The sequence below is a fragment of the Pseudomonas sp. AM8 genome, assembly GCF_036346475.1.
Lineage (GTDB): Bacteria > Pseudomonadota > Gammaproteobacteria > Pseudomonadales > Pseudomonadaceae > Aquipseudomonas > Aquipseudomonas marginalis.
The window spans coordinates 55,154-110,653 of the sequence record NZ_JAOTNX010000016.1 but is presented as its reverse complement, the minus strand read 5'-3'; the positions used below and the strand labels follow the sequence as shown (position 1 = coordinate 110,653).

General features: G+C 57.8%; 53 protein-coding genes and 5 pseudogenes (2 of these 58 only partly in view). 34 read left to right on the top strand and 24 right to left on the bottom strand.

Features of this window, described 5'->3' with window-relative positions; translation table 11 throughout:
• Positions 1-924: the 5' portion of a LysR family transcriptional regulator gene (locus tag V3W40_RS30195; protein WP_065925944.1), read on the bottom strand. 24 nt of this gene lie to the left of the window's left edge; the window shows 924 of its 948 coding nt (coding positions 1-924); the start codon lies at positions 922-924; its stop codon lies off the left edge, out of view.
• 131 nt (positions 925-1,055) lie between these two features.
• On the opposite strand from V3W40_RS30195, the gene V3W40_RS30190 reads away from it, so the two are divergent.
• Both V3W40_RS30190 and mmsB read left to right on the top strand, forming a co-directional pair.
• A complete protein-coding gene (locus tag V3W40_RS30190; protein ID WP_330216239.1) occupies positions 1,056-2,573 on the top strand; it encodes a CoA-acylating methylmalonate-semialdehyde dehydrogenase in 1,518 nt (505 codons plus the stop codon).
• A 14-nt stretch (positions 2,574-2,587) separates the two neighbouring features.
• A complete protein-coding gene (gene mmsB, locus V3W40_RS30185; RefSeq protein ID WP_065925946.1) occupies positions 2,588-3,475 on the top strand; it encodes a 3-hydroxyisobutyrate dehydrogenase in 888 nt (295 codons plus the stop codon).
• Positions 3,476-3,654: 179 nt separating this feature from the next.
• Here the strand turns inward: mmsB and V3W40_RS30180 are convergent, their stop codons facing one another.
• On the bottom strand, positions 3,655-3,999 hold the full coding sequence (locus tag V3W40_RS30180; protein ID WP_003230905.1) for a cupin domain-containing protein: 345 nt from the start codon (positions 3,997-3,999) through the stop codon (positions 3,655-3,657).
• Positions 4,000-4,299: 300 nt separating this feature from the next.
• On the opposite strand from V3W40_RS30180, the gene kynB reads away from it, so the two are divergent.
• Entirely contained in the window at positions 4,300-4,950 is a 651-nt protein-coding gene (gene kynB, locus V3W40_RS30175) for an arylformamidase (protein ID WP_065925947.1), read from the top strand.
• A complete protein-coding gene (gene kynA / locus V3W40_RS30170; protein WP_027607676.1) occupies positions 4,947-5,804 on the top strand; it encodes a tryptophan 2,3-dioxygenase in 858 nt (285 codons plus the stop codon). The genes kynB and kynA overlap by 4 nt, the downstream gene beginning before the upstream one ends.
• 43 nt (positions 5,805-5,847) lie before the next feature.
• On the opposite strand, the gene V3W40_RS30165 is transcribed toward kynA, so the two are convergent.
• The 4 genes from V3W40_RS30165 to antA all read right to left on the bottom strand — a co-directional run bounded on the left by V3W40_RS30165 (position 5,848) and on the right by antA (position 10,390).
• Positions 5,848-7,254 carry an amino acid permease gene (locus tag V3W40_RS30165; protein WP_330216238.1) on the bottom strand — a complete coding sequence of 469 codons (1,407 nt, stop codon included), beginning with the start codon at positions 7,252-7,254 and terminating at the stop codon, positions 5,848-5,850.
• A gap of 57 nt (positions 7,255-7,311) precedes the next feature.
• Positions 7,312-8,319, bottom strand: coding sequence for an anthranilate 1,2-dioxygenase electron transfer component AntC (gene antC, locus V3W40_RS30160; RefSeq protein WP_330216237.1), 1,008 nt, complete (start codon positions 8,317-8,319; stop codon positions 7,312-7,314).
• Positions 8,320-8,507: 188 nt separating this feature from the next.
• Positions 8,508-8,999, bottom strand: coding sequence for an anthranilate 1,2-dioxygenase small subunit (gene antB, locus V3W40_RS30155; RefSeq protein ID WP_065925950.1), 492 nt, complete (start codon positions 8,997-8,999; stop codon positions 8,508-8,510).
• On the bottom strand, positions 8,999-10,390 hold the full coding sequence (gene antA, locus V3W40_RS30150; RefSeq protein ID WP_330216236.1) for an anthranilate 1,2-dioxygenase large subunit: 1,392 nt from the start codon (positions 10,388-10,390) through the stop codon (positions 8,999-9,001). Before antA ends, antB begins: the two co-directional genes overlap by 1 nt.
• A 312-nt stretch (positions 10,391-10,702) precedes the next feature.
• On the opposite strand from antA, the gene V3W40_RS30145 reads away from it, so the two are divergent.
• Positions 10,703-11,695: an AraC family transcriptional regulator gene (locus tag V3W40_RS30145; RefSeq protein ID WP_065925952.1), complete on the top strand. Its 993-nt coding sequence runs from the start codon at positions 10,703-10,705 to the stop codon at positions 11,693-11,695.
• Positions 11,696-11,740: 45 nt separating this feature from the next.
• Here V3W40_RS30145 and V3W40_RS30140 read toward each other — a convergent pair whose 3' ends face one another.
• Positions 11,741-12,616, bottom strand: coding sequence for a LysR family transcriptional regulator (locus V3W40_RS30140; protein WP_065925953.1), 876 nt, complete (start codon positions 12,614-12,616; stop codon positions 11,741-11,743).
• A gap of 114 nt (positions 12,617-12,730) precedes the next feature.
• Between V3W40_RS30140 and V3W40_RS30135 the strand changes: the two genes are divergently transcribed.
• Genes V3W40_RS30135 through catA form a run of 3 tightly spaced genes read left to right on the top strand, consistent with a single transcriptional unit; the run spans position 12,731 to position 15,132 of the window.
• Positions 12,731-13,858 carry a muconate cycloisomerase family protein gene (locus V3W40_RS30135; RefSeq protein ID WP_137212847.1) on the top strand — a complete coding sequence of 376 codons (1,128 nt, stop codon included), beginning with the start codon at positions 12,731-12,733 and terminating at the stop codon, positions 13,856-13,858.
• A gap of 12 nt (positions 13,859-13,870) precedes the next feature.
• Positions 13,871-14,161 (top strand): muconolactone Delta-isomerase, encoded by a 291-nt coding sequence (catC, locus tag V3W40_RS30130; protein WP_027607668.1) that lies wholly within the window; start codon positions 13,871-13,873, stop codon positions 14,159-14,161.
• Between the two features lie 41 nt (positions 14,162-14,202).
• Positions 14,203-15,132 (top strand): catechol 1,2-dioxygenase, encoded by a 930-nt coding sequence (gene catA, locus V3W40_RS30125; RefSeq protein ID WP_330216235.1) that lies wholly within the window; start codon positions 14,203-14,205, stop codon positions 15,130-15,132.
• A gap of 77 nt (positions 15,133-15,209) precedes the next feature.
• Here the strand turns inward: catA and V3W40_RS30120 are convergent, their stop codons facing one another.
• Positions 15,210-15,683, bottom strand: coding sequence for an Lrp/AsnC family transcriptional regulator (locus V3W40_RS30120; protein WP_003176072.1), 474 nt, complete (start codon positions 15,681-15,683; stop codon positions 15,210-15,212).
• Positions 15,684-15,827: 144 nt separating this feature from the next.
• Between V3W40_RS30120 and kynU the strand changes: the two genes are divergently transcribed.
• Both kynU and V3W40_RS30110 read left to right on the top strand, forming a co-directional pair.
• Positions 15,828-17,078 (top strand): kynureninase, encoded by a 1,251-nt coding sequence (gene kynU, locus V3W40_RS30115; RefSeq protein ID WP_074847613.1) that lies wholly within the window; start codon positions 15,828-15,830, stop codon positions 17,076-17,078.
• A gap of 117 nt (positions 17,079-17,195) precedes the next feature.
• A complete protein-coding gene (locus tag V3W40_RS30110; protein ID WP_330216234.1) occupies positions 17,196-18,602 on the top strand; it encodes an amino acid permease in 1,407 nt (468 codons plus the stop codon).
• Here the strand turns inward: V3W40_RS30110 and V3W40_RS30105 are convergent.
• Positions 18,548-19,444, bottom strand: a complete 897-nt coding sequence (locus V3W40_RS30105; protein ID WP_330216233.1) for a LysR substrate-binding domain-containing protein — start codon at positions 19,442-19,444, stop codon at positions 18,548-18,550. The two genes, V3W40_RS30110 and V3W40_RS30105, sit on opposite strands and share 55 nt — an antisense overlap.
• A 107-nt stretch (positions 19,445-19,551) precedes the next feature.
• On the opposite strand from V3W40_RS30105, the gene V3W40_RS30100 reads away from it, so the two are divergent.
• The 7 genes from V3W40_RS30100 (at position 19,552) to V3W40_RS30070 (ending at position 26,552) form a co-directional block, all read left to right on the top strand.
• Positions 19,552-20,316 carry a sulfite exporter TauE/SafE family protein gene (locus tag V3W40_RS30100; protein WP_137212844.1) on the top strand — a complete coding sequence of 255 codons (765 nt, stop codon included), beginning with the start codon at positions 19,552-19,554 and terminating at the stop codon, positions 20,314-20,316.
• A 118-nt stretch (positions 20,317-20,434) separates the two neighbouring features.
• Entirely contained in the window at positions 20,435-21,025 is a 591-nt protein-coding gene (locus V3W40_RS30095) for an NAD(P)H-dependent oxidoreductase (RefSeq protein ID WP_027607662.1), read from the top strand.
• 30 nt (positions 21,026-21,055) lie between these two features.
• Positions 21,056-21,952: a LysR family transcriptional regulator gene (locus tag V3W40_RS30090; RefSeq protein WP_065947220.1), complete on the top strand. Its 897-nt coding sequence runs from the start codon at positions 21,056-21,058 to the stop codon at positions 21,950-21,952.
• 103 nt (positions 21,953-22,055) lie between these two features.
• Positions 22,056-22,949, top strand: a complete 894-nt coding sequence (locus V3W40_RS30085) for an NAD-dependent epimerase/dehydratase family protein (RefSeq protein ID WP_330216232.1) — start codon at positions 22,056-22,058, stop codon at positions 22,947-22,949.
• Between the two features lie 184 nt (positions 22,950-23,133).
• On the top strand, positions 23,134-24,312 hold the full coding sequence (locus tag V3W40_RS30080) for an AAA family ATPase (protein ID WP_074848241.1): 1,179 nt from the start codon (positions 23,134-23,136) through the stop codon (positions 24,310-24,312).
• Entirely contained in the window at positions 24,305-24,985 is a 681-nt protein-coding gene (locus tag V3W40_RS30075; RefSeq protein ID WP_065947218.1) for a hypothetical protein, read from the top strand. The genes V3W40_RS30080 and V3W40_RS30075 overlap by 8 nt, the downstream gene beginning before the upstream one ends.
• Positions 24,986-25,106: 121 nt before the next feature.
• Positions 25,107-26,552: a SulP family inorganic anion transporter gene (locus tag V3W40_RS30070; protein WP_065925964.1), complete on the top strand. Its 1,446-nt coding sequence runs from the start codon at positions 25,107-25,109 to the stop codon at positions 26,550-26,552.
• 131 nt (positions 26,553-26,683) lie between these two features.
• Here the strand turns inward: V3W40_RS30070 and V3W40_RS30060 are convergent, their stop codons facing one another.
• The gene (locus tag V3W40_RS30060) at positions 26,684-27,064 is read right to left on the bottom strand and encodes a lysozyme inhibitor LprI family protein (protein WP_065925965.1); all 381 of its coding nucleotides are present in this window, start codon (positions 27,062-27,064) and stop codon (positions 26,684-26,686) included.
• Between the two features lie 247 nt (positions 27,065-27,311).
• Here V3W40_RS30060 and V3W40_RS30055 point away from each other — a divergent pair, with 247 nt between their 5' ends.
• Genes V3W40_RS30055 through V3W40_RS30040 form a run of 4 tightly spaced genes read left to right on the top strand, consistent with a single transcriptional unit; the run spans position 27,312 to position 31,397 of the window.
• Positions 27,312-28,661 carry a GntT/GntP/DsdX family permease gene (locus V3W40_RS30055; protein ID WP_235865606.1) on the top strand — a complete coding sequence of 450 codons (1,350 nt, stop codon included), beginning with the start codon at positions 27,312-27,314 and terminating at the stop codon, positions 28,659-28,661.
• A 12-nt stretch (positions 28,662-28,673) separates the two neighbouring features.
• Positions 28,674-29,534 carry a MurR/RpiR family transcriptional regulator gene (locus tag V3W40_RS30050; RefSeq protein WP_065925967.1) on the top strand — a complete coding sequence of 287 codons (861 nt, stop codon included), beginning with the start codon at positions 28,674-28,676 and terminating at the stop codon, positions 29,532-29,534.
• A 1-nt stretch (position 29,535) separates the two neighbouring features.
• On the top strand, positions 29,536-30,999 hold the full coding sequence (locus V3W40_RS30045) for an N-acyl-D-amino-acid deacylase family protein (protein ID WP_065925968.1): 1,464 nt from the start codon (positions 29,536-29,538) through the stop codon (positions 30,997-30,999).
• A 29-nt stretch (positions 31,000-31,028) separates the two neighbouring features.
• Positions 31,029-31,397, top strand: a complete 369-nt coding sequence (locus tag V3W40_RS30040) for a glyoxalase superfamily protein (protein ID WP_330216231.1) — start codon at positions 31,029-31,031, stop codon at positions 31,395-31,397.
• A gap of 606 nt (positions 31,398-32,003) precedes the next feature.
• Here the strand turns inward: V3W40_RS30040 and V3W40_RS34985 are convergent.
• The 3 pseudogenes from V3W40_RS34985 to V3W40_RS34975 all read right to left on the bottom strand — a co-directional run.
• A pseudogene (locus V3W40_RS34985) lies at positions 32,004-32,597 on the bottom strand (methyl-accepting chemotaxis protein); the annotation flags it as partial.
• A gap of 309 nt (positions 32,598-32,906) precedes the next feature.
• Positions 32,907-32,960: pseudogene (locus tag V3W40_RS34980) on the bottom strand (hypothetical protein); the annotation flags it as partial.
• A 165-nt stretch (positions 32,961-33,125) separates the two neighbouring features.
• Positions 33,126-33,923, bottom strand: a pseudogene (locus V3W40_RS34975) (methyl-accepting chemotaxis protein); the annotation flags it as partial.
• 262 nt (positions 33,924-34,185) lie between these two features.
• Here V3W40_RS34975 and V3W40_RS30030 point away from each other — a divergent pair.
• On the top strand, positions 34,186-34,803 hold the full coding sequence (locus tag V3W40_RS30030) for an FKBP-type peptidyl-prolyl cis-trans isomerase (RefSeq protein ID WP_003176055.1): 618 nt from the start codon (positions 34,186-34,188) through the stop codon (positions 34,801-34,803).
• Positions 34,804-34,938: 135 nt separating this feature from the next.
• Here the strand turns inward: V3W40_RS30030 and V3W40_RS30025 are convergent, their stop codons facing one another.
• From V3W40_RS30025 to V3W40_RS30015, 3 genes are all read right to left on the bottom strand, one after another.
• Positions 34,939-35,196 carry a PA4570 family protein gene (locus tag V3W40_RS30025; RefSeq protein WP_003194088.1) on the bottom strand — a complete coding sequence of 86 codons (258 nt, stop codon included), beginning with the start codon at positions 35,194-35,196 and terminating at the stop codon, positions 34,939-34,941.
• Positions 35,197-35,355: 159 nt separating this feature from the next.
• Complete coding sequence (locus tag V3W40_RS30020) at positions 35,356-35,697, bottom strand: zinc ribbon domain-containing protein YjdM (protein ID WP_017254008.1); 342 nt, start codon at positions 35,695-35,697, stop codon at positions 35,356-35,358.
• A gap of 186 nt (positions 35,698-35,883) precedes the next feature.
• Complete coding sequence (locus tag V3W40_RS30015; RefSeq protein ID WP_027607652.1) at positions 35,884-36,852, bottom strand: polyprenyl synthetase family protein; 969 nt, start codon at positions 36,850-36,852, stop codon at positions 35,884-35,886.
• A gap of 239 nt (positions 36,853-37,091) precedes the next feature.
• Here V3W40_RS30015 and rplU point away from each other — a divergent pair, with 239 nt between their 5' ends.
• From rplU to V3W40_RS29980, 7 genes are all read left to right on the top strand, one after another.
• The gene (rplU, locus tag V3W40_RS30010) at positions 37,092-37,406 is read left to right on the top strand and encodes a 50S ribosomal protein L21 (protein WP_003176051.1); all 315 of its coding nucleotides are present in this window, start codon (positions 37,092-37,094) and stop codon (positions 37,404-37,406) included.
• Positions 37,407-37,440: 34 nt separating this feature from the next.
• Positions 37,441-37,698 carry a 50S ribosomal protein L27 gene (gene rpmA / locus V3W40_RS30005; protein ID WP_003176049.1) on the top strand — a complete coding sequence of 86 codons (258 nt, stop codon included), beginning with the start codon at positions 37,441-37,443 and terminating at the stop codon, positions 37,696-37,698.
• Positions 37,699-37,892: 194 nt separating this feature from the next.
• A complete protein-coding gene (gene cgtA, locus V3W40_RS30000) occupies positions 37,893-39,116 on the top strand; it encodes an Obg family GTPase CgtA (protein ID WP_015885843.1) in 1,224 nt (407 codons plus the stop codon).
• Between the two features lie 109 nt (positions 39,117-39,225).
• Positions 39,226-40,344, top strand: coding sequence for a glutamate 5-kinase (proB, locus tag V3W40_RS29995; protein WP_065925971.1), 1,119 nt, complete (start codon positions 39,226-39,228; stop codon positions 40,342-40,344).
• A 16-nt stretch (positions 40,345-40,360) separates the two neighbouring features.
• A complete protein-coding gene (locus V3W40_RS29990; RefSeq protein WP_027607650.1) occupies positions 40,361-40,825 on the top strand; it encodes a CreA family protein in 465 nt (154 codons plus the stop codon).
• 101 nt (positions 40,826-40,926) lie between these two features.
• Entirely contained in the window at positions 40,927-41,409 is a 483-nt protein-coding gene (locus V3W40_RS29985; protein WP_330216230.1) for a glutathione peroxidase, read from the top strand.
• A gap of 147 nt (positions 41,410-41,556) precedes the next feature.
• Entirely contained in the window at positions 41,557-42,660 is a 1,104-nt protein-coding gene (locus V3W40_RS29980) for an NADH:flavin oxidoreductase (RefSeq protein WP_065925973.1), read from the top strand.
• Positions 42,661-43,515: 855 nt separating this feature from the next.
• On the opposite strand, the gene V3W40_RS29975 is transcribed toward V3W40_RS29980, so the two are convergent.
• From V3W40_RS29975 to V3W40_RS29965, 3 genes and pseudogenes are all read right to left on the bottom strand, one after another.
• Positions 43,516-44,694 carry a glycosyltransferase family 4 protein gene (locus V3W40_RS29975; RefSeq protein ID WP_330216229.1) on the bottom strand — a complete coding sequence of 393 codons (1,179 nt, stop codon included), beginning with the start codon at positions 44,692-44,694 and terminating at the stop codon, positions 43,516-43,518.
• Between the two features lie 54 nt (positions 44,695-44,748).
• Positions 44,749-45,012: pseudogene (locus tag V3W40_RS29970) on the bottom strand (EI24 domain-containing protein); the annotation flags it as partial.
• Positions 45,013-45,166: 154 nt separating this feature from the next.
• Positions 45,167-46,162 (bottom strand): DNA-methyltransferase, encoded by a 996-nt coding sequence (locus V3W40_RS29965; RefSeq protein WP_330216227.1) that lies wholly within the window; start codon positions 46,160-46,162, stop codon positions 45,167-45,169.
• A 56-nt stretch (positions 46,163-46,218) separates the two neighbouring features.
• Here V3W40_RS29965 and V3W40_RS29960 point away from each other — a divergent pair, with 56 nt between their 5' ends.
• Both V3W40_RS29960 and V3W40_RS29955 read left to right on the top strand, forming a co-directional pair.
• The gene (locus V3W40_RS29960; RefSeq protein ID WP_330216226.1) at positions 46,219-46,467 is read left to right on the top strand and encodes a helix-turn-helix domain-containing protein; all 249 of its coding nucleotides are present in this window, start codon (positions 46,219-46,221) and stop codon (positions 46,465-46,467) included.
• Positions 46,448-47,011 (top strand): hypothetical protein, encoded by a 564-nt coding sequence (locus V3W40_RS29955; RefSeq protein WP_330216225.1) that lies wholly within the window; start codon positions 46,448-46,450, stop codon positions 47,009-47,011. Before V3W40_RS29960 ends, V3W40_RS29955 begins: the two co-directional genes overlap by 20 nt.
• A gap of 167 nt (positions 47,012-47,178) precedes the next feature.
• Here V3W40_RS29955 and V3W40_RS29950 read toward each other — a convergent pair whose 3' ends face one another.
• A complete protein-coding gene (locus tag V3W40_RS29950) occupies positions 47,179-47,754 on the bottom strand; it encodes a recombinase family protein (RefSeq protein ID WP_330216224.1) in 576 nt (191 codons plus the stop codon).
• Positions 47,755-47,997: 243 nt separating this feature from the next.
• On the opposite strand from V3W40_RS29950, the gene V3W40_RS29945 reads away from it, so the two are divergent.
• A complete protein-coding gene (locus tag V3W40_RS29945) occupies positions 47,998-49,560 on the top strand; it encodes a TIGR04141 family sporadically distributed protein (RefSeq protein ID WP_330216223.1) in 1,563 nt (520 codons plus the stop codon).
• Between the two features lie 22 nt (positions 49,561-49,582).
• On the opposite strand, the gene V3W40_RS29940 is transcribed toward V3W40_RS29945, so the two are convergent.
• Positions 49,583-49,837 carry a helix-turn-helix domain-containing protein gene (locus V3W40_RS29940; RefSeq protein ID WP_330216222.1) on the bottom strand — a complete coding sequence of 85 codons (255 nt, stop codon included), beginning with the start codon at positions 49,835-49,837 and terminating at the stop codon, positions 49,583-49,585.
• Between the two features lie 115 nt (positions 49,838-49,952).
• On the opposite strand from V3W40_RS29940, the gene V3W40_RS29935 reads away from it, so the two are divergent.
• The gene (locus V3W40_RS29935; RefSeq protein ID WP_330216221.1) at positions 49,953-50,177 is read left to right on the top strand and encodes a hypothetical protein; all 225 of its coding nucleotides are present in this window, start codon (positions 49,953-49,955) and stop codon (positions 50,175-50,177) included.
• Between the two features lie 919 nt (positions 50,178-51,096).
• Positions 51,097-51,387: pseudogene (locus V3W40_RS29930) on the top strand (energy transducer TonB family protein); the annotation flags it as partial.
• Between the two features lie 525 nt (positions 51,388-51,912).
• Here V3W40_RS29930 and V3W40_RS29925 read toward each other — a convergent pair.
• From V3W40_RS29925 to cysZ, 3 genes are all read right to left on the bottom strand, one after another.
• Positions 51,913-53,415: a hypothetical protein gene (locus V3W40_RS29925; RefSeq protein ID WP_330216220.1), complete on the bottom strand. Its 1,503-nt coding sequence runs from the start codon at positions 53,413-53,415 to the stop codon at positions 51,913-51,915.
• Positions 53,416-53,675: 260 nt separating this feature from the next.
• Positions 53,676-55,067, bottom strand: a complete 1,392-nt coding sequence (locus V3W40_RS29920) for a site-specific integrase (RefSeq protein WP_158683648.1) — start codon at positions 55,065-55,067, stop codon at positions 53,676-53,678.
• A gap of 87 nt (positions 55,068-55,154) precedes the next feature.
• Positions 55,155-55,500, bottom strand: the final stretch of a protein-coding gene (cysZ, locus tag V3W40_RS29915) for a sulfate transporter CysZ (RefSeq protein ID WP_330216219.1). 407 nt of this gene lie beyond the right edge of the window; 346 of the gene's 753 nt are visible here — the last part of the coding sequence; the start codon falls outside the window, past its right edge — the gene reads right to left on this strand; the stop codon is at positions 55,155-55,157.

The following is a 55,500-nucleotide window of genomic DNA, read 5'->3' as shown; positions in this document are numbered from 1 at the left end:
TGTCTCCCCCATCAACAACCCCTGGTTCTGCTCCGTCACTTCCCTGATGTAATCCCACAGCAGAGTAATCCGCTTCAACTTCCTCAGGTCCTCCCGGCAATACATCCAGAACTGCCGGGTAATCGCAATCTGCTCCCCTAGCACCGGCAGCAACCGTGGATCCTGCGCCGCCAGAAAGCACGGCAAGATCGCCATCGACCGCCCTTGCTGCGCCGCCACGTACTGCGCAATCACGCTGGTACTGCGCAGGCTGGCGCTGGCGCCGGGCACGACGTTGGCCAGGTACAGCAGCTCCGAGCTGAAGGCCAGATCATCCACATAGCTGATAAACGGGTGCTCGGCCAAATCTGCCGGTTTGTGGATAGGCGGGTGTTGGTCGAGGTATTCCTGGGTCGCGTACAGCTGCAGTTTGTAGTCGCACAGTTTGCAGCACACGTAGGGCCCGTGTTCCGGGCGTTCCAGGGCGATGACGATGTCGGCTTCGCGCTTGGACAGGCTGATGAAGTGGGGCAGGGGCAGGATGTCGACCGAGATGGCGGGGTAGGTGTCGACGAAGTGGCTCAACTGCGGGGTGACGAAGAAGCTGCCGAAGCCTTCGGTGCAGCCCATGCGCACATGGCCGGACAGCGCCACGCCGGAGCCGGACACTTGCTCGCAGGCCATGTGCAGGGTGCTTTCGATGGACTCAGCGTAGCCCAGCAAACGCTGGCCTTCGGGGGTGAGGACGAAGCCGTTGGTCCGGGATTTTTCGAACAGCAGCGTACCGAGGGACACTTCCAATGAGCTGATGCGCCGCGACACGGTGGTGTAGTCCACCGCCAGGCGCTTGGCGGCGACGCTGGCCTTGCGGGTGCGGGCCACTTCGAGGAAAAACTTCAGGTCATCCCAATTCAGGGAACCCAGTGATGTGATGTTTTTTTGCATATTGGACCGGCTTTTATGTGCGTTCTTATTAGAGATTTGCACATCTATACTCCAAAAACAGTCCGAACGCCTCATTCTTCAAGGCGATTCAAGCGCCTTGTCTCTGCATAAATATAAGAGTTGGAGACCACATGAACGCATCTGCCGATATTTCCGTGCAACAGGTCAAGTTGCTCATCAATGGTGAGTGGGTCGAGTCCAAGACCACCCATTGGCAAGACATCGTCAACCCGGCCACCCAGCAAGTGCTGGCCAAAGTCCCGTTCGCCACGGCCGATGAAGTCAATGCCGCCATCGACGCCGCCCATCAAGCCTTCCAGACCTGGAAGCTGACGCCGATCGGCGCGCGCATGCGCATCATGCTCAAGCTGCAAGCCCTGATCCGCGAACACTCCAAGCGCATCGCGGTGATCCTCAGCGCCGAGCAGGGCAAGACCATTGCCGATGCCGAGGGCGATATTTTCCGTGGCCTGGAAGTGGTGGAGCACGCCTGCTCCATCGGCACCCTGCAAATGGGCGAGTTCGCCGAGAACGTCGCCGGTGGCGTTGATACCTACACCCTGCGCCAACCCATCGGCGTGTGTGCCGGCATTACCCCGTTCAACTTCCCGGCGATGATTCCGCTGTGGATGTTCCCGATGGCCATCTCCTGCGGCAACACCTTCGTCCTCAAACCGTCCGAACAAGACCCACTTTCGACCCTGCTGTTGGTGGAGCTGGCGCTGGAAGCCGGCGTACCGGCGGGTGTGCTCAACGTGGTGCACGGCGGCAAGGACGTGGTGGATGCGCTGTGCACCCATAAAGACATCAAGGCTGTGTCCTTTGTCGGTTCGACTGCCGTCGGCACTCATGTCTACGACCTGGCCGGCAAGCACGGCAAGCGCGTGCAATCGATGATGGGCGCCAAGAACCACGCCGTGGTGCTGCCGGATGCCAACCGCGAGCACACCCTCAATGCCCTCGTCGGTGCCGGTTTCGGCGCGGCGGGCCAGCGTTGCATGGCCACCTCGGTGGTGGTGCTGGTGGGCGCGGCCAAGCAATGGCTGCCGGATCTGAAAGCGCTGGCGCAAAAGCTCAAGGTCAACGCCGGCAGCGAAGCCGGCACGGATGTCGGCCCGGTGATCTCCAAGCGCGCCAAGGCCCGTATCCTGGAATTGATCGAAAGCGGCGTGAAAGAAGGCGCCAAGCTCGAGCTGGATGGCCGCGACATCAAGGTGCCGGGCTTCGAGCAAGGCAACTTCGTCGGTCCGACCCTGTTCTCGGGCGTGACCACCGATATGCAGATCTACACCCAGGAAATCTTCGGCCCGGTGCTGGTGGTGCTGGAAGTCGACACCCTCGATCAGGCCATTGCGCTGGTCAACGCCAACCCGTTCGGCAACGGCACCGGCCTGTTCACCCAGAGCGGGGCGGCGGCGCGTAAATTCCAGAGCGAAATCGATGTGGGCCAGGTCGGTATCAACATCCCGATCCCGGTGCCGGTGCCGTTCTTCAGCTTCACCGGTTCCCGTGGCTCCAAGCTCGGCGACCTCGGCCCGTACGGCAAGCAAGTGGTGCAGTTCTACACCCAGACCAAGACCGTCACCAGCCGTTGGTTTGACGACGACACGGTCAACGATGGCGTCAATACCACCATCAACCTGCGCTGATTCGGGAGACGACCATGAAGATTGCATTTATCGGCTTGGGCAACATGGGCGCACCGATGGCCCGCAACCTGATCAAGGCCGGCCATGGGCTGAACCTGTTCGACCTGAACCAGACGGTGCTCAAGGAACTCGCCGAATTGGGCGGCAACATCAGCGACTCGCCGCGTGACGCTGCCCGCGGCGCCGAGCTGGTGATCACCATGCTGCCCGCCGCCGCCCATGTGCGCAGTGTCTGGCTGAATGAAGACGGTGTACTGGCGGGGATCGGCAACGGCGTGCCCGCGGTGGATTGCAGCACCATCGACCCACAGACCGCGCGCGACGTCGCCGCTGCTGCCGCCAAGCAAGGCGTGGTGATGGCCGACGCACCGGTCTCCGGCGGCACCGGCGGGGCGCAGGCCGGGACCCTGACCTTCATGGTCGGCGCCACCCCGGAACTGTTCGCCACCCTGCAACCGGTGCTGGCACAGATGGGCCGCAACATCGTGCACTGCGGCGATGTGGGCACCGGGCAAATCGCCAAGATCTGCAACAACCTGCTGCTCGGCATCAGCATGGTCGGCGTCAGCGAAGCCATGGCCTTGGGCGACGCGCTGGGCATCGATACCCAGGTGCTGGCCGGGATCATCAACAGCTCCACCGGGCGCTGCTGGAGTTCCGACACCTACAACCCATGGCCGGGCGTGATCGAAACCGCGCCGTCGTCCCGTGGCTATACCGGCGGGTTCGGCGCCGATTTGATGCTCAAGGATTTGGGCCTGGCTACCGAGGCGGCGCGCCAGGCGAAACAGCCGGTGATTCTGGGGGCTGTGGCTCAGCAGTTGTACCAATCGATGAGTCAGCGTGGGGAAGGGGGCCAAGACTTCTCGGCGATTATCAACAGCTACCGCAAGCCCAAATAAGGGCATTCAGGGACGAGCATTGTGGTGAGCGGGCTTGCCCCGCGCTGGGGCGCGAAGCGGCCCTGAAACCAGACGCCGCATTCTTTCTGAGAGAATGCGGCGTTTTTTATTGGGGCTGCTTTGCAGCCCAGCGCGGGGCAAGCCCGCTCACCACAGAAGGGGACTGCACCACAAAAAACTCAAGCAAACACAAAATACTTACGTACCGTCTCGACCACTTCCCACGTTCCCTTCATCCCTGGCTCCACCACAAAGATATCCCCAGCCCGCAAGTGAATCGGTTCCATCCCCTCAGGCGTGATCACGCAGTAGCCTTCCTGGAAATGGCAGTATTCCCATTTCACATATTCGACATACCACTTGCCCGGCGTGCAGATCCAGGTGCCCATGATCTTGCTGCCGTCTTCGCTGGTGTAGGCGTTGAGGTTGACGGTGTGCGGGTCGCCTTCGAGCTTTTCCCATTTGCAGGCATCCAGGACCGGCAGGGGGTGGGTGTCGCGCAGTACGGTGATGGGCTTGGACATGATGACTCCGAGGCAGGGAATGGAAAGATGCACCCTAAGGCCTGGGACGTTGCGCCAGTGGTCTGAACTCGACATCGGGATGCCCAGAAGCGCAGGTGAACACGACTCCTCAAGCCATGTGCAGTCAATGTGGGAGGGGGCTTGCCCCCGATGGCGCCGGGTCAGCCGACACTTTTGAGCGTGAATCAGTCATTTCCTCGCAGTAAGTGCGAAAGAAGTCACTCACGGCGCACGAATTCGCAAGAAAATTCACGTCTGGCCCTCGTATCATTCACCCCAGTAACCGCCGAGAGCCTTCAAATGACCTCAATAAAAACGTGGTGGGATATCAGCCCGCCCTTGAGCACGGCAACCCCGACCTGGCCGGGCGATACGCCGTTCCAGGAAGAGCGTGTGTGGCAGTTCGGCCCGGAGTGCCCGGTGAATGTCGGACGCATCACCCTGTCGCCGCACACCGGCGCCCATGTGGATGCGCCGCTGCATTACAGCGCCGACGGAGCGCCGATTGGCGAGGTGTCGCTGGAGGTGTACATGGGCCCGTGCCGGGTGCTGCATTGCCTGGACAGCGGTGCGCTGGTCCAGCCCCATCAGTTGCAAGGGCGTGTGGATAACCTGCCGGAGCGCGTGCTGCTGCGTACTTATCCACAAGCACCGCTGACCGAATGGGATTCGAACTTCACCGCCATCGCCCCGCAGACCATTGAACTGCTGGCCGGCCTGGGTGTGCGCCTGATCGGTATCGACACGCCCTCCCTGGACCCGCAACAGTCCAAGACCATGGATGCCCACAACGCCGTGGCGCGGCATGGCATGGCGATCCTTGAAGGCATCGTGCTCGACGACGTACCGGAGGGCGACTACGAACTGATCGCCCTGCCGCTGCGTTTCGCCAACCTGGACGCCAGCCCGGTCCGTGCCATTCTCCGCCCGCTCAAGGAGCCCACGCGATGAGCCAATGTCCTTTCTCTGCCGACTACCAGCCACCGGAAGAATGGCATAATGCCGAACTGAATTTTTCCGAGTCCATGAGCTACGGCGACTACCTGGACCTGGGCAAAGTGCTCAGCGCCCAGCACCCGCTGTCGCCGGACCACAACGAAATGCTCTTCATCATCCAGCACCAGACCTCCGAGCTGTGGATGAAGCTGATGCTCCACGAACTCAAGGCCGCCCGCGAACATGTGCGCCTGGGTGAGCTGCCGCCGGCGTTCAAGATGCTGGCGCGGGTGTCGCGGATCTTCGATCAACTGGTGCACGCCTGGGCCGTGCTGGCGACCATGACGCCGTCGGAATACAAGGCGATTCGCCCGTTCCTGGGGCAATCGTCCGGGTTCCAGTCGTTCCAGTACCGCGAGATCGAATTTATCCTCGGCAACAAGAGCCCGGCGCTGTTGCGCCCCCACGCCCATCGGCCTGAGTTGTTGCAGGCGTTGCAGGTGGCGATTGCCACGCCGTCGCTGTATGACGAGGCGATCAACCTGATGGTCAAGGCGGGGCTGGCGATTGACCCCAAGCGTGCCGAGCGCGACCCGACGGCGGCGACCGTTCACGATGAGTCGGTGGAGGCGGCGTGGCGCGAGGTGTATCGCGATCCGAGCCGGTATTGGGACTTGTATCAGTTGGCCGAGAAGTTTATCGACCTGGAGGATTCGTTCCGCCAATGGCGTTTCCGGCATGTGACCACGGTGGAGCGGATTATCGGCTTCCAGCCCGGCACCGGCGGCACCGAGGGCGTGGGTTACCTGCGCAAGATGCTCGACACCGTGCTGTTCCCCGAGCTGTGGCGAGTGCGCTCCACGCTGTAAACAAAAAGCCCCGGATCACCGGGGCTTTTCATTTGCAATGCAATCAAATGCGGGAGGCGGCGACCGCTTTCGTCTTGCTCATTCGCAACCGGTAGGCCACATAGATAACCCCCACCCAAACCGGCATCGCATACACCGACTCGCGAATCCCCGGGATCGCCTGCATCACGCTGATGATCATCAGCATGAACGCCAGGCACAGGTAGTTGCTGAACGGGAACCAGAAGGTCTTGAACGACGGTGTTACCCCTTGCTCACCCATAGCTTTGCGGAACTTGATGTGGGTGATGCTGATCAGCGCCCAGTTGATCATCAGCGAGGCAACCACCAGCGCGAACAGCAGCTCCAGGGCACTTTGCGGTGCCACGTAGTTGACCACCACGCACAGCATCGTCACCAGCGCCGAGATCGCCAGGGCTCGCAGCGGTACGCCTTGCTTGTTGAGCTTCATCAACGCTTTTGGCGCATCACCTTGCTCGGCCAGGCCGAACAGCATGCGGCTGTTGCAGTACACGCCGCTGTTGTACACCGACAGCGCCGCGGTCAGCACCACGAAGTTGAGGATGTGGGCGGCGGTGTCGTTGCCGATCAGCGAGAAGATCTGCACAAACGGGCTGCCGCTGTAGGCATCGCCTGACGCGCCGAGGGTTTGCAGCAGTTGATCCCATGGGTACAGCGACAGCAGTACGGTCAATGCGCCGACGTAGAAAATCAGGATCCGGTACACCACCTGGTTGATCGCCTTGGGGATCACCTTGCGGGGCTCACTGGCCTCGGCAGCGGTGATACCCACCAGCTCCAGGCCGCCGAACGAGAACATGATGAAGGCCATGGACATCAACAGCCCCATGCCGCCATTCGGGAAGAATCCGCCGTGGCTCCACAGGTTGCTGACCGACGCTTGCGGGCCGCCGGTGCCGCTGAACAGCAGGTAACAGCCGAGCACGATCATGCCGACAATCGCCACCACCTTGATGATCGCGAACCAGAACTCCGCTTCACCGAAGAACTTCACGTTCAGGGTGTTGATCAGGTTCACCGCGACAAAGAACACCAGGGCGCTGACCCAGGTCGGGATCTGCGGCCACCAGAACTGGATGTACTTGCCCACCGCAGTCAGCTCGGCCATGCCCACCAGCACGTAGAGCACCCAGTAGTTCCAGCCGGCCAGGAAGCCCGCGTAACCGCCCCAGTATTTGTGCGCGAAGTGGCTGAACGAGCCGGCCACCGGTTCTTCGACGATCATCTCGCCGAGCTGGCGCATGATCAGGAACGCGATGAAACCGGCGATCGCGTAGCCCAGGATCATCGACGGCCCTGCCGACTTGAGTACCCCGGCCGAACCGAGGAACAGCCCCGTGCCTATCGCCCCGCCCAAGGCGATCAACTGAATATGCCGGTTCTTAAGGCCACGCTTGAGGCCTGCCGGGTTAACCATGTCATCCGCCATTAACGTTCCCTTCTACTTGTTTTTCTCGGGGTAGAACCCCTCAGAAGTGCTGAGGAGTCAGATATTACTCTGCGTAAACTTTTCGTAATACAGCTGAACGCCATCAAGTGCCTGATCCGCCAGCCATTGTTGGATGGATTCGACCATTGGCGGAGGGCCGCACACGTACATATCCGCCAATCCGTCGCGCAATTCGGCCAGGTCGAAATGCTCGGTGAGGTAGCCGCGCTTGCCGGCCCATTCAGGTGACGGTGCGCTCAGCACTTCGGTGTAGCGAAAGCCGCGGATTGTCGAGGCGTATTGATGGATACGCTGCGCTTCACATAAATCCTCGGCCCCGCGCACGCCGTAGTACAGGTGCACCGGCTGATCACAACCCGTGGCGGCCAGTTCATCGAGAATGCCCAGTAACGCCGACAATCCGGTGCCGCCGGCCACCAGCACCAGCGGTTTGCTGACATGGCGCAGGTAGAACGCACCCAGCGGCGCCTCCATCAGCAACCCATCGCCGACGTGGCAATGTTCCCGCAGGTAATTGCTCATCACCCCATCCGGCAGCAGGCGGATCAGGAATTGCAGCCGGTTGCCCGGCAGGTTGGCGAACGAGTAGGAACGCCAACAGTCGGTGCCGGGTACCGAGATGCGCGCATATTGGCCCGGCAGGAAATCCAGCGCCGCGTCCAACCGCACCGTCAAGATCGCCGTACTGGCCGACACCTGCTGCACCTCGCTGACCGTCCCGCGCACTTGCACCGGCCCCGGCGCATTGCACAGGCTCGAATCAAAGTCGAAGTAGAACGCCGCGTCGGACTTCACCCGCGTCTGGCAACTGAGCATCTTGCGCTGTTGCAGGTCGAGCCTAGAGAGGGCTTCCTCGTCCACATAGTCCTGGGTGTAGTCACCCGACTCGCACCGCCCCTGGCAGGTGCCGCACACGCCTTCGCGGCAGTCCAGGGGGATCTTGATGCCATTGCGCAGCGCCGCATCCAACAGGATTTCATTTGCGCCCACCGGGAAAAACAGGGTCTTGCCGTCGGCAAAACTGAAGGCCACTTTGTGATTCATGTGTTGTTCTCTGCATATTTATGACGTACGTACGGCCTGTTGTGGTGAGCGGGCTTGCCCCGCGCTGGGCTGCGAAGCAGCCCCATGAGAGTCGCCGCATTTTTCCCGCCAAACCGCAGTGCTTGCACCAAGGGCCGCTGCGCGACCCAGCGCGGGGCAAGCCCGCTCACCACAACAACAAGGGTGCTTTAGAGGTGATAGAAATCCAGCACCGAATTGATGGTGTCGTTAAGCAGCAGCGCATGCTTGCGAGTGATCAGCCAACTGTCGCCATGGGGCTTGAGGCGATAGGTGGCATGCCCGTAGAACTGCTCCGATGTGGCCAGCCGATAGAACAGCGTGTGCCAGTTCAACCGGACCTCCAGCGTGCCGTCCGCCTGCTCGGCGATGCGTACGTTGTTGATCAGGTGCAAGGTGCGCGGCATCGGTGTAGCGGACGCCGCCTTGCCGGTGCGCAGGCGGAACACGCGGTCTTCCAGGCCCGAACGGTTGGCGTAGTAGATCAGCGACATCTCGCGCTTGGGGTCGCGGGTGTAGACGTGCTCCGAGTCCCATTGCGGCAGGTGGAATTCGCTCTGGGGGTCGAACAACTGCACGTAGGCGTCCCAGTCCTGGGCGTCGCACAGCTCGGACTTAAGGTAGAAAAACTGCTCGATCCGATACTGCAATGGCGCATTCATCATTCCACCTCCCGCAGTGTCAGCGCGTGTTGGTCCAGGCCCTTGAGCAGGAACTGCTGCCAGTTGCGGTGCTGGTTGACGTACAGGCCTTCATGGGTGAATTCGGTGCCGGTCATGGCCGGCGAGATGCCGATGGCTTCGCTGTTCGGCGTTGGCCCGGTTTCCCAGCGATGGCTGCCGCGTGAAATATCGCTCCAGCGTTCCAGGCGGCCCTGGAAACCACGCTGGGCTTCGCGGAACTCCACCAGGTCGTCCGGTGTGCCCATGCCCGAGACGTTGAAGAAGTCTTCGAACTGGCGAATACGGTTTTCACGGTCGGCGTCGGATTCGCCTTTCACCCCCAGGCACTGGCTGATGATCTCGGTCTTGTTCCACGCCACCGGACGAATGATGCGCAGCTGCGAGCTGATCTGGTCGAGGAAGAACAGGCTCGGGTAGATATTCAGGTTACGCAGGCGGTGCATCATCCACTCGGCCTTCTGCTGGCCATGCTCTTGTACCAGGCGCGGCATGATGGTGGCGTAGCCGGAGCGCACGCTGGGGTTGGGCATGTCGCTGAACAGCACGCTGTGGCCATTGTTGAAGGCGAACCAGCCGTCATCGGTGTTGGCGTCGCCGGCGCCGAGCTTGCTGTAGTCCAGGGTGCTGGCGGACCCGCTGCCGCTCTCGGTATTCACCTGCTGGCGATGCTGCACCGTGGCCACGTAGTTGTAGTGCACGGTGCTGACGTGATACCCGTCCAGGCCGTTTTCGTTTTGCAGTTTCCAGTTGCCGTCGTAGGTGTAGGCCGACTTGCCCGGCAGCACCTCCAACTCACCAGTGGCGGACTGCGCGACCATCATGTCGAAGAACACTTTGGCGTCGCCGAGGAAGTCTTCCAGGCTGTCACGGCCATTCACATCCAGGCTGATGAAGACAAAACCCTTGTAGTTCTCGATGCGGGCCTTTTTCAGGCCGCGCGTTGCCTTGTCGAAACTTTCCGGATATTCCCCCGGCGCCTTGACCTTCACCAGCCTGCCATCGCTCTTGTAGCACCAGGCGTGGAACGGACAGGTGAAGGTGGACTGGTTGCCTTTGCCGACCCGGGTCAGGGTGGTGCCGCGATGCTGGCAGGCGTTGACCAGCGCATTGAGCCGGCCCTCGCCATCACGGGTAATGATCATCGGCTGGCGCCCGGCGCGCATCGTCACGAAGTCGTGATGATTGACCAGCTCGCTTTCATGGCAGGCGTAGATCCAGTTCTTCTCGAAGATCAACTCCATCTCAAGATCAAACAGCTCCGGCTCGGTGAACATGTCGCGGGCGATGCGGAATACGGCGTCTGCTGGGCGAAAATCCAGGCAGCTCTCGATAAAGCTTTTCCATTGCTCGACGCTTCTTGCACCACTCATGGGAGGCACCTTTTGATAATGGCTGAACAGGTGAGCCATTAAGAGGCTGCGGCAAGGTGGCGGGCTATCCGCTTAATGGGGGAAGGTGGGCCGCAAAGTTGGGCAGCAAATACCCACGGTGGTGCAGGGCGGTGACGCGACGCGCTACCGTCTGGCGAGGCAAGGGGCGTCAACACCTGCGGTTTATCCACATAGTGGACGGTTGCTATCCACCCGGTTGCAATCGGGCCGGCGTGGCGTAGAACTTGCTGTGGAGCCACAACGACGCGCCGCCAGAGCGCGCAACCGCCTGACCGCCGTGGGTGCACACTGATGAATAGTCCTACACGCGATATCCATGTCCAACGCTTCGACCTCGAAGGCGCCCGCAGCTGGATGTCCGGCATTTGCGGGCCGCACCGCCTGGCGACGAGCACGCCCGAGCGCCTGCGCTTTCATCACAGTGCCAACGTGTTCAAGTCCCGGGCCACCACCCTGGGCGTGATCGAATACGGCACCGACGTGACCATCGATATCGAAGACGCCGAGCACTTCAGCAGCTACAGCCTCACGCTGCCGTTGGTGGGTGAGCAGGAGCTGAGCAAGAACGGCCAACGCCTGAGTTCCAACCGTGATCAGGGCGTGATCATTGCGCCCAATGAACACCAGGTGCTGGCCATATCCGGTGACTGCCGCAAGTTGCAGGTGGTGATCACGCGGGCGGCGATGAGCGAGTCGCTGGAGGGCTTGCTGCAACGGCCGGTTGACGCGCCACTGCAATTTGAACCGGTGATGGATGCGGTGGAGGGGGCGTCGGCGTCGTGGTGGCGCATGGCGCGCTACTTCATCGCCGAATTGGAGTGCCGTAGCGAATTGTATGAACAGGCGGCGTTCACCCGTGACCTGGAAAGCTCATTGATCAAGGGCCTGATCCTCGCCCAACCGAACAACTACTCGGAAGAACTGCGCGCCGTACTGGGGGTGAAACTGCCCCATTACCTGATCCGTGCGCGCCAGTACATTCACGACAACGCCCGCGAGGCGCTGCACCTGGAAGACCTGGAAACCGCTGCCGGGGTGTCGCGGTTCAAGCTGTTCGATGCGTTTCGCAAGTACTTTGCCCTGTCACCCATGGCCTACCTGAAGAAGCACCGGCTGAGTGCGGTGCGCCAGGAAATCCTCGAGCACGGATCGATCCGCACCATCTCCGAGATCGCCTTCGGCTGGGGCTTTACCCACCTGGGGCGGTTCTCGGCGGAGTATCGAAAACTGTTCGATGAATCCCCCAGCCAGACGCTGCAACGCATGCGTATGCGCAGTACTTGAACCTGATGAAGATCAACCTGTGGGAGGGGCGGTACCTGGGCGATTTCAGATCAGTTCTTCAACCAACTGCAGGCAATGACTGAGCCCCGGCGACTGATCATTCACCCGTCGGCTGAGAATGATCGGCGAGGTCGCCGTCGCTTCCACAACCGGCGTGTAGCCGATATCCGCGCGATGCAGCACCTGCACCGACGCCGGCACCAGTGTCACGCCCATGCCCGCACCGACCAGGCCGATGGCGGTCTGCAGTTCGTTGGTCCACTGCGCCACCTTGAGGCTCAGGCCGTGGGCGTCGAACAGTGCAATCACATGGTCGGCATAGCTGGGGCGCGGGTTACCGGGGTAGAGCACAAACGGCTCGGCGGCCAGTTGGGCGAGGGTCGCGGGTGCATCGAGCAATGGGTGGCCGGCGGGCAGCACGGCGACCAACCGATCCTCCACCAGCACGCGCTGGACGATGGCCGGGTCGTCGATACGAATGCGCCCGAAGCCCACGTCGATACGTCCGGCCTTGAGCGCCTCGACCTGCTGCAAGGTGGTCATCTCCGACAGCCCCAACTCCAGTTCCAACGCCTCATGGCTGCGCAACCGCCGGATCAATTCCGGCAGCACGCCATACAAGGTCGACGGCGCAAAGCCGATGCCCAGCCAGGTCTTCTCGCCCTGGCCGATGCGGCGGGTGTTGTCGCAGACCTTGGCCAATTGTTCGAGCAACACATTGGCGTGCTCATAGAAAAACCGCCCGGCTTCGGTCAGCCGCAGCGGTCGGCCACGCTCCAGCAGAATCACGCCCAATTCCTCTTCCAATTGTTGGATCTGCCGGCTCAACGGTGGCTGGGCGATGTGCAGGCGTTCGGCCGCGCGGGTGAAGTTGAGGGTCTGCCCCAACACCTGGAAGTAGCGCAGATGACGCAGTTCCATAACGGCTCCTTTCATACCTTAAGGGTATTGCTCGAGACTAATTCTATATTGGAAGCCAGGAAAAATGCGGCACAGAATCGACGTAAATCTATAAAGAACCCAGCGGGTATTGCCATGCCGATTTGCGCCATCGAGTCGATCGAGACCATTATCGTCGACCTTCCCACCCTTCGCCCGCACAAGCTGGCGATGCACACCCTGCAAAACCAGACCCTGGTGATCATCCGCGTGCGCTGCGCCGACGGCATCGAAGGCATCGGTGAATCCACCACCATCGGCGGCCTGAGCTACGGCAACGAGAGCCCCGAGAGCATCAAGGTCAACATCGACCGTCACTTCGCCCCACTGCTGATCGGCCAGGACGCCAGCAATATCAACGCGGCCATGTTGCGCCTGGAACGCAGCATTCGCGGCAACACCTTTGCCAAATCCGGTGTCGAAAGCGCTTTGCTCGACGCCCTCGGCAAGCGCCTTAACCTGCCGGTCAGCGAACTGCTCGGTGGGCGTGTGCGCGATGCACTGCCGGTGGCCTGGACCCTCGCCAGCGGCAATACCGCCCAGGACATTGCCGAGGCCGAAAAGATGCTCGACCTGCGCCGCCACCGCATCTTCAAATTGAAGATCGGTGCCGGTGAAGTTGGCGAGGACCTGGCCCATGTCATCGCGATCAAACAGGCCCTGGGCGAGCGTGCCAGCGTGCGCGTCGACGTCAACCAGGCCTGGGACGAAGCCGTGGCCCTGCGTGCGTGCAAGGTGCTCGGCGACCACGGCGTCGACCTGATCGAACAGCCGATCTCGCGTAACAACCGTGGCGGCATGGCCCGGCTCAACCTGTCGAGCCCGGCGCCGATCATGGCCGACGAATCCATCGAGTGTGTGGAAGATGCCTTCAACCTGGCCCGTGAAGGCGCGGCCTCGGTGTTCGCCCTGAAGATCGCCAAGAACGGCGGCCCCCGCGCCGTATTGCGCACCGCCGCGATTGCCGAGGCCGCTGGTATCGGCCTGTACGGCGGCACCATGCTGGAAGGGGGGATCGGCACCCTGGCGTCGGCGCATGCCTTCCTCACGCTGAACAAACTGGCGTGGGGCACCGAGTTGTTCGGCCCGCTGTTGCTGACCGAAGACATTCTTGCCGAGCCGCCGCTGTACCGCGATTTCCAGCTGCATGTCTCCCACATGCCGGGCCTGGGCCTGGCCATCGATGAGGAGCGCCTGGCGTTCTTCCGTCGTGACAAACACTAAGAGGCGCCGCCCATGTTGTTCCACGTAAAAATGACCGTGAACCTGCCCGTCGACATGCACCCCGAGCGCGCCGCCAGCCTCAAGGCCGACGAAAAGGCCTTTGCCCAGCGTCTGCAGCACCAGGGCAAATGGCGCCACTTATGGCGCATCGCCGGGCTCTACGCCAACTACAGCGTGTTCGACGTCGACAGCGTGCAAGAACTGCATGACCTGCTGATGCAACTGCCGCTTTACCCCTACATGGCCATCGAAGTGAATGCCTTGTGCCGGCACCCTTCGTCGATCCATGAAGACGACCGCTAGGCCGGTTTTCACCCTGATAACTACAAGATGAGGAACGCACCATGTCCATCCGACTGTCCCAGACTGCCCAGGCCCAACGGTTTCTCGAAGAAGCCAGCGGCAACCTCACTGACGGCGGCAACCCGCGCACCAAGGCGCTGATCTACCGGATCCTGCGCGATACGGTAAACATCATCGAAGACCTGGACGTGACCCCGGAAGAGTTCTGGAAGGCGGTCAACTACCTCAACGAACTGGGCAAGCACCAGGAGGCCGGACTGCTCGCCGCCGGGCTCGGCCTGGAGCATTACCTGGATATGCTGATGGACGCCGCCGACGAGGAAGCCGGCAAGTCCGGTGGTACACCGCGCACCATCGAAGGTCCGCTGTATGTGGCCGGCGCGCCGCTGTCGAAGTACGAGGCGCGGCTGGACGATGGCAAGGACGACGCTGTGCCGCTGTTTATGCGCGGGCAGGTGCGCGACACCGAGGGCAAGCCGTTGGCGGGGGCGATTGTCGATGTGTGGCAGGCCAATACCGGCGGTACGTATTCGTGGTTCGACCCGACGCAATCCGAATTCAACCTGCGCCGCCGTATCGAGACCGACGCCCAGGGCAACTACCGCTTTCGCAGCATCGTGCCGTCGGGCTACGGCTGCCCGCCGACCGGGCCGACCCAGCAGTTGCTCGATCAACTGGGGCGTCACGGGCAGCGCCCGGCGCATATCCACTTCTTCATCTCGGCGCCGGGGTATCGGCACCTGACCACCCAGATCAACCTGTCGGATGACCCGTACCTGCACGATGATTTTGCCTACGCGACGCGGGACGAATTGATTGCCGAGATTCGCTTCAGCGACGATCAGCAACTGGCGCGGGAGTTTGGCGTGGAAGGGCGGTTTGCGCAGATTGATTTTGACTTTGAGTTGCAAACCGCTGACGCGCCGTTAGAGCAGAAACGCATGCAGCGGGTTCGTGCCCTCGAAGACTAAATGCGGTCAAAAATGTGGGAGGGGGCAAGTCGAGTCGTCGCACCGCCCCTCCCACATTTGATCGGTGTCGTGGCTGACTATTTGCGAACGACCAGATCAAGCACCTCATCCCGATCCTTGATCTTCTGCAACACAATCTCCGAGCGGATATCCATCACCCCCGCCGTGCGGTTCAGGTGGTTCACGATAAAGTCCGAAAAGTGCTTGAGGTTGCGTGCCTGCACCCGCAGCACATAGTTGCTGGCGCCGGTGATCACGTAGGCGCTGGCCACTTCCGGCCAGCCTTGCACCTTCTTGATAAACGTCTCATGCCAATCCTCCACATCCTGGCGCAATGACAGGTGGACGATGGCCTCCAGTTCAATCCCCAACTGCTCGGCATTTAACACTGCACGGTAGCCGCTGATAATCCCTTCGCTCTCCAGCAGGCGTAGACGACGCAGGCAGGCAGAGGGCGACAACGCGACTTTTTCCGCCAGTTCCTGGTTGCTGATACGGCCATCCTGTTGCAGGAAATGCAGGAGGCGCAGGTCGGTGGCGTCAAGGATCATGGTTAGAATAAATCCGCGTATTTAGGGGTTAAATTCGAATTTCCTACAGCTTAATTAGCCTGTTACCCACCACTTTGCACGAAAATTCTCTAAATCTTCGTTCATTATTTGCTGCATCCTCACTGACAAAAACCAGGACAACCCATGACCCCTCGCAGCCATTGCCAAGCCCTCGACACCCAGGACCCGCTGGCGCCGCTACGTCAGCAGTTCGCCTTGCCGCAGGACGTTATCTACTTGGACGGCAACTCCCTCGGTGCGCGTCCGGTGGCGGCGTTGGCGCGGGCGCAGGCGGTCATCGCGCAAGAGTGGGGCAATGGCTTGATCCGCAGTTGGAACAGCGCCGGCTGGGCCGACTTGTCCCAGCGCCTGGGCAACCGCCTGGCGCCGCTGATCGGTGCGCGGGACGGTGAGGTGGTGATCACCGACACTACCTCGATCAACCTGTTCAAGGTGCTCAGCGCCGCCTTGAGCGTGCAGCGCCAACGTGAGCCGGCGCGCAAGGTGATCGTCAGCGAAGCGAGCAACTTCCCCACCGATTTGTACATCGCCCAGGGCCTCGCCGAGTTGCTGCAACAGGGCTATTCCCTGCGCCTGGTCAACAGCCCGGATGAACTGCCCAGGGCCATCGACGGCGACGTGGCGGTGGTGATGCTCACCCACGTCAACTACAAGACCGGCTACATGTACGACATGCAGGCGCTCACCGCCTTGAGCCATGAATGCGGCGCGCTGAGCATCTGGGACCTGGCGCATTCGGCGGGCGCAGTGCCCATCGACCTGCACGGGGCCGGTGCTGACTATGCGATTGGCTGCACTTACAAATACCTCAACGGCGGCCCCGGCTCCCAGGCGTTCGTGTGGGTCAACCCGGCGTTGGTAGACCTGGTGCACCAGCCGCTGTCGGGCTGGTTCGGGCATACCCGGCAGTTCGCCATGGAATCCAGCTATGCGCCGAGCGCCGGCATCGCCCGCTACCTGTGCGGCACCCAGCCGATCACGTCGCTGGCGATGGTGGAATGCGGCCTGGAGATTTTCGAACAGACCGACATGGCCCGCCTGCGCAGCAAATCCCTGGCGCTGACCGACCTGTTTATCGAGTTGGTCGAAAGCCGCTGCGCCGCCCACAACCTTGTGCTGATCACTCCCCGTGAACACGCTCGGCGTGGCAGCCATGTGAGCTTCGAACACCCGGAGGGATATGCGGTGATCCAGGCTCTGATCGCACGTGGCGTGATCGGTGATTACCGCGAGCCGCGCATCATGCGTTTTGGGTTTACGCCGCTGTACACGAGTTTTACCGAGGTGTGGGATGCGGTGGAAATCCTCGGTGAGATTCTCGACAACGGCACCTGGGACCAGCCGCAATTCAAGGTCCGCCACAGCGTCACCTGAAGATAATGCAGATCAAAATGTGGGAGGGGCGGTGCGACGATTCGACTTGCCCCCTCCAACAGGGGATTTGCGTCAATATCCAAATAGTGCAACCACAATAATAAAGGGGCACACCACGTGAGCACACCCGACAACGGCTTTGCCGAGATCACCCACCGCGAACTGGGCCTGAGGCGCCAGCTCACTTCCGGCCAGATGAGCATGATCGCCATCGGTGGCGCCATCGGCACCGGGCTGTTCATGGGCAGCGCCTATGCCATCGGCTACGCCGGGCCCAGCGTGCTGGTGAGCTACGCGATCGGCGCGTTGATCACCTTGCTGCTGATGGGCTGCCTGGCCGAGATGACGGTGGCCCATTCCACCTCGGGCTCTTTCGGCGCCTATGCCGAGTTCTACATCAGCCCGCTGGCCGGGTTCCTGGTGCGTTATGCCTACTGGGCGGCGATTGTGCTGGCGGTGGGGGCCGAGGTCACGGCGGTGGCGATGTACATGAAGTACTGGTTCGCCCACGTGCCGGAATGGGTGTGGATCGTGTCGTTTTCCAGCGTGCTGATCCTGCTCAACGCCATCAGCGTCAAGACTTTCGGCAACTTCGAATACTGGTTTTCGACGATCAAGATCAGCGCCATCGTCGGCTTCATCATCCTCGCGGTGTACGTGGTATTCGGCTCCGGCAACCCGCAATACGGGGTGCAGAACTACACGGCCCACGACGGGTTTTTCCCCCATGGCTTGAGCGGCATGTGGATCGCCGTGATCGTGTCGATCTTCAGCTACCTGAGCGTCGAGATGATTGCCGTGGCTGCCGGTGAGGCGGCGGACCCGGAGCAGGCCGTGAAGAAAGCCTTTCGCGCGACCATCGTGCGGCTGGTGGTGTTTTACCTGCTGACCCTGGCGCTGATGCTCGCCATCGTGCCATGGAACCAGGCCGGCCAGGCCCAGAGCCCGTTCGTCACGGTGATGCAGACCATCGGCATTCCCGGCGCCACTGGGGTGATGAATTTCGTGATCCTGATTGCGGCCTTGTCGGCGATGAACAGCCAGCTCTACATCACCACGCGCATGATGTTCAGCCTGTCCCGCGCCGGCTTTGCGCCCAGGTCCATGGGGGCGTTGAGCAAGAGCGGCATTCCGCTGAATGCCTTGCTGTTGTCCAGCTCGGGCATCGCCCTGGCGACGCTGTTGAACCTGGTGTACCCGGAAAGTTCGTTCACCCTGATGATGGCGATCTCGATGTTTGGCGCGATCTTCACCTGGTTCATGATCTTCCTCACGCACCTGTTCTTCCGGCGCTATCGCAAGCGCCATGGCGGCGCGAAGCTGTCGTTCCAGTTGCGCCTGTTTCCCTACAGCACGTTATTGGGCCTGGTGCTGATGGGCGCGGTGATGATCACTACGTATTTCACCGAAGCGTTCAAGATGACCCTGGTGTTTGGCGTGCCGTTCCTGCTGATCCTGTCGGCGGTGTATTACGGGTTTTTCCGCAAGGGCAGGGCCAAGGCATCGAACAAGGCCCTGGCGTAACCCGGCAATTGTTCGAACGAACGCGCGCATAACAGCAACGTGCGGCAAGCCCACTCTTCCTGCAACGGTTGGGCGATGAAGCGGCGCGGCGCTGGCCAGCGCGCCAGCGCCGCCTGGGGCACGATGCCCAGGCCGGCGCCGCGGGCCACCATGCGAATCAACCCGTCAAAACCGTCGGCGCGGATGCGCGTCTGCACACGAAAGCCCGCGTGCAGTGCCTGTTCTTCCAGGTACACCGCGAGTGCGCTGGCGGCGGCCAGACCCACGTAGTCATATTGCAGGCTGTCGACAAAGCTCACCGTGCCGCCCGCCAGGGGATGGTCGTGCGGCATGATCAGCGCCAGTGGGTCGTCGCGAAAGGGCAAGGTCTGCAAGCCATGGGTGTCCACGGCGTCGGAGATGATCCCCAGCTCCGCCGTGCCCTGGCGCAAGGCCTGGGTGATGCGCAGGCTGGGCAATTCCTGCAGGTCGATATCGAGGTTGGGGTGTTCGCGCAGAAAGTCCGCGAGCAGTTCCGGCAGGTATTCGCTGAGCGCAGTGGTGTTGCACAGCAGGCGCACCTGGCCTTTGACGCCCTTGGCATATTCCGCCAGGTCCTGTTGCAGGTGCTCGGCCTGTTGCAACAACAGGCGGGCGTGACGGGCCAGGGCCTTGCCTGCCGGTGTGGGGGTGACGCCGCGACGTCCACGCTGGAGAAACTCGATGCCCAACGACGCCTCCATCGCCCGGATGCGGGCACTGGCGGCGGCCAGGGATAAATGGCTGCGGGCCGCGCCGGCGGTGATGTTGCCGGTGTCGAGGGTGTGCAGGTAGAGGCGCAGGTCGATCAGGTCAAAGTGCATGGCTGATGGCTCGAGGGAGTAGACGGGCCTCAGGCTCACGCAAAACAAGAGGCTGCCTCAGTATATGGCGAATTTTAGAGCGCATCGAAAAGTCGCACACTCTGCCCATGAATACCTTCCTCGCGTTTTACCAGAACCTCGGCCCCGCCCTTACCTTGCTGGTGATCGGCACCTTCCTGCTGGCCGGTACGGTCAAGGGTATCATCGGCCTGGGCCTGCCCACTGTCGCCATGGGCATGCTCGGCCTGGCTATGTTACCGGCGCAGGCTGCGGCATTACTGATCATCCCTTCGACCGTCACCAACCTGTGGCAATTGGCATTCGGCGGGCACCTGAGTGCGTTGCTCCGGCGGCTGTGGCCGATGTTGCTGCTGATTTTCCTCGGCACTGGGCTGGGCACGGTGTGGCTGGGGATGGACGGCGGGCAATGGGTGGTGCGCGCACTGGGCGCGGCGTTGCTGGCGTATGCACTGAGCGGACTGTTCCTGCCAACGTTCAAGGTCAAGGCCCGGACCGAGCGTTGGCTGGGCCCGGTGTGCGGGCTGATCACCGGCCTCATCACCTCGGCCACCGGTGTGTTTGTGATTCCTGCCGTACCGTACCTGCAGGCACTGGGTTTGAATCGCGATCAACTGGTGCAGGCGTTGGGGCTGTCGTTCACGGTATCGACCCTGGCCCTGGCCGCCGGTCTGGCCTGGCGCGGGACGTTGGGCGCTGGCGCAATCAACGCCTCGTTGCTGGCCTTGGTGCCGGCGCTGCTGGGCATGTGGCTGGGCCAGGTGGTGCGCCAGCGCATCAGTGCGGTGCTGTTCAAGCGGGTATTTTTTATCGGCATGGCACTGCTGGGCGGGCATTTGCTGATCGGCGGTTAACAATTCATGATCCATTCGTGCCTTGTGGTCAAAGGTATTTTGCCCGGTGGCCGCTTATTCCCAAGGGCCGAGGTGGATAGTCTGCGTCCAGACATTTTCAACCTTCTGGATGCCTCCCATGAAAAAAGTACTCCTGCTCAACGGCGGTAAAAAGTTCGCCCACTCCGACGGTCGCTACAACGCCACCCTGCATGACACCGCCTTGGCGGTGTTGGACCGAGGCGGTATCGACGTCAAGGTCACCCATATCGACGAAGGCTACGACGTGGCCGAAGAAGTCGCCAAATTCCTCTGGGCCGACGTGATCATCTACCAGATGCCCGGCTGGTGGATGGGCGCGCCATGGATCGTCAAGAAGTACATCGACGAAGTCTTCACCGAAGGCCACGGCAGCCTGTATGCCAGCGATGGTCGCACCCGTTCCGACGCCTCGCAGAAATACGGCAGCGGTGGCCTGGTCCAGGGCAAGCACTACATGCTGTCACTGACCTGGAATGCACCGCAGCAAGCCTTCGACGATCCGACCGATTTCTTCGAAGCCAAGGGCGTGGATGCGGTGTACTTCCCGTTCCACAAAGCCAACGAGTTCCTCGGCATGACCGGCCTGCCGACCTTCCTGTGCGTGGACGTGATGAAACGCCCGGCCATCGAGGTGGATGTGGCGCGCTACGAACAGCATCTGGCGCGGGTGTTCAACCTCTCGGTGTAAGCTGCGGTACACCGATAACGAGGACCGCCCGTGAAAGCCCGATCCGATGAGCTACAGATCTTCGTCAGCGTGATTGAGTGCGGCTCGATTTCCGCCGCCGCGGAGCAGGTCGGGCAGACGCCATCGGCGGTCAGCCGCACCCTGTCGCGCCTGGAAGCCAAGCTTGAGACCACGCTGATCAACCGCACCACGCGGCGCATGGACCTGACCGAGGAGGGCAAGTACTTCTTCGAGCAGGCCAAGCTCATCCTGGCGCAGATGGACGAGCTGGAAGAGCGCCTGTCGTCACGTCAGAAGAACCCCGCCGGGCGCCTGCGCATCAATGCCGCCGTGCCGTTCATGCTGCATGGGATCGTGCCCTACATCGCCGAATTCCGCCGTTTGTACCCGCAGATCCAGCTGGAGCTGAACAGCGATGACCTGATCATCGACCTGTTGGAACAGAGTACCGATATTGCGATCCGCATCGGTGCCCTGGCCGACTCCACCCTGCATGCGCGATCCCTGGGTTGTACGCCGCTGCATATCCTCGCCAGCCCTGATTACCTCAAACAGTACGGCACGCCGACGACGGTCGCCGAGTTGGCTGACCATACCCTGCTGGGCTTTACCCAGACCGAAACCCTCAACCACTGGCCGCTGCGTCATGTGGAGGGTGACCGCTGGCTGATCGAGCCCAGCGTGGCCGCGTCCAGTGGTGAAACCCTGCGCCAGTTGGCGTTGGAAGGGCAGGGCATTTGTTGCCTGTCGAACTTCATGACCGTCGAAGACATCAATGCCGGGCGCCTGGTGCCGGTGCTGGAGGCGTTCAACAGCGGGTATCGCCAACCGATCCACGCGGTGTTCTACCGCAACTCGCAATTGGCGCTGCGCATCCAGTGCTTCCTGGACTTTATCCAGGCCAAGCTGGCGCGGTATGCCTGCTGATTCGTGACCCTCACGCAAGAGTGAATTGGGCGGTGCGGGCTTATTCGTCAGGGATGAGTCCGTAACAATGGACCCATCACTTACCCCGTCAGGAGCACTCTCCATGCACGTATTCATTACCGGCGCAGCCGGTTTTATCGGCGGTTCCATCGCCACCGGCCTGGTCAAGGCCGGTCACACGGTCACCGGCCTGGTACGTAGCGCCGAGCAAGCGGCTGAAATGACCGCCCTGGGCATCAACCCGGTGATCGGCACCCTCGACGATGCTGCTGTGTTGACCGAGCAAGCGCACAAAGCCGATGCAGTGATCAATGCCGCGAGCAGCGACCATCGTGCTGCGGTGGAAACCCTGCTGGCCGCACTGAAAGGTTCGGACAAGCCATTCCTGCACACCAGCGGTTCGAGCATCGTGGGGGATGCGTCGGGCGGTAAGTCCAGCGGTGTCATCTATTTCGAAGACAGCCTGCCGGAACCGACCGTCGACAAGGCTGCCCGCGTGGCCATCGACAACCTGATCCTGGCGGCCGCAAAAGACGGCGTGAACTCAGCGGTGATCTGCAACACGCTGATCTACGGCCACAGTCTCGGTGTGAAGCGCGACAGCGTGCAACTGCCGCGCTTGCTCAAGCAGGCACGCAAGAGCGGTGTGGTGCGCCATGTCGGCACCGGGCAGAACATCTGGTCCAACGTGCACATTGAAGACGTGGTGGCGCTGTACCTGCTGGCACTGACCCGCAACGTGCCGGGTACGTTCTACTTTGTGGAAAGCGGCGAGGCCTCGTTTATCGACATGACCACGGCGATTGCCCAAGCCCTGAACATGGGCCGGCCGCAGGATTGGCCGTTGGCCGAGGCTGAGGCCGAGTGGGGCTATGAAATGGCCAACTATGGCCTGGGCTCCAACAGCCGCGTGCGCGGCAGGCATGCCCGCGAGTTGCTGGGCTGGGCGCCGAAGCGTACGTCCGTAGTCGAGTGGATTCGCCACGAGATGGTTTAACAGAGGTGGGACACGGAGGGTATGCAGCTTAAGCGGTCGCCATTGGGCGGCCGTTTGTGTTTATGGACTGAATGAACGTGTACATGGATTGCGTGAAAGGCTTCCAGCCTAGAGAATGCAAGGATTCTGTTATCAGGCTTATGCCCGCCTGCGGTTTTTGGCGATGAAAGACTTGGAGTCTCGAATGATAAAAACCATAGTGATTAAAGGCTTCAAGTCTATTCCAGAGTTGACGCTAGAGTTAGGACGAGTTAATTGCTTTATCGGCGCCAACGGTGTCGGTAAAAGTAATATCTTGGAGGCCATTGGTGTTTTGGGCGCAGCAGCAAACGGCGTAGTTGATTCGGAGTCTCTTCTGCGACGTGGCGTCAGACCTGGTTTGCCGAGACTTTACAAAACGTCGTTCACCGGCGGAAGAACGCCGCCAGAAATTCGATTGAGTGCCATAGGTGCTCAAAGTGAGGAATATAGAACTTCAATTTTGAACCCTATTGATAAGCCTGAGCCGGCTTGGGAGTTCAAGACAGAGTATCTACGAGATTCGAATACTGAGATTCTGACTGCCGGTGTCAGAAGTTTGAAAAATTTGAAACCTACTGCTGGATTGGCGGCACTTAAGTTGGTGGATCTTTCACCGGATAACCCGGCTGCCAAATTGATGCAGCAGTTGCAGGACTACGCGATTTATAGCCCGAATACACCCACCCTACGGGCAATGGTGGCTGACCCGCAAACGCGTTCACCGCTGGGGTTGTCGGGCGGGCGGCTGGCTGACGCATTTGCTGAACTCAAGAGTGCTTTGGACGCTGATCCGCAATTGATGGACTCCGTACTGGAGTTAATCGACTGGGTTGTCGATATTGACGCCGTATCAACGGCAAATTCTTTATTGTCACCCTCGGTATCCCGTACTGGCCAAAGCGTTCTAAAGCTTACTGATCGATATATGAAAAGTGGGCGCAACTCTCTCACGGCATACGACGCCAGTGAGGGCGCTTTGTACGTATTGTTCAGTGCAATTCTATGTTTATCTCCTGCCGCGCCGATGGTGCTTGCGATTGACAATCTGGACCAAGCCTTGAACCCGCGTCTTGCCATGCGGCTGACTGAAAAACTGTCTTATTGGTTGAAGAAAAACGATGCCCGCAGACAGCTACTGTTTACAACTCATAACCCTGCCGTACTTGATGGACTTGACCTTTCGGATGATGAAATTCGTTTATTTGCGGTTGATCGCAATAGTGAAGGCCATACCAGTGTTATTCGGATAGAGCCAACCGAAAAGCTACTGAAAATGAACAAAGAATATCCGCTGTCCCGGCTATGGATGATGGGGCACCTAGGGGCGCTGCCCAATGTCTGACTTGCGCATCGCGTTGATCGCCGAAGGAAAAACCGACCTGGTGGTGGTGGAGGCTGCTCTTAAGGCGATTTTATTAGAGCCGTTTGTTCTCAAACTGATACAACCAGAAGCATCTTCACGTGAACTGGGTGAGGGCTGGGGTGGTGTTGCCAAGTGGTGTCATCAAAGTGTCGAGCGCGGTGAGGGCGTATTGCATGATGATCCAACACTTTTTTTGTATGACTTTTACATCATTCATTTGGACGCTGATGTGGCTGGCATGACGTATGCGCATGCCAGGCTTGAAGAGCTTGCTCAGCAACACAGTTGGGGCGCGTTGCCGTGTCAGATGCCGTGTCCTGTTGCACAGGATTCGGTTACCGCTTTGCGTACCGTCCTGCTGTCCTGGCTAGGCAATCCTGTTCCCACAAGCAAGACAGTGATTTGTATTCCCTCCAAGGCTATTGAGTCTTGGTTGGCGGCCGCCATCCTCCCGGCGACTGCAACTGCGCTTACAGATATCGAATGCAATTTTAATATGAAAACGGTATTGGCTCAGTTGCCCAAGGCGTCCCGGATCAACAAGCGAGCTGACTACATATTGAGAGCCCCTTTAGTCCAGAGTAGATGGAAGCGGGTATGTCAGCTTTGCACCCAGGCCGATGTCTTTGATCAGGATGTCAGAGCTGTGTAGTCTTCGTCGGCTGTTAAGATTCCCGCGATTTTCACACCCTTCAAAAAAGGCGATCAGTCAGGATCGCGTTTGTCATCATTGATGGCTGAAGTTTTTACTGACTTATACTTTTTGGTACCTCATGAACCTCACTCGTCTGCGCGCCGATGCCCTGGCCGGCCTCACCACGTCCTTTGCGCTGCTGCCCGAATGCATCGCCTTTGCCCTGGTGGCTCACCTCAACCCGCTGATGGGGCTGTACGGCGCCTTTATCATCTGCACCCTCACGGCGTTGTTCGGCGGCCGGCCCGGCATGGTGTCCGGGGCGGCAGGCTCGATGGCGGTGGTGATCGTCGCGCTGGTGGTGCAGCACGGCGTGGAATACCTGCTGGCTACGGTGCTGCTGGGCGGGCTGATCATGGTCGCGTTCGGCCTGTTGCGCCTGGGCAAGCTGGTGCGCATGGTGCCGCACCCGGTGATGCTGGGGTTCGTCAACGGCCTGGCGATCATCATTGCCCTGGCCCAGTTGGAACATTTCAAGAACGGTGAACGCTGGCTCAGCGGTACGCCGTTGTACGTGATGACGGGCCTGGTGCTGGTGACCATGGCCATCGTCTACCTGCTGCCGCGCATCACCCGTGCGGTGCCGCCGGCCCTGGTGGCGATCCTTGGCGTGGGCCTGGCCGTGTACCTGCTCGGCCTGCCGACCCGTACCCTCGGCGACATGGCCCACATCGCCGGCGGCCTGCCGAGCTTCGCGCTGCCGCAGATCCCCTGGACCCTGGAAACCCTCGGCATCATCGCCCCCTATGCGTTCCTGATGGCCATGGTCGGCCTGCTGGAAACCCTGCTGACCCTGAACCTCACCGACGAAATCACCGAGACCCGTGGCTACCCCGACCGCGAAAGCGTGGCCCTGGGCGCGGCGAATATGCTCTCGGGCCTGTTCGGCGGGATGGGCGGTTGCGCGATGATCGGGCAAACCGTGATCAACCTCAGCTCTGGCGGGCGTGGACGTTTCTCCGGGGTGTTCGCCGGGGTGATGATCCTGCTGTTTATTTTGTTTCTGTCACCGCTGATCGAGCGGATCCCGCTGGCGGCGCTGGTGGGGGTGATGTTCGTGGTGTCCCAGCAGACCTTCGCCTGGGCGTCCCTGCGGGTGATCAACAAGGTGCCGCTCAATGATGTGCTGGTGATTATCGCGGTAACAGTGATCACGGTGTTCACCGACCTGGCCACCGCCGTGCTGTGCGGCATCGTGATCGCAGCACTGAACTTTGCCTGGCAACAGGCCCGTGAGCTGTACGCCGATGAGCATCTGGAAGCGGATGGCAGCAAGCTCTATCGCCTGCACGGTACGCTGTTCTTTGCCTCGACGACGCCGTTCCTGAACCAGTTCGACCCGGCCAACGACCCCGCCCAGGTGACGCTGGATTGTCGTCACCTGAGCTTTGTCGACTACTCGGCGATTGCCGCACTGATGACCCTGCGCGAGCGCTACAGCAAGGCCGGCAAGCATTTGCGCGTGCTGCATTTGTCCGAACGCTGCAAGAAGCTGCTCAAGCGTGCCAAGGTTCACCACGACTGATCACATACCCCTGTAGGAGCGAGCTTGCTCGCGAAAAACCAGAGAGCGCCGCGGGCATCCAGAAAGCCCGCGTTGTCGTTGGCGATCTTCGCGAGCAAGCTCGCTCCTACAGAGGGCGATGCAGCCTTGCATTACGGCCCGACCAGGTCTTCCAGTTCCTGGGCGCGGGTCTGGGTCATGTCCAGCACGCAGCCGGTGCCGTTGACCTGGTCGATGGTGCCGCCGGTAGCGGAGCCGACGAAGGCACAATTGGCGTCACGGTACTTGATCCACAGGCGCTGCAGGTCCTGCAGTTGCTGCCTGCGGTTGCCTTCCTGGGCGGCGAGGGCGGTTTTGTAGGCTTTGTTCAGGCGCGTGTCTTGCACCTTGGTTTCCTTGACGTTGCAGCTGACCATGTCGGCAGTGGTATTGGCGCCGTCCATGCATTTTTTCAGCGCCGGGTTGTCGGCAGCGGCGGCAGTGCCGCACACGGCGAGAAGCAGGGCGCCGGCGGCGAGTGTGGTGCGAATCATGCTCGATTTTCCTGGCATCGGTGGATGTGCATTCTATGACTCAAGCCTCTTCGTTGAGTTTCCAGCCTTCTCTGAACTTCATGTAAGAACACCCCCCGAATTTTCATGCGCGGCCCTTGGGCATACCCCAACGCGACAGCGCTTATCTGTGGGCGAAAGTTACTTTCATAAAATTTGAAAATGCTCCTCGGTAATGATTTATGAGTTTCACAACCAACTCGACGTGACCCTTTCCGAGGAGTACCGCATGGCCGCATCACCGGGCTTCGGGCTGTTGGCATACGCTGCCATCGCCATCATTGCTTTGATCGTGCTGATCGCACGTTACCGGCTCAACCCGTTTATCGTCATCACCCTGGTGTCCATCGGCCTGGCGCTGATGGCCGGGATGCCGGCGGACACCATCATGGGTTCCTACGAGGCGGGCGTCGGCAAAACCCTGGGGCATATCGCCCTGGTCGTGGCGCTGGGCACCATGCTCGGCAAGATGATGGCCGAGTCCGGTGGTGCCGAGCAGGTGGCGCGCACGCTGATCAACCGTTTCGGCGAACGTAATGCCCATTGGGCCATGGTGTGCATCGCCTTCCTGGTGGGGCTGCCGCTGTTTTTCGAAGTGGGCTTTGTATTGCTGGTGCCGATCGCCTTTACCGTGGCGCGGCGCGTGGGGGTGTCGATCCTGATGGTCGGCCTGCCAATGGTTGCCGGCTTGTCGGTGGTGCATGCGTTGGTGCCGCCGCACCCGGCGGCGATGATGGCCGTGCTGGCGTATAACGCGTCGGTGGGGCAGACCGTGCTCTATGCGATCCTCATCGGTATCCCGACGGCGATCATCGCCGGCCCGGTGTACGCCAAATTCATCGTGCCGCGTATTCACCTGCCGGCGGAAAACCCGCTGGAACGCCAGTTCATCGAGCGCGAACCCCGTGAGCGTTTGCCGAGCTTTGCACTGACCATGGGCACCATCCTGTTGCCGGTGGTGCTGATGATGATCGGCGGTTGGGCCAACGTGATTTCCACCCCGGGTACGGGCTTCAACCAGTTCCTGCTGTTTATCGGCAACTCGGTGATCGCGCTGCTGGTGGCGACCCTGGTGAGTTTCTGGACCCTGGGCCTGGCGCAGGGCTTCAACCGCGAGTCGATCCTCAGGTTCACCAATGAATGCCTGGCGCCGACCGCGAGTATCACCTTGCTGGTGGGCGCGGGCGGTGGCCTGAACCGGATCCTCGTGGATGCAGGCGTCACTCATGAGATCCTCGGCCTAGCCCATGCCTTCCACTTGTCGCCGCTGGTGATGGGCTGGCTGTTCGCGGCGTTGATGCGGATTGCGACGGGCTCAGCCACGGTAGCCATGACTACGGCTTCGGGCGTGGTAGCCCCGGTCGCCCTGGGCCTGGGTTATCCACACCCGGAATTGCTGGTGTTGGCTACTGGCGCGGGTTCGGTGATCTTTTCCCACGTTAACGACGGCGGCTTCTGGCTGATCAAGGAATACTTCAATATGACGGTGATCCAGACCTTCAAGACCTGGACCGTATTGGAGACCCTGATCTCTGTGGTTGCCTTCGGTCTGACTTACGGTCTGTCCTGCATTTTGTAACCCGGAGCCTCCATGGACATCCTCTACCAGATCCGCGCCCGCCAGGATTCCTTCAGCGCCGGCGAAGGGCGTATCGCCAGGCTGATGCTGGAGGATGTGGGCTTTGCCGCCTCGGCCAGCCTGGAAGAGCTGTCCCAACGCGCCGAGGTCAGTACCGCGACCTTATCGCGGTTTGCCCGCAGTGTCGGTTGCCGGGATTTGCGCGACCTGCGCCTGCAACTGGCCCAGGCCAGCGGCGTCGGCAGCCGCTTCCTGGACCCGGCGGGGTTGCCTGAGCAGTCGGCGTTTCATCGGCAGATTCTTGGCGATATCGAGGCGACGCTGCGCCAGCATTTGTCGGGTTTCAACCAGGCGAGTTTTGTCGATGCGGTCAACCTGCTGGGGAAGGCGCGGATGATCCACGCGTTCGGCATGGGCGGGCCGTCGAGTTTGTGCAGCGATGAATTGCAGGTGCGCCTGGTTCGCCTGGGCTACCCGATTGCCGCCAGCCACGACCCGGTGATGATGCGTGTCACGGCGGCAACCCTGGGGCCGGAACACGCGCTGATCGTCTGCTCGCTCACCGGCCTCACCCCCGAGTTGCTTGATGTGGTGGCGCTGGCGCGCAACTACGACGCGCGCATCGTCGCCATCACCCTGGCCGACTCGCCCCTGGCGCAGTTGGCGGATGTGCTGCTGCCGCTGCAACCGGCCGAAACCAGTTTTATCTACAAACCCACGGCGGCGCGCTACGGCATGCTGCTGGCCATCGACCTGCTCGCCACCGAGCTGGCGCTGGCCCTGCCCGACGACAACCAGGAACGTTTGCGCCGGATCAAGCTGGCCCTCGACGATTATCGCGGCGGCCCTGACAGCCTGCCGCTTGGAGATTGATATGACGTACGACACGCTGATTCGCCAGGCGCTGATCATCGATGGCAGCAACACCGAAGGGTTTGTCGCCGATGTGGGGCTGCGTGACGGGCGCATCGAGACCATTGGCGACTTATCGACGGCGGTGGCCGCGCATGAAATCGATGCGACTGGCCGTGTGCTGGCGCCGGGCTTTATCGATGTCCACACCCATGACGACACGGTGGTCATCCGCCAGCCACAGATGCTGCCCAAGCTCAGCCAGGGCGTGACCACGGTGATTGTCGGCAACTGTGGCATCAGCGCCTCACCGGTGAGTTTGCGCAGCGATCCGCCGGACCCGATGAACTTGTTGGGCAGCGCTGCAGCGTTTGTTTATCCCCGTTTCAGCGACTATCGCAGCGCCGTTGAAAGCGCTCATCCAGCGGTCAACGTTGCGGCATTGATCGGTCACACGGCGCTGCGCAGTAACCACATGGACGACCTGCATCGCACTGCCACACCGGATGAAATCGCCGCCATGCGCGTGCAGTTGCACGAGAGTCTCGAAGCCGGCGCCCTCGGTTTATCCACAGGCCTGGCCTACGCCAGCGCGTTCAGTGCCGAGACCGATGAAGTGCTGCAACTGAGTGAAGAACTCACGTCCTTCGGTGCGGTGTACACCACCCATTTGCGCAGCGAATTCGAACCGGTGCTGGAGGCGATGGACGAGGCTTTTCTGATTGGCCGGCACGCACAGGTACCGGTGATCATTTCCCACCTCAAATGTGCGGGAGCGGGGAACTGGGGGCGTAGTCCGCAGCTGTTGGCAGCGTTGGAATCAGCGGCTAAAACCCATCCGGTGGGGTGTGATTGTTATCCCTATGCGGCCAGTTCCTCGACCCTGGACCTCAAGCAGGTGACCGACGCGTTTCGCATCACGATTACCTGGTCGACGCCGCACCCGGAAGTGGGTGGGCGCGACTTGCAGGACATTGCCGGCGAATGGGACGTCTCCCTGATGGACGCCGCCCGTCGTCTGCAGCCTGCGGGGGCGGTGTACTACGGGATGGATGAAGCGGATGTGCGACGCATCCTTGCGCATCCATTGTCGATGGTGGGGTCTGATGGGTTGCCCGAAGATCCGTTTCCACACCCACGCTTGTGGGGGGCGTTTCCACGGGTGCTGGGGCATTTCAGCCGGGATGTCGGGTTGTTCCCGTTGCATACCGCCGTGCACAAGATGACCGGCTTGTCGGCAGCGCGTTTTGGGTTATCCGAGCGTGGTGAAATTCGTGAAGGGCACTGGGCCGACCTTGTGTTGTTCGACCCGTTGCGGGTACGGGATGTGGCGGACTTCAATGAACCTCAGCGTGCAGCGCAAGGCATTGATGGCGTGTGGGTCAACGGCGTATTGAGCTACAGCGATGGTCGGGCGAACGGTCAGCGATCGGGGCGATTCCTGGCGCGCAGTGGGGATTTGCGTGATGGGTTTTCGACTCTATAGTGGGCGCTTTCATACACGGAGCGGTTGCCATGCACTTAGGAAAAGTTACCCCCATCCTGCGGATTTTCGATGAGGCCAAGGCCTTGGAGTTCTACGTCGACTTCCTGGGGTTCAAGGTCGATTGGCAGCATCGCTTCGAGGTGAATTTCCCGCTGTATCTGCAGGTGTCGTTGGGGGAGTGCGTGCTGCATTTATCCGAGCATCATGGCGATGCTTCGCCGGGCGCGGCGGTGCGGATTCAGGCGCAAGGGGTGGACGCATATCAGCAGCTATTGCAGGACAAGGATTATCGTTATGCCAAGCCAGAAGTCGAGCAAACGCCTTGGGGATCGCGGGAGATGAGCATCAAGGATCCGTTTGGGAATCGGGTGGTGTTTGTTGAGGAAGGCGAGGGCTGATCGGCAAATTGCAGGCAATAAAAAACCGCCTTGGTAGGCGGTTTTTTATTGCAATCCCAGTTTGCGGCTGGGGTTGCTGTCTCACAGGAGCACTGACGTGTTGGAGAATACTACTGCTGCTTTAAGGTTTTATACAAGGGCTGACGATAACTGGTTCTATTGGTTTTCAATTGCAAAGAACAGCAACAACTTTTGAGGGCGATTAGTTGTTACTTGTAACACCTTGGCGTAGATGGCTGAGCTAGCATCACCCGCGTTCTGTGTTCATCGTGAGGAAGGTTGGCTGGGTTCGCGCGCAAATTTTGGACCGACTGCCACGGGCTTGCAATCCGTGCCGGATTAATGCGGGAGGACCATCAACCCAGCCGCCTCACAGGAGCACTGACGTGCATCCAAAGGCTCACATGTTCCGGTAAGTGCGCTGGAGGTAAGGCCCAACTCACGGAGGGCCGAGTATGTCTAGGTTTGCACGACGTACATGGAACCTCGTAGTGAATGCCGTACGTGTTTATCACGTGTGGACATTCCTGCGGGACAGCTTCGATGACCTGTAAGGTCTGAGAAGTGGAGCCGCTTCGGGTAATACCGAAGCGGCTTTTTGGTTTCTTAAACCCGGAAGTGACTGACCATCTGCTGCAACTGGCTACCCAAACGTGCCAGTTCCACGCTCGATTTTGCCGTCTCATCGCTCGCGGTGGCGGTCTGCTCGGACACGTCACGCACATTCACGATGCTGCGGCTGATCTCTTCGGCCACGGCGCTTTGTTGTTCGGCGGCGGCGGCGATCTGCTGGTTCATCGACTGTATGTTCGACACTGTGCGGGTGATGTTTTCCAGTGACACTCCGGCCTTGCGCGTCAGTTCGACACTGCTGTCGGTGAGGCTGCGGCTGTTGTTCATCACGTTGGCAACTTGCTGGGTACCGTTCTGCAAGCCGGCGACCAGGCCTTCGATTTCCTCGGTGGATTTCTGCGTGCGCTGGGCCAGGCCGCGCACTTCGTCGGCGACCACGGCAAAGCCGCGACCGGCTTCACCGGCACGCGCCGCTTCGATCGCTGCGTTGAGGGCCAGCAAGTTGGTCTGTTCGGCCACCGCCTTGATCACGTCCATCACGCTGCCGATCTTGTTGCTCTCTTGTTGCAGGTGCGCCATGGCGTCGGTGGAGCGCTCCACTTCGGCGGCCAGGCGTTCGATCTGGGCGATGGCCTCGGCCACCACTTTATCGCCTGCGCGGGCCTGGCCGTCAGCGTCGGCGGCGGCCAGAGAAGCTTGCTCGGCGTTGCGTGCGACTTCCTGCACGGTGGCGGTCATTTCGTGCATTGCCGTGGCGACCTGATCGGTCTCGATCTTCTGGCTGTTCACACCGGCGCTGGTCTGCTCGGTGACGGCCGACAGTTCTTCGGCGGCGCTGGCGATCTGGGTCACGCCGTCGCGAATCCCGCTGATCAGTTCACGCAAGGTGGTGCCCATGCGCTGGATGCCTTGTTGCAGTACGCCCAGCTCATCGCGACGGGTGACCTGGATATTGTGGCTCAGGTCGCCGGAGGCGATGCGCTCAACCACGGCCAGGGTTTCCTGGATCGGGCGGGTGATCTGGCGGGTGATCACCCAGGCAGCAATGATGCCGACCAGCAGTGCAAGCAAGGTGCTGATCAATTGCAGGCTACGGGCTTGTGCACTTTCGGCGTCACGGCGGTTCAACTGGATGTCGTAGAGCTTGTCACTGATGGTGACGATGTCGGCACCCTGGGTGGTCATTTCAGCACGGGCGGCGACAATGTTGGCGTTGGCGGCCTTGTAGTTCTGCACGGCGCTGCGATAGGCGCCAAGGGCGGTTTCCAAAGAGGTCAGTGCGCTTTGCTGGCTGGCGCCGAAGGCGGCGCTGAGGTCTTTCAAGCCACTGATGGCTTTTTCGATTTGTGCGGCAGCGCGGGCTTCGGTATCCGGGTTGACGTTGCCGGTGTAGCCACGTACTTCATAGCGGGCCAACTGGAACTGCATCTTGGCGTCGGCCACGGCCTGGAACTGTGCAAGGTGCTCCGCGCTGTCGGGCATTTGCTTCACACTGGCTTCCAGCGCGTCGATTTGGGCGTTGGCGATATCGGCCTTGTCGCCCATCATTTGGCGAGAGGTATTACCGTTACGGTAAGCCTCACGCATTTTGTTCAGGGATTGCTGATAAGCCGTGATGATGGCTTTCTGCTCGTTGAGCAGCTTGACGTTTTCCGGGCTCTTGAAGCTGTCCAGGAGTTTCTGTTGCTGGGCAGCGAAGGTGTCCAGGCTGGTCTGCACGTTCTGCGCCACGGCTTCGTCGCCGTTAGCGAGCATGTATTGCAGGCGCACGATGCGCAGTTTGGTCAGCGACGCGTTGAGCTGGGTGATATCGCTCATCCAGTTACTACGGTCGATCAGGCTGCCGAGGCTGGTCCAGCCGGTGAAGGCCAGGATTGAGGTGAGGACCAGTACCAGGCCAAAGCCCAGGCCCAGTTTGAGGTTGACGCTGATGTTACCGAACCAGCTGTTCATCGAATGCTCCGCGAAGGTGATTTTTTGTCTGCTGGACGGTGTTGTTGTTTGAGCCAGCCAAGGTGTGTAGGCCTGTATCGGCGAAAGGGTTTGAATCTGAAGCGCTTTTATCGTGCGTGCGACGAAGCGTCGCGATCCCGGTGCCGCTCTGCCGTGCAGGGCTCATCACGAGCGGGTCTTGTGTGCTAGTCTGCTGGCCCTTTTAGTTCAGGGCGGCGCGCACATCACTGTTTCCAGTGCTGCCCTACAGCGGAGCCTCTTCATGTCCGAAGTTAATCTGTCCACCGACGAAACCCGCGTCAGCTACGGTATCGGCCGTCAGTTGGGCGACCAACTGCGCGACAACCCACCACCGGGTGTGAGCCTGGACGCGATCCTGGCTGGCCTGACCGATGCATTCGCCGGCAAACCAAGCCGTGTTGACCAGGAGCAAATGGCCGCCAGCTTCAAGGTCATCCGCGAAATCATGCAAGCCGAGGCTGCTGCCAAGGCTGAAGCCGCCGCAGGCGCTGGCCTGGCGTTCCTGGCTGAAAACGCCAAGCGTGATGGCATCACCACCCTGGCTTCCGGCCTGCAATTTGAAGTGCTGACCGCCGGTGACGGCGCCAAGCCGACCCGTGAAGACCAGGTTCGTACTCACTACCACGGCACCTTGATCGACGGCACGGTGTTCGACAGCTCCTACGAGCGTGGCCAGCCTGCAGAATTCCCGGTAGGCGGCGTGATCGCCGGCTGGACCGAAGCCCTGCAACTGATGAATGCCGGCAGCAAATGGCGCCTGTACGTGCCGAGCGAATTGGCTTACGGCGCTCAAGGCGTTGGCAGCATTCCGCCGCACAGCGTGCTGGTATTCGACGTCGAACTGCTCGACGTTCTGTAAGACCTGCTTTTGATTACCTGTAGGAGCGAGCTTGCTCGCGAAAAACGTCAACGATGACGCGGGCATCCTGGATGAGCGCGTTGTTTATGCGGTCTTCGCGAGCAAGCTCGCTCCTACAGTGTTTTGCTGGTTTCCTCATGGATGAAATTTGCCATTGAGCTCCGTCGCCGGGCGCAACGCTCGGGCATAGCAGAACAGAAACAGATTACGCACCACTTCCTTGAGCACTCCTGGTTCACTCGAACTCAGGCCGTTGACGTCCAGGTCACCCTGATCCTGCAATTCATTCAGCGCTTCTTCTTCCAGCACCGCACAGACTTCGCCGGTTTCCCGATGAAGGATGCGCAGGTAAGGGTGTGGGCGGTCGAGCCAGGCATCTATCAAATAAGTCATGGGTACATCTCCTTGATGGGTTTCAATGAGAATAATTCTTATTCGTAGAATAGCAAGTGCCTATTGGCAGTTTCCTGGTTTTTCTGTGTGGATATTGCGAGGGGTCAACAGGGAGGGCAAAACGCCATCCCGCGCGGGCGCGGGATGGATGCAGCAGGTTCAGACTTTGCGCACGAACTCGGACTTGAGTTTCATCGGGCCGATACCGTCGATCTTGCAATCGATATCGTGGTCGCCATCGCACAGGCGGATGTTCTTGACCTTGGTGCCGACCTTCACGACCAGGGACGTACCCTTGACCTTGAGGTCTTTGATCACGGTGATGGTGTCGCCGTCCTGCAGGACGTTGCCCACAGAGTCTTTCTTCACGGTTTCATCGCCGGCTGCTTCGGCCTCGCCATTGGCGGACCACTCATGGGCGCATTCCGGGCAGATCAGCTGGGCGCCGTCTTCATAGGTGTATTCGGAATTGCATTTCGGGCAGGGTGGCAACGTGCTCACTAAAGCTCCTTGAGATTCAGGGATGACTAAAAGTCGCACATTATATAGGGTTTTGTGATGTTGCAGGCTGTATGAAATCCAAATGTGGGAGGGGGCTTGCCCCGATGACGGTGTTCCAGCCGATATATCGACTGGCTGATCCACCGCGATCGGGAGCAAGCCCCCCTCCCACATTGTAGGTATGGCTTAGTGAGTACGGGCGACCGCAAACTCACTCAGCTCAACCAGGGCATCCCGGTACTCGCTGGCCGGCAGGGCTTGCAGGCACTGGATCGCACGGGCTACGTAGTCACGCGCCAGTTGCGCGGTGTACTCCAGGGAACCGGAAGCTTCCACGGCAGCGCGGATGGCCTCCAGGTCTTCGATCCCGCCTTTCTGGATCGCCTTGCGCACGAGTGCCGCCTGTTCCGGCGTGCCTTCGCGCATGGTGTAGATCAGCGGCAAGGTCGGTTTGCCTTCGGCCAGGTCGTCGCCGACGTTCTTGCCCAGGGTTTCTGCATCGCCACGGTAGTCGAGGAGGTCGTCCACCAGTTGGAACGCCACGCCCAGGTGATCACCGAAGGTACGCAGGGCTTCGGCCTGCTCGGCGGTCGCGCCACAGAGCGCGGCGGCACTGTGTGTGGAGGCTTCGAAGAGCATCGCGGTCTTGCCGCGAATCACTTCCATATAGGTTTCTTCGGTGGTGCTGGCGTCGCGAACCTTGGACAGCTGCAGCACTTCGCCTTCAGCGATGATGCGCGTGGCCTGGGAAAGAATCTTCATCACCGGCATCGAGCCCAGCTCGACCATCATTTCGAACGAGCGCGAGTACAGGAAGTCGCCCACCAGCACGCTCGGGGCATTGCCCCACATCGCATTGGCGGTCTCGCGGCCACGGCGCATGCCGGACATGTCGACCACGTCGTCATGCAGCAGGGTCGCGGTGTGCAGGAACTCGATGGTGGCGGCCAGCAGGCGCAGGTCATCGCCTTCGCGGCCCAGGGCCTTGCCACACAGCAGCACTAATAAAGGACGCAGGCGTTTACCGCCCGCCGACGTAATATAGTCGCCAATTTTGGAGACCAGCGGCACTTTAGACGTCAGCTGCTGCTTGATGATGCCGTCGACGGCGCTAAAATCGTCCGCGACCGCGCGGTAGAAAGCTTGGGGTTGCATCAGCGACAGTCGCTCCAGAAGGGTTGCGCGGCATGCTAGGACCCTGACCCCCGGGTGTCAAGGCGCGATAGACGGCCACTTGCAACACCCATTTACCTTGCGTACAATCGCGCACCCTGAACTTCCTGGGCAGCACCTGCCTTACGCAATTGCATTCGGGACGTCCATCCCATGCAGCCATGCCAGCCAATACCTCTTCTTATAAAGCGCTGGGTGAGCAGGATTATCGGAGAAATACCATGTCGTACGCAGTAATTGTTACTGGTGGCAAGCAATACAAGGTCGCCCCAGGTGAATACCTGAAGATCGAAAAACTGGAAATCGCTACCGGCGAATCCGTTACCTTTGATCGCGTTCTGTTGGTCGCCAATGGCGATGACGTGAACATCGGCGCTCCAGTTGTTGCTGGCGCTACCGTTGTGGCTGAAGTGATCTCCCAAGGTCGTCACGATAAAGTCCGCATCATCAAGTTCCGTCGTCGTAAGCACCACATGAAGCGTATGGGCCACCGCCAGTGGTACACCGAGATCAAAATCACCGGTATTCAGGCTTAATTTCAGCCTAATTCCTCACTAGGAGAATTGACTCATGGCACACAAAAAAGCTGGTGGTAGTACCCGTAACGGTCGCGACTCAGAAGCCAAACGCCTTGGCGTTAAGATGTATGGCGGCCAGAAAATCATTCCGGGCAACATCATCGTGCGTCAGCGCGGCACCCAATTCCACGCCGGTTACGGTGTTGGCATGGGTAAAGATCACACCCTCTTCGCGAAAATCGAAGGCGTGATCAAGTTTGAAGTAAAAGGCGCGTTCAACCGCCGTTACGTGAGCGTTGTCGCCGCTTAATTGCGCGATCGCTGGAAAAGCCCTGTCTTGCGACGGGGCTTTTTCGTTTGTGGAGTGAGTCTCTTGCAAAGCTGTTTGTAATGGGCTCAAGCAGCTGGATTTGCGGCTGTTGATTGAGGTCCCTGCGCTCATTTTTGCAAGAGTCTTATGTCTTGGTTTCTTAAGCTCGTCCATGCGGCGAGAGGCGTTTTGTTATGAAGTTCGTTGATGAAGTTTCCATCCGAGTAAAAGCAGGCGACGGCGGTAACGGTTGCATGAGTTTCCGTCGCGAAAAATTCATCGAAAACGGTGGCCCTAACGGCGGTGACGGCGGTGACGGCGGTTCCATCTACATGATGGCCGACGAAAACCTCAACACCCTGGTCGACTACCGTTACACCCGGCACTTCGATGCCGAGCGTGGCTCCAACGGCGGCAGCACCGACTGCACCGGTAAAAAAGGCGAAGACCTGGTACTGCGTGTACCGGTCGGCACCACGATCATCGACTCCGCGACCCAGGAAGTGATTGGCGACCTGACCAAGGCCGGCCAGAAACTGATGGTTGTACAGGGCGGCTGGCACGGTCTGGGTAACACCCGATTCAAGTCCAGTACCAACCGTGCACCGCGCCAGACCACGCCGGGCAAGCCGGGCGAGCAACGCGACCTGAAGCTGGAAATGAAAGTACTGGCTGACGTGGGCCTGCTGGGCCTGCCGAACGCCGGCAAAAGTACCTTCATCCGCTCGGTGTCGGCCGCCAAGCCGAAAGTCGCCGACTACCCGTTCACCACCCTGGTGCCAAACCTGGGCGTGGTCAGCGTCGACCGCTGGAAAAGCTTCGTGATCGCCGACATTCCCGGCCTGATCGAAGGGGCTTCCGACGGTGCTGGCCTGGGGATTCGCTTCCTCAAGCATTTGTCCCGCACCCGTTTGCTGCTGCACCTCGTCGACATGGCGCCATTGGATGACACCAGTGCACCGGACGCCGCCGAAGTGATCGTCAGCGAACTGACCAAGTTCAGCCCGGCCCTGGCCGAGCGTGATCGCTGGTTGGTGCTGAACAAGTGCGACCAGATCCTCGAGGAAGAGCACGAGGAGCGCGTCAAGGAAATCGTCGATCGCCTGGAATGGACAGGTCCGGTCTACGTGATCTCGGCGATCGCCAAAGAAGGCACCGAGCGCCTGACCCGCGACATCATGCGCTACCTGGAAGACCGTGCCGACCGTCTGGCGGCCGACCCGGTATTCAAGGCCGAACTCGCCGAACTCGATCAGCAGATCGAAGACGAGGCCCGTGCCCAGTTGCAGGCCCTGGACGACCAGCGTGCCTTGCGTCGCAGCGGCGTGAAGTCGGTCCATGATATCGGCGACGATGATTGGGACGAAGAAGACGTGGATGATGAAGACGGTCCGGAAATCATTTACGTGCGCGACTGATAGGTTGCGATAAACTCGAACGCCGCTCCCTGGAGCGGCGTTTTGGTATCCGGGTATAACGTTATGGCCAGCGCTGGGTCGCGCGGCCCTCTATCTAAGGTTGAAGATGATGCGGAGCAAAGTGACAGGTGCGCAGCGCTGGGTCGTAAAGATCGGAAGTGCGCTGCTGACGGCAGATGGCAAAGGCCTGGATCGTGCAGCCATGAGCGTCTGGGTCGAGCAGATGGTGGCCTTGCATGAGGCGGGTGTCGAGTTGGTGCTGGTGTCGTCCGGGGCGGTTGCCGCCGGGATGAGCCGCCTCGGCTGGACCGCGCGACCCAGCGCGATGCACGAACTGCAAGCCGCCGCCGCCATCGGCCAGATGGGCCTGGTGCAAGCCTGGGAATCCAGCTTTGCCGAGCATGGCCGCCACACGGCGCAGATCCTGCTGACCCACGATGACCTGTCCGACCGCAAGCGTTACCTCAACGCCCGCAGCACCTTGCGTGCGTTGGTGGAGCTTAAGGTCATCCCGGTGATCAACGAGAACGACACCGTGGTCACCGACGAGATCCGTTTCGGTGATAACGACACCCTGGCCGCGCTGGTGGCCAACCTGGTGGAGGCCGACCTGCTGGTGATCCTCACCGACCGCGACGGCATGTTCGACGCCGACCCGCGCCACAACCCCGATGCCCAACTGATCTACGAAGCGCGCGCTGATGACCCGGCGCTCGACGCCGTGGCCGGCAGCGTCGGCGGCGCCCTGGGGCGTGGCGGCATGCAGACCAAGTTGCGCGCAGCACGCCTGGCAGCACGTTCCGGGGCCCACACCATCATCGTCGGTGGGCGCCTGGAGCGTGTGCTGGATCGCCTCAAGGCGGGTGAGCGCATCGGTACGTTGCTGTCGCCCGAACGCGGCATGCTGGCGGCGCGCAAGCAATGGCTGGCCGGGCACCTGCAAACCCGCGGCACCCTGGTGCTCGACGATGGTGCGGTGTCGGCGTTGTCTCAGGGCCACAAGAGCCTGCTGCCGGTGGGCGTCAAGTTGGTGCAGGGCAGCTTCCGCCGTGGCGAGATGGTGGTGTGCGTGGCGCCCGACGGTCGTGAGATCGCCCGTGGCCTGGCCAACTACAGCGCCCTGGAAGCGCAGAAAATCATTGGACAATCGTCTGACGCGATTGTCGGACTCTTGGGTTACATGGCGGAACCGGAACTGGTTCACCGCGATAACCTGATTCTGGTCTAAACAAAGGGAATACACGATGCGCGTGATGAAGGGATTGCTCGGCCTGCTGCTGGCCCTGCCGCTGCTGGCTTCGGCCGAAGAAGTTGGCCAGGTGTCGACGGTGTTCAAGTTCGTCGGCCCCAACGACCGGATTGTGGTCGAAGCGTTCGATGACCCCAAGGTCGACGGCGTGACCTGCTATTTGTCACGCGCCAAGACCGGCGGCGTGAAAGGTGGCCTGGGCTTGGCCGAAGACCGTGCCGAAGCCTCGATCGCCTGCCGTCAGGTCGGCCCGATTCGCTTCAAGGGCGAGCTCAAGGACGGCGACGAAGTGTTCAAGGAGCGCACCTCGCTGGTGTTCAAGACCATGCAGGTGGTGCGTTTCCTCGACAAGAAGCGCAATACCCTGGTGTACCTGGTCTACAGTGACCGCTTGATCGAAGGCAGCCCGCAGAACGCGGTGACGGCGATTCCTATTCTGCCGTGGCCGACCGCTCAGTAATCCGCAGGCAAGTTTTGCAATCGGCGTCTATGATTGCAGGCTTGCGGGTTGTAATCTCGAAGCGCTGCTTTGCTAAGAACATGGGAAATCTGGAGTTCGTCATGAGTGCTTTCCACGACCTGAAACTCAAAGCTTTGGACGGACAAGAGCTGCCGCTGGCGCCCTTCAAGGGGCACGTTGTGCTGGTGGTCAACGTAGCCTCCAAGTGTGGCCTGACCCCGCAATACGCTGCGTTGGAAAACCTCTATCAGCAGTACAAGGCCCAGGGTTTTACCGTGCTTGGCCTGCCGTGCAACCAGTTTGCTGGCCAGGAACCGGGCACCGAGGAGGAAATCCGCGAGTTCTGCAGCCTGAACTACGGCGTGACCTTCCCCCTGGGCAGCAAGCTCGATGTGAACGGCCCTGAGCGTCACCAGCTGTACCGTTTGCTGGCGGGCGAGGGCGCCGAGTTTCCAGGGGATATCACCTGGAATTTCGAGAAATTCCTGCTGGGCAAGGATGGCCGGGTCCTCGCGCGATTCTCGCCGCGCACTGCACCGGATGATCCGACGGTCGTGCAGGCCATCGAAAAAGCCCTGAATTGAGCAGCTGCAGGCCCAGCTTCAAGTTTCAGATTTGAAGCTGGCTGCTGCTTTCATACCCCTTAATCACCCAAATCAATAGTGCTGTTCAGCGCTCTGCACTCCCCATATTATCCGCATCATAAACCTCGTCTTCCGCGGAGTGCTCCCATGCCTGTCCAAGCCTTGTTCAAACCGTTCCAGCTCGGTGCACTGCAGCTGTCGACCCGCGTGGTCATGGCGCCGATGACCCGTTCGTTTTCCCCAGGTGGCGTGCCTGATTCCAAGGTCATCGAGTACTACCGCCGCCGTGCCGCTGCCGGCGTGGGCCTGATCATTACCGAAGGCACCGTGGTCGGTCACCCGGCCTCCAACGGCTACCCGAATGTCCCGCATTTCTACGGCGAGGCGGCGCTGGCCGGCTGGAAGAAGGTCGTCGATGCCGTGCACGCCGAAGGTGGCAAGATTGTCCCGCAGCTCTGGCATGTGGGCAGTGTGCGCCGCATCGGTACCGAGCCTGACGCCAGTGTGCCGGCCTACGGCCCGATGGAAAAACTCAAGGATGGCAACGTGGTCGTCCACGGCATGACCACCCAGGACATCAAGGATGTCATTGCCGCGTTCGCCCAAGCCGCCAAGGATGCCCAGGGCATCGGCATGGACGGCGTGGAGATCCATGGCGCCCACGGCTATCTGGTTGACCAGTTCTTCTGGGAAGGCAGCAACCAGCGCACCGACGAATACGGCGGCAGCCTGGCCAACCGTTCGCGCTTTGCCATCGAACTGATCCAGGCCACCCGCGCCGCCGTCGGCCCGGACTTCCCGATCATCTTGCGTTTCTCCCAGTGGAAGCAGCAGGACTACACCGCACGCCTGGTGCAAACCCCCGAGGCCTTGGGTGAATTCCTCAAGCCGTTGTCTGATGCCGGTGTGGATATTTTCCACTGCTCCACCCGTCGTTTCTGGGAGCCGGAGTTCGAAGGTTCCGACCTCAACCTCGCCGGCTGGACCCGCCAACTCACGGGCAAACCGACGATCACCGTGGGCAGTGTCGGCCTGGATGGCGAATTCCTGCAGTTCATGGTCAACACCGACAAGGTTGCCCAACCGGCCAGTCTGGAAAAGCTGCTGGAGCGCTTGAACAACGACGAGTTCGACCTGGTCGCTGTTGGCCGTGCGCTGCTGGTGGATCCGGATTGGGCCGTGAAGGTGCGTGAAGGTCGTGAAGGCGACATTCTGCCGTTCAGTCGCGAGGCGTTGACGACCCTGGTGTAGGGGGGAGCCCAGGCCTGCGTTCACTATCGACGGCTGAGCGTGAGGGTTTAGCTGTTTCAGGCGAAAGGCTGGGTATTGAATACCCGGCCTTCCGCTTGTGTTCAGGCCATCATTCGCCTCAATGCTTATTGCCTTGTCCTTGGTCCATATGGATTAAAGCTAGAAGTGCTGTCCGTCTGGTCGGAACGTGCCCATTGAGGTGGCCTGACGGAACATTACTCCTGGTTTGGGCGCGTACCCCCAGGTAGTGGAAGGCGGTCAGTGGGCTGCGGGCGTTGCCAGTCGTTCTGCGCCGGCTGCCAGGCGTTTTGCGAGTGTGTGGACTGTGGGCGGTTGTCATGGTTGTGCGGTGGGCGTTGCCAGTCGTTCTGCGCCAGCCGCCAGGCGTTTTGCGGGCGTGTGGACTGCGGGCGGTTGTCATGGTTGTGCGATGGGCGTTGCCAGTCATTCTGCGCCGTTTGCCAGTTGTTTTGCGGGCGCGAAGGTTGCGGGCGGTTCCAGCCAGTGTTTGCGTGGTTCTGGTGGTTTTGACCGCTTCCGGATGGGGATGCCCATGCGGAGGGGTTGAATGGTTGGAATCTCAGCGCCATTGATCCATTTATCAGTGTCGACATAGTGCTCTCTATTAGTTTTTCAGCATGAATGACCTGCCTCGTTCGAGTGTGTTTCACAGGGACACACCCCCTCTTACGGCAGGTGTCATATCAGTGGTGATAATTCGTTCGACGTTCCGGAAATATCCTGTTGTGGCGTGCCGATTCAGGCAGTCCCAAGCAGGGATTCCTACCGTTGAAACCAATATTCAAGGGGTAGGCAGGCAGGACCGGGAATTGGCCTACGTCATTCGTAGAGGGTTCAACGAATGTCAGGCAGTGTTGGAGCTGCCAAATGTTCTGCGCACACATCGCGTAACTGGTTCTCGAACTGCTCGATAATCGCCGGCCAGCCCTGGCGGCTCGCATGTTGGCGTGCATTGAGGCGGGCCCTGCGCAAATGTTCGCTGTCTTCCAGCAACCATCTGGCCGCATCGAAAAACGCGTCCTCATCACCCGGCATGGCCAGCACACCGTTGTAACCATGGCGGATATGCTGGGTCGCCGCCGCCTGGTCGTACGCCACCACACCCAGCCCGGAGGCCATGGCCTCGAGCACCACATTGCCGAAGGTTTCGGTCAGGCTGGGGAACAGGAACACATCCCCGGATGCGTAATGCCGCGCCAGTTCTTCGCCGCGCTGGGTGCCACAGAACACCGCGTCGGGCAGGTCGCGCTCGAGCATCGGGCGTTGCGGGCCATCGCCGACGATGATCAGTTTCAGCCGACGCTGTGGATAAGTTGCCTGCAGCGCGTCAAAGCAGCGCTTGAGCAGCCCGAGGTTTTTCTCCTGGGCCAGGCGCCCCACGTGCAGCACGGCAATATCGTCGTTTTCCAGGCCCCAGCTTTCCCGTAGTGCGTTGTCACGCTTGGCCGGGTGGAATAATTGGCTGTCCACCCCGCGCGCCAGCATCCCCAGGCGCTCGAAATGCCGGCGCTCCAGTTCCAGGCGTTGGCTGGCGCTGGGCACCAGGGTCAAGGTCGAACGGTTATGAAACCAACGCAGGTAGTGCGTAACCATGCGGCTTAACAGGCTCAGGCCGTACTGGTTGGAGTACTGCTGGAAATTGGTGTGAAAACCGCTGACCACGCTGATTCCCAGGCGCCGCGCCGCCCGCAGCGCCGACAGCCCCAGCGGGCCCTCGGTGGCGATGTAGAGCACGTCGGGGCGCTGGCGTGTCCAGCGGCGCAGCAACTTGTGCATCGACGACTGGCCCCATTGCAGGCCTGGGTAACCCGGCAGCGGCCAGCCACGGCAGAGCAGCAAGCCATCATCGCTGGGCCGGCTTGCATCGGCGCCCTGGCGCGGGCGAACCAGTTCGACTTGATGGCCACGCGCGCGCAAACCTTCGCACAGGCGGCCAAGGGTATTGGCCACCCCGTTGATCTCTGGCGGGAAGGTTTCGGTGATGAGAGTGATGTGGAGCGAAGCTGTCGTCATGACCCACAGTGTCGCCGTGGGCCATGTCGCCATTGTGTCATGCAGATGATGGATTTATGACTTGACCACTTTCGGCGTCGCCATGGCCTCGGCGCCCTGTTCGCGCACCCAGAACAACGTCGCCCCGGCCACTGCCGCCGGCATCATCAACAGGTTGACCACCGGCACCAGCAGCACCAGGTAGACGATGCCGCCGAAGCTCATGCTCTGCCAGCGCTTCTGGCGCAGCCAGGCGAGCATTTCGTTCCAGCCCAGCTTGTGGTTATCGGCCGGGTAGTCGATGTATTGGAAAGTGAGCATACATTGTCCGAAAGCCACGTCTTTCACCGCCCTTTCCCAAGAGCGTGAGTAGGAAATGTATCAGCGATGTGGGTACAGCGAAAGCGTTAAATTCACTATGTGTTACTAGTTTTTCATATCAGCGCTCATTTTTGAACGCTGATTAACTTGGTTGCAGTCAAGCATCTAACATTTAACTTTCAAATGTGAGTTGTGGCTGTTTCTGATACGACTCTAGGTTCACGTAACTGTGGTTGAGGATTTTCTCATGAATGTTTTTCAAATCTTCAATGTCGCAGCTTTTGTCCAAGAATCGAAATGCTGAAGCAGCAACATATTCAGGCAACATCTCAAAGCTGTACCAATTTCTGCCTTCTGCCTCTGCAACTTGTCCGGTGGTATTGGAACCGCCAAAAATATCAACTACCAAGTCGCCTGGCTCTGTAAGCATCTTAATAAAAAACTCAGGTAGCTTAGTTGGGAATCTAGCCGGATGACCTTTCAGTCCAAGTGACTTGCAAGCAGCCAAATAAGCACCGTTAGATTCAGAGTTTGGAATCTGTAAAAGATTCGGTGGGATAGCTCCACCGTTATCTTTGCCGAAGCTCGCGCCTATCTCATGTCCTGATGGTCGAGTTTTAGGTGTGTAAAATTTTGCAGGGTCTTCAATTAGCTTTTTCATTCGGTCACTGTAAGGTGCAAGAACTTTTGTAATATCGGCTTTCGGCCATTCAGTCTTGCTAAACCACCAGACGGTATTTACCGAATCCTTAACTCTGACCTTTCTTTTGTTTACCCACTCAATTGGGCTGGGAAGTTTTGAAGGGTTGAACCAATAAAAGTCTTCCGCGAGAAAGTATCCTAGTTCATCCACCATTTTGATAAGTACGCGGAAATTATATAGAGTTCTTACGGGAACTCCTTTCATATAAGCACCGCCAAAGTCGACAACAAAGCTGCCATCGCTTTTTAACTTTTGATGTACCAACCGTGCAAACCCTAAGAACCAGTCAATGTACGCATGTTGATCAAGGTTTCCGTATTCCTTTTGTCTCTGTAGGGCAAACGGCGGGCTCGTCATTACAAGGCTGACACTGTTGTCAGGAAGCTTTGTTAGCAGTTCCATCGAGTCGCCAATGAACATGGATCCGTTTGCCGTGGAATACGCCGGTGTCGCGTCGTGCATCATAAAAAGCTACTCATAGTCTGTAGATCCATTGTCATCAACCTCTGATTATCCCCCGCATGACTAAAAACATAAAGCCCTCAGCGACGAGGCGTTTGTTCGCATCGAACCTGAGAAAAATGAGAGAGGCCGTACACCTGTCGCAGGAAGCTTTGGCTGATGCTTCAGGGCTACACAGGACGTACGTAGGGTCTGTGGAGCGTGGTGAACGCAATATTTCAATTGACAATATTGAAAAGCTTGCGATTGCTTTGGGGGTGTCTCCGTCCACGCTGTTGGAGGAAGACAGTGAAATTAGTTCCACATAATGATTTAAGTGAGCTTGAAAGCTTGTGGCCTTCTATTCAACGCTATCAAAGTTTGGCGAACAAACATGGTATCGATGATGTGTTTCAGGATAATGGTGGTAAATTACTGCAAGTTTTGTTGAGTCTCGGTCTGAAAGTATTACCTGGTCGAGAAGGGAATGACGCGGTAGATGCTGATGGTCAAGAGTACGAGCTAAAATCGGCGAATTCTGAGCTGGTTGTGAGCTTTTCAACTCATCACCACATGAACCCAGTTATCATCGGAAAGTACAGGAAAGTCCCATGGATTTTTGCTGTGTACAAACATATCGCAATTCAAGCGATTTATATTCTGATGCCTGATCAATTGGAATTTTATTTTTCCAAGTGGGAACAGAAATGGCACGCAGACGGTGGCAAGGACATAAATAACCCTAAAATTCCGATTTCTTATGTAATCGCGAATGGTCAGTTGTTGTACGGGGCCGCTCCCGTCCCGCCGTTTGGTAGGCGTAACCGGGCTACACCTGCTGACGCGGGTGGATTTGAGGCGGATGATCTTTAAATGATATGGTGTGGTGTACATTTCAGCACCACACCTTTGTCAAGTGTTGTCCTAGCCGATTACCGATGATTTGCAGCGGGGCGATGACAAACTAAATGTAAACTCATCGTTGGGCCCTATAAGCCCTTTACCCCAAATAAGGGCGGTACATTTTCTAGCCCCCGCTATCAGGTGGTGGGGGCGTTCCAGTGACGCTTGACAGTCGCAATCCCAATACCTAGTTCGCTGGCAACCTGTGTCTGGATTAACCCCTGCTTTTTTAATCGTTGCACTTTGTTTGTAGTCTCTACCGCCATGGGGCGACCAAGCTGCTTTCCTTCAGCTTTGGCACGTATCAATCCTTGCTGAGTGCGTTCTATCAGCAGGTCACGTTCAAACTCAGCTACGGCGCTCAAAACCTGCATTGTCATCTTGCCTGCCGGACTGGTCAGGTCTACGCCGCCTAATGCTAAGCAATGTACGCGAATTCCAATTCCAGCTAGATGCTCAACGGTTTGGCGCACATCCATTGCGTTTCGGCCCAATCGGTCCAGTTTGGTCACGATCAGTACGTCACCTGTTTCCATTCGATCCAATAGCTTTTGAAACCCTTGGCGTTCACTGGCAGCGATGCTGCCCGATATGATTTCTTCTATTACCCGGCTTGCTTGTACGTCGAATCCGGCTGCTTTCACTTCCTGCACTTGGTTTGCAGTGAATTGAGTGGATGTTGAAACACGGCAGTATAGGAATGTGCGGGACATGGTGTGTGCTCACGTATCATTAAACGTGGGATCACTATAAATTGGTATCAACAAACATGCAAGGCTATTTTTTTGATGCGTTTATGACGTCTAATGTCACGCATCACCAAACGGTCGTTTGATGATCCCGTTACGTATCAGAGACTGGGTTCCTTGATTCGGGACTGAATCCAACCATACGTATGAAATTGGCTACACTCCACTGCACCATCTGCTGGACTGCATTCAATCAGGGACTGACCAATGAAGCTTACGATTAATGTGTTTCTTCTGAAGTCCGGCCGGACTATCTACGATGCGTTATCCGACGAGCACGCCATTCAACCACAGCAGTTTCAAATTGATAATATAAACTGTCTGTTTTACTACCAAACCAACCCGTCAAAACCAAAATGGGTTGACTTGTTCAGCGGAATTGAAGAAATAAACACGACCCAAATGCGAGGAAGATCATTACAGGGCGTGCTAGTTTTTGCCGTGAACGACCGAGTCTTCTGCTTTACCTTTGGTCACGCCCGGCACTTAATCGACAAGGCTTCAATTGAAAGATATTTTGGATTAAGAACAGCATTGAGCATGACCGATCCGCAGCTTATTAAGTCGATTGACAAATCAAATATTGACAAAATCCCTCTACGATCTCGTTCGCAGTCTTCAAAAAATCTTTCAATTTCAGAATTTGAATTCAAGTTTGATTCGGAAATACTCAAATCCCTTACCGGTATTGTTGAGTCAGTTGAAGGTGACGAACACGAAGTTGTAAGTGGATCGGACTCGCTTTCTTTGCACACAGACGTACAACTCTCACAACTCCCGGCAATTGCACAGCGTTTGATAACAGCATACGAAGATGAAAGGGGAAAAGAAAAATACCCTTGGATGGACCATATCGTACCGGTACGGGATAGTGCGCTTTCGTCAGAGCTGGATGAATTGTTAATTAACTTAGTGAACCAAGGTAATTATTACGAAGTATGGATAGCCGCACCGAGGGTAATAGACTATGAAAGCTTTTCAGGCTTTTCATACACATCACAGCGTGGGCGAAACGGAAACGGGCCAGTCCTAGGATTTGAGTTAGATTTGCAAAGCTGTCTAATCGAAAAAGCACTAGTCGGAAACCTTTCCGTGGAAATTTCGAAATCCACAAAAATCTATCTGTATGGCACTGACTACAACAAGATTGATACATGGACTTTATACGAGTGCCTTAGTGGAGAAGTAGAACTGGACGGTGAAAATTATCTTTTAAGTGAGGGTGACTGGTACTGCATTAACATTGATTACGCAAGCCAAGTGAATCGTTATTTTGACGATTTTCCACGATCAAATATTACCTTCCCAAGATACAATGGTGCACACGAGGGAGACTACCTACGTAGAATTTCAGATGGTATAGCATTTCACCTACTAGATCAGCACAATGTACGCGTCAATGGTGCTTCTAGCGTCATCGAATTCTGTGATCTTCTTACATCAGATAATCATATCGTACACGTCAAGAAGTATTCTTCATCCAGTGTATTAAGCCACCTTTTTTCCCAAGCGTATGTTTCAGCGGAATCGCTTATACACGCCCCAGAAATAATCGAACAAGTTAACATTCATCTTGCCGCTCAAGGTCCACATACGTTTGAATTCAATCCAAGTGCCTTACCTAGGCATAATCATATTATATTTGCCATTATGCAGGGTAGCCGAGGAGCCTTACACATGCCATTTTTTTCAAAAGTCAACTTTCGACAATATTCGCAGCGGTTAGTAGCAATGGGGTATCATGTGGAATTAGCAAAAATCCACATTTGATTTTATTGAAACTCCAGCAAGGCTAAAATCCAGTCTTATTTAGTTCTTCTTCAAATTCTTGAATTACATCAACTAGCCCGCAGCCCAATACTTTACACAAGTCACGAATCTGAATTATATCCAACCGTCTAACACCCCTCTCGACATCACTCATGAACGATTGGGGGCGACCCAATGCGTGAGAACAGGCAGCTTGGGTTATCCCTGAATCGATTCTGCGAGCCTTCAAAATGGCCAAGAATACGTCGTGTTCGGGCCGATATATTGCTTTGGGCATGGTAGCTATCCGTAAATGACAGCCCCATAAGCTATATCCGCTTTTCAGATATCTGATTTTCAGATATTTTACATCCATCACCGCAATCACAATTCAAAACGAAAAGGAAACCTGTATGAAATTGTTCTTGGGGCTTTTTGGCGCTGCGTTAAGCATGCCGGTAGCAAGTATTGCCGGAATCTGTTCATTGGAATTCGGATACGTCTCCAGCTTCCGGCAAGCATTGGGCGTTGGCGTCCTGGTGGGCTCTGTGATGCTGCTGATGGCTTTGATCTTGTTCCTGGCAGGGATTCCCTCGACTTTGCGACTTCTGCGTATCCAGACCAACTCAAGCAAGTGACACTCAAGGACGAATCGTATGACGCTTTTTCGACGAGCCTGGTTGTTGATGGCATCAGGAACCGCATCCAGCGCTATATCAGCCACCCAAACTGGCAAGGGCACATCTGATGATTTGCTATGGGCATTCCTCTTAGCAGCCCCACCGGTAGCTTACGCAGTGAACAAGTGGTGGCGATGGGGTCTTGGCTTCAGATTTGGTAATGCAAGCGGTGCGGGCTTTCTGTCCGCATTGAAGTGGTCGTCAATCGCCGCCGTCTGGGTCGGAATCGTAATGGGGTTAGTATGGTTGATGTACAAGAACTGATGTTTGTGAAGCAAGTTATTAACCAAAACAAACCGCCTGTTCAATAACACACATCGCTAGATATTTATGCCCGTTAGCGGGGGCTTCACATGGAACGCTTCTTGCTAATAGTGTTATCTGGCTTGTCAATAATTAGAATAATGGAAGTATTATGCGAAAAATTATTTCGGCCTTGATATTTTTGCCTGCGATTGCACTTGGGCAGAGTTACAGTGAAACAAATTTGAAAGCACTGGAAGACGCCAACAACGTGATGTACTGGGGTGGGCTGTCAAGGGCATTTGCAAGCAACCAAAACCAAGAATTAAACTGGTTCAAAAACAAAGCATTCGAACTGGATAAAGAGTTCGCAATAACTGCGTGCGGTGATGGCCTTTGTTACATATTGGGAGGGCGTGACAATTTGAGGGTTGCGGTCAAACAGCAAGAAGGCGATTTCAATGGGCGAAAACTACAAGGGCAGTTTGTTCGTGTGGTAGGTACAGATATGTACGGAACGCTAGTTATTGAACGGTTAACTACTAATAAGAAAATCGTAAAACAGCCAGTCAGACAGCCGAATACCGCACCTATACCAACACCTATATCCATCAAACTACAATATCCTGATCTGGCTGCTCACTTTGACGAACTTATTAAGTCCAGAGCTTCCGAGGGCTGGTCACGGCCGCCATCTGTAAGGCAGGAAATGGTCGTTGAACTGCAAATCAGCATCAGTCCAGATGGTACTGTCACATCAGTTGACGTAGCGAAATCCAGTGGTGACTTGGCATTTGATAAATCAGCAGTAGCAGCAGTCAAGAACATTGGGCGACTGACTGAAATGCAGGAAATGAAACCTATTGATACACTCAAGTACCGATCATTTCAAATGACATTTACGCCAGAAGATTTGGCTTTGTGAAAGGAGACCCAAAACTGATCTGTTTTGAATGTATTTACGAGCTTGCAAAGTTTAGCTTGTGATTGCTAAGGATTGGATCGGTTTTTACGGAAGTTCACTGAATTGATACTTGGATGTTGTATTAGATGATCGATATTCTGGAACTGCATGCGAGGTGACGAGCGTGCAATGCGGAGCATGCGCCATGAACGATTATACGGCGTTTTGGAGGCCGAAAACGATTTCGGGGTAACCCGTGGCGGTTTGACCTAGATCAACTCCTAAATTGATCTAGAGGCTTGTACAGGGTTGGTTGATGCAGAACGTTGCTAGAACGTTGCTGGAGTATGGTTGAAAGTATTGATTGTATAATCAAACATACGACGCGAAGCGGAGTATCCCTTGCCCTGCAAGGGATCAGGCAGTATACATTTAGAATCTAAAGTCGGTTAACGAATTCGTTCGCTACGCGCCCGAATTATTCGCTGCGCGAATGGATGTTTTTGATTTTTAGTATGATCCCTTTAAAGATTATAAGAGAATTAACTAATTCTGAGTGGCCGAACTAATTTTCATGCTGGTCTGTTTTCGCTCTTTATTGTAGTTGTATATTGTGTTTACTGAAATTTCAGTGCGTTTTGCAACGATGGCAGGCTTCAAACCAGTTGCCAGCAAACGCATTGCTTCGGATTTACCCGGTTCAGGCTTTGGCCCTGGGGCTTCAAGCTTTCTGTATGTACGTGCATATTTCATATCAATGACTGCACCTTCCAGATACGTGTTGATCAAATATTCGGCCACTTCGTAGGTTTGAACGTAAAGAATCACGTCTGCGGTGGACGTTTGGTCTCGTAACGAGCAGCGGTATACGTTTTGAAGCGTTGCATCGAACAGGTACGTTTGCGTCCATGCATTACGCAGTGATTCATAGGACTGGTTATATTTTTCAGCCAATTGCATCAAGCACTTTGTGGCAATGGTGACGTGGTTTCCGTGAAACATGCATAATGCATCGTGTACGTGCGACCAAAGATTTAACCCACGGCTATCCATATTGCATTTAATTAAATTGTTCTTGTAGTCAAGTTTTGCCCAGTCTTGTACGAATACCAGGCATTGACGACCAGGATCAACTATTTCGGAAACTAAGTCGGCAATAACTTGAATGTTGCGGGTTCCTGTTTCGACTACTTGGTTTGCATTCTCTGGTTTGTAAGGGGAGTTCAAAACCGACTTGCTACACTGATCTGATGTCAGCATAGGGTAAATTGTGATTTTCTTTCTGTGTTTCGATGGTTTGTGTGGTGTCAGGCTCGATTTTTGGTAGTTAAAGCCATGTGCGTTTGCGAACCACTCAAAAAGCGATCCAGTCCATGTAGCAGTAAGTAGATGTACTTCACGGCAGTGCTTGAATCTGTCGAAAAAACCAGCTTCATCAGCAAAGTATACTAGGGAATACTTTGAATCATCTTCGTTCGAAATGAAAATCTCTTGGCGAGCAAGTGCTGCTTCGTATATTTGGAGGGCATCCTTCGATAGCAATGATGTCGGTCCGGCACCGTTTGAGTTTGTATTAAATGCACGCAGCTCATCTTCTACTTTTTTTGTGCAACCTGATTTGATTGTCACGCGGCCGCACAAGCCAACGTCAAGGTATTGTAATGCTGATAACTGGGAACTCTTTACCTTGTTAGCTTGTGGCCTTACTGGAGTCGGTAACTCGTCAACAATCGCGATCCAGTTCTTTAGGTGATTGGTTCTACACTGGTGGAATGCTGCCTGTTGACATACGATCAGATTGTTAGCTTCGGTAGGGTCAAGGCTTTTGTTTAATGTTGCAATTGCAGCAACTCCATCTCCGCTATCAATTTTCAATGGTGTAAGCCCGAGGGCGCATAGTTTTTTGAAAACTTCATCCGCGAGAGATATCGTTGGTACCACAAATAACACTTGTTTGCCGGTAGCCAGCCACTGAGGAACGACTCGGCACGCGTTGTGAGTTTTACCCGTCCCGGGTCGAGATAAAGCGATGTGAATAGTTTTGTTCATTTTGAATTCAGATGAAAGCGTGATTGCTTGTCACCATCTTTGCACGAGTTTGGGCCTTGATAAACATTGGCTAGGATGAATTTTGATTGGTTGATAACTAGCACTTATCTGTAAGGCTTTGTGTTTAGGTAAGGTTGAGGGTGAATTGCATCAAATGTTTGGATGTATTGCTCGGTGGGGACCTTGTTTTGTGAGTTGTAGTTGCATCAAAGTCATGGTGTGCAAGGCTTTGGGAAAGTCCAAAGCCTTATTCTATAAAATTATTCTATGTGATTAGTTGGCACGTCCTTCGTCAAACGAAATTGATCTGAATTACCCTTTTCGCTTGTGATCTCTTCAGCGGTGGGTAACAGACCTGCTGCTTTCGCAATGCTCGGTAGTTTCCGGATTTCTTCGGACATTCGTGACAATGGATTAATGCCATAGCTATCACCAATGTGTCCAGACGCGTGGCCGGTAATCCAGTCAGAAACTTCTTTCGCGATCCCGTATTCTCGGGCAAGCGTCTTGAATGTATGCCGGAAACCGTGAAGGGGATGGCGACCTTTTCGATACACACCCCAACGGATAACCATTGGACGCCACGCTTTGGAAACGATGCCCGCAAAGCCATCGGATACCTTTACCAATTGGGGAAATAAGCGGGATTCCCGGTCCTTACCGGCTACCAGCTCCAGTATACCTAGGGTAAGCAGGTCATCATGCAGAGGAATATCGCGTCGGCTTCCTTCGGTCTTGACGGACTTGTCTGGTTTGTCATCATCGATCCGCATAAACCATTGCCCTTTGGTGTCTTGTCGTAAGTCACATACATACAATTGGCTAATTTCTTCGCGCCTCGCACCGGTGTAGGCTGCGATTATTGGTAACCAAAACAGCGCATTACCAGGTCGGCCCGTTGTATGTCGTAGAGCTTTGAACTCGGGTTGACTGAAAATTTTGATTAACTCATTCCATTCATAACCCTTGTCATCGTCGAGCATCCTCTTCGGTTTCGATGACCCTAGTCGCTTGTTGATGCGCGATGTGCTTACGGGATTATGCGCCATCAGTCCTGTATCAACTGCATAAGAAAAGACAGATGAAAGTCGGGCAATAATGAGCCGAATCGATGATGTGGCCAGCGGCGTGTTGCTGTGTTTTACAAATGATTTAGTTAGCTTCTCCGCAAAGTCTTGGATGTGCTTTGGCCCGATTTCAGCAATGTTGTGGTCTGCCACCAGGGCGATGAACCTATCAACCGCCCTTTTATAGTCAACAGTGTGGCGTCGGATCACGTGAGCAGGTTTGCTCGCTAGTCCTATTGATTCCGTATACCGAAGAAATGTTTCTGAGAGCCTGATGGCGTTGGGTTTGGTTGAACTGGCGGTTTCGTATTCAGGTTTTGTATGGGCGCAGTTCGTCATGGAGAAGGCGTTACAGAGCGGAATTCCGACTGGGACAGAATTGTCGTTGCGTACCTGATGGAAAAAGCGCTCTGACTCAGCGTATGCAAGCGCAAAGGCTGCCTTCGCTTCGTGGTGATTCCGTGTATTCAGCGAGCGGCGAATTTCAGTTCTGCCAATCACCGGTCGTATGTCATCTGGCACCCTGCGCCTTAGGTAATAGATACCAGAGTCGGGGTGCCGGAATGGTTGTGCTATCAGTGCCATATGTACCAGCCTTGTGTATCAGTGGGCTGGGAAAGGGCTGTTCAGACAAGCGGTCGAAAGCGGTTGTTCGATGGATTTATGACTGGATCACCTTGGGCGCGCCATCGCCTCGGCACCTTGTTCGCGTACCCAGAACAACGTCGCCCCAGCCACTGCGGCCGGCATCATCAACAGGTTGACCACCGGCACCAGCAGCACCAGGTAGACGATGCCGCCGAAGCTCATGCTCTGCCAGCGCTTCTGGCGCAGCCAGGCGAGCATTTCGTTCCAGCCCAGCTTGTGGTTATCGGCCGGGTAGTCGATGTATTGGATCGCCATCATCCACACGCCGAACAGCAACCACAGTGGCGCGGCGATCAGGTTGACCACCGGAATGAACGACAGGATAAACAGGCCGATGGCCCGTGGCAGGAAGTAGCCCAGCTTGCGCATT

What these genes read in the sequence shown, in the direction of transcription:
- V3W40_RS30190 (WP_330216239.1), top strand. Translation starts at nt 1,056, where the DNA reads ATGAACGCATCTGCCGATATTTCCGTGCAACAGGTCAAGTTGCTCATC.
- mmsB (WP_065925946.1), top strand. Translation starts at nt 2,588, where the DNA reads ATGAAGATTGCATTTATCGGCTTGGGCAACATGGGCGCACCGATGGCC.
- V3W40_RS30180 (WP_003230905.1), bottom strand. Translation starts at nt 3,999, where the DNA reads ATGTCCAAGCCCATCACCGTACTGCGCGACACCCACCCCCTGCCGGTC.
- kynB (WP_065925947.1), top strand. Translation starts at nt 4,300, where the DNA reads ATGACCTCAATAAAAACGTGGTGGGATATCAGCCCGCCCTTGAGCACG.
- kynA (WP_027607676.1), top strand. Translation starts at nt 4,947, where the DNA reads ATGAGCCAATGTCCTTTCTCTGCCGACTACCAGCCACCGGAAGAATGG.
- V3W40_RS30165 (WP_330216238.1), bottom strand. Translation starts at nt 7,254, where the DNA reads ATGGCGGATGACATGGTTAACCCGGCAGGCCTCAAGCGTGGCCTTAAG.
- antC (WP_330216237.1), bottom strand. Translation starts at nt 8,319, where the DNA reads ATGAATCACAAAGTGGCCTTCAGTTTTGCCGACGGCAAGACCCTGTTT.
- antB (WP_065925950.1), bottom strand. Translation starts at nt 8,999, where the DNA reads ATGAATGCGCCATTGCAGTATCGGATCGAGCAGTTTTTCTACCTTAAG.
- antA (WP_330216236.1), bottom strand. Translation starts at nt 10,390, where the DNA reads ATGAGTGGTGCAAGAAGCGTCGAGCAATGGAAAAGCTTTATCGAGAGC.
- V3W40_RS30145 (WP_065925952.1), top strand. Translation starts at nt 10,703, where the DNA reads ATGAATAGTCCTACACGCGATATCCATGTCCAACGCTTCGACCTCGAA.
- V3W40_RS30140 (WP_065925953.1), bottom strand. Translation starts at nt 12,616, where the DNA reads ATGGAACTGCGTCATCTGCGCTACTTCCAGGTGTTGGGGCAGACCCTC.
- V3W40_RS30135 (WP_137212847.1), top strand. Translation starts at nt 12,731, where the DNA reads ATGCCGATTTGCGCCATCGAGTCGATCGAGACCATTATCGTCGACCTT.
- catC (WP_027607668.1), top strand. Translation starts at nt 13,871, where the DNA reads ATGTTGTTCCACGTAAAAATGACCGTGAACCTGCCCGTCGACATGCAC.
- catA (WP_330216235.1), top strand. Translation starts at nt 14,203, where the DNA reads ATGTCCATCCGACTGTCCCAGACTGCCCAGGCCCAACGGTTTCTCGAA.
- V3W40_RS30120 (WP_003176072.1), bottom strand. Translation starts at nt 15,683, where the DNA reads ATGATCCTTGACGCCACCGACCTGCGCCTCCTGCATTTCCTGCAACAG.
- kynU (WP_074847613.1), top strand. Translation starts at nt 15,828, where the DNA reads ATGACCCCTCGCAGCCATTGCCAAGCCCTCGACACCCAGGACCCGCTG.
- V3W40_RS30105 (WP_330216233.1), bottom strand. Translation starts at nt 19,444, where the DNA reads ATGCACTTTGACCTGATCGACCTGCGCCTCTACCTGCACACCCTCGAC.
- V3W40_RS30100 (WP_137212844.1), top strand. Translation starts at nt 19,552, where the DNA reads ATGAATACCTTCCTCGCGTTTTACCAGAACCTCGGCCCCGCCCTTACC.
- V3W40_RS30095 (WP_027607662.1), top strand. Translation starts at nt 20,435, where the DNA reads ATGAAAAAAGTACTCCTGCTCAACGGCGGTAAAAAGTTCGCCCACTCC.
- V3W40_RS30085 (WP_330216232.1), top strand. Translation starts at nt 22,056, where the DNA reads ATGCACGTATTCATTACCGGCGCAGCCGGTTTTATCGGCGGTTCCATC.
- V3W40_RS30080 (WP_074848241.1), top strand. Translation starts at nt 23,134, where the DNA reads ATGATAAAAACCATAGTGATTAAAGGCTTCAAGTCTATTCCAGAGTTG.
- V3W40_RS30075 (WP_065947218.1), top strand. Translation starts at nt 24,305, where the DNA reads ATGTCTGACTTGCGCATCGCGTTGATCGCCGAAGGAAAAACCGACCTG.
- V3W40_RS30070 (WP_065925964.1), top strand. Translation starts at nt 25,107, where the DNA reads ATGAACCTCACTCGTCTGCGCGCCGATGCCCTGGCCGGCCTCACCACG.
- V3W40_RS30060 (WP_065925965.1), bottom strand. Translation starts at nt 27,064, where the DNA reads ATGATTCGCACCACACTCGCCGCCGGCGCCCTGCTTCTCGCCGTGTGC.
- V3W40_RS30055 (WP_235865606.1), top strand. Translation starts at nt 27,312, where the DNA reads ATGGCCGCATCACCGGGCTTCGGGCTGTTGGCATACGCTGCCATCGCC.
- V3W40_RS30050 (WP_065925967.1), top strand. Translation starts at nt 28,674, where the DNA reads ATGGACATCCTCTACCAGATCCGCGCCCGCCAGGATTCCTTCAGCGCC.
- V3W40_RS30045 (WP_065925968.1), top strand. Translation starts at nt 29,536, where the DNA reads ATGACGTACGACACGCTGATTCGCCAGGCGCTGATCATCGATGGCAGC.
- V3W40_RS30040 (WP_330216231.1), top strand. Translation starts at nt 31,029, where the DNA reads ATGCACTTAGGAAAAGTTACCCCCATCCTGCGGATTTTCGATGAGGCC.
- V3W40_RS30030 (WP_003176055.1), top strand. Translation starts at nt 34,186, where the DNA reads ATGTCCGAAGTTAATCTGTCCACCGACGAAACCCGCGTCAGCTACGGT.
- V3W40_RS30025 (WP_003194088.1), bottom strand. Translation starts at nt 35,196, where the DNA reads ATGACTTATTTGATAGATGCCTGGCTCGACCGCCCACACCCTTACCTG.
- V3W40_RS30015 (WP_027607652.1), bottom strand. Translation starts at nt 36,852, where the DNA reads ATGCAACCCCAAGCTTTCTACCGCGCGGTCGCGGACGATTTTAGCGCC.
- rplU (WP_003176051.1), top strand. Translation starts at nt 37,092, where the DNA reads ATGTCGTACGCAGTAATTGTTACTGGTGGCAAGCAATACAAGGTCGCC.
- rpmA (WP_003176049.1), top strand. Translation starts at nt 37,441, where the DNA reads ATGGCACACAAAAAAGCTGGTGGTAGTACCCGTAACGGTCGCGACTCA.
- cgtA (WP_015885843.1), top strand. Translation starts at nt 37,893, where the DNA reads ATGAAGTTCGTTGATGAAGTTTCCATCCGAGTAAAAGCAGGCGACGGC.
- proB (WP_065925971.1), top strand. Translation starts at nt 39,226, where the DNA reads ATGCGGAGCAAAGTGACAGGTGCGCAGCGCTGGGTCGTAAAGATCGGA.
- V3W40_RS29990 (WP_027607650.1), top strand. Translation starts at nt 40,361, where the DNA reads ATGCGCGTGATGAAGGGATTGCTCGGCCTGCTGCTGGCCCTGCCGCTG.
- V3W40_RS29985 (WP_330216230.1), top strand. Translation starts at nt 40,927, where the DNA reads ATGAGTGCTTTCCACGACCTGAAACTCAAAGCTTTGGACGGACAAGAG.
- V3W40_RS29980 (WP_065925973.1), top strand. Translation starts at nt 41,557, where the DNA reads ATGCCTGTCCAAGCCTTGTTCAAACCGTTCCAGCTCGGTGCACTGCAG.
- V3W40_RS29975 (WP_330216229.1), bottom strand. Translation starts at nt 44,694, where the DNA reads ATGACGACAGCTTCGCTCCACATCACTCTCATCACCGAAACCTTCCCG.
- V3W40_RS29965 (WP_330216227.1), bottom strand. Translation starts at nt 46,162, where the DNA reads ATGATGCACGACGCGACACCGGCGTATTCCACGGCAAACGGATCCATG.
- V3W40_RS29960 (WP_330216226.1), top strand. Translation starts at nt 46,219, where the DNA reads ATGACTAAAAACATAAAGCCCTCAGCGACGAGGCGTTTGTTCGCATCG.
- V3W40_RS29950 (WP_330216224.1), bottom strand. Translation starts at nt 47,754, where the DNA reads ATGTCCCGCACATTCCTATACTGCCGTGTTTCAACATCCACTCAATTC.
- V3W40_RS29945 (WP_330216223.1), top strand. Translation starts at nt 47,998, where the DNA reads ATGAAGCTTACGATTAATGTGTTTCTTCTGAAGTCCGGCCGGACTATC.
- V3W40_RS29940 (WP_330216222.1), bottom strand. Translation starts at nt 49,837, where the DNA reads ATGCCCAAAGCAATATATCGGCCCGAACACGACGTATTCTTGGCCATT.
- V3W40_RS29935 (WP_330216221.1), top strand. Translation starts at nt 49,953, where the DNA reads ATGAAATTGTTCTTGGGGCTTTTTGGCGCTGCGTTAAGCATGCCGGTA.
- V3W40_RS29925 (WP_330216220.1), bottom strand. Translation starts at nt 53,415, where the DNA reads ATGAACAAAACTATTCACATCGCTTTATCTCGACCCGGGACGGGTAAA.
- V3W40_RS29920 (WP_158683648.1), bottom strand. Translation starts at nt 55,067, where the DNA reads ATGGCACTGATAGCACAACCATTCCGGCACCCCGACTCTGGTATCTAT.